Below are 56632 nucleotides of genomic sequence, written 5' to 3'. Positions count from 1 at the left end.
TTGAATTTGGCCCAGCCGCGCGCACCGAGAACGCGAGCCGCCGCTTCGATAATCGCATCGACCGTCGCCCGCGAACGCTGCTGTCGCGGGACTCTGCGGGCGGCGACCGGCCCTGAGGAAAGGCGAGTAGGCATGGCGGGGGTTCCACGCAAAAATTGCAATATACCTGCGTCGATTCCCGAGCGCATGTTGCCCCTGCTTTCGCTACGGATTTTGCTATGCCAGCCCTGCCCCGCATCACCCGGCACGTCACGCTCACTGCCCACCCCGAGGGCACGCTGACCTCGTCATCCTTCGCACTCACCGACGTGCCCCTGCCCTCGTTGGCACCGCACGAGGTGCTGGTGCGCAACCGATGGTTTCGCGTCTCGATCTCCACCCGGCTGATGGCCAGCCGCGAGGCCACCGCCATCAAGGGCATCCCGTTTCCCACACTCAAACCCGGCGACTCACTCGCCGACGGCGCCATCGGTGAAGTGATCGCCGCCACGCCCGAATCCGGCTTGGCGCCGGGCATGATCGTCTCGCATCGGCTCGGCTGGCGTGAGCACGCCGTGGTCGACGCGCGGCACTGCAAACGGCTGCCCAGCGGGCCACTCGATCCCGCCGCCTATCTCGGCCATGGCTGGACGGCCTACGCCGCGCTTACACGGGGCATCACGGTGAAACGTGGCGACACCGCGCTGGTTTCCAGCGGCGCCGGTGCCATCGGCTCGATGGCCGGTCAGATCGCCCGCCGTCTCGGCGCGGCACGCGTCATCGGCAGCACCGGCAGTGCCGACAAAGCCGGCTGGATGACACAGGCCCTAGGCTACGACGCCGTGATCGTGCGCAACGGCAAACCCTTCGCGACGCAACTGGCCGACGCCGCGCCCGACGGCATCGATGTCTTCGTCGATATGGTCGGGGGCGAACAATTGACCGCCGCCGTTGCGCAAGCCCGCGAAGGGGCCCGCTTCGCGATTCTGGGCGCACTCGGCGCGGAGTTGCACGCGAACCACTCCACCTCGGTGGCACCGACCGAAATCGACGCCTTCCAGTTGCCGATCAAAGGCATCACGCTGCGCGGCTACAGCGCGGACGACGACGAGGACGTCTTCGACGAATGGATAAAGCGTCAGAACGCATGGCGGCTCGACGGCAGTTTTCACCTGCCGTGCACGATGTTCCACGGTCTGGAGAACGCACCACTCGCCTTGCAGGAAGCCTGCGCGGGCAAGCTCAAAGGCGTGGTGCTGGTCGAGTTGTGAGCAAGCCCCTTTGAGCTACGACCTATACCCCATCCCCCTCTCATCCCCTGAACGAATGGAGTCAAGCATGTTGAGTACAAACGTCGCGATCGTGTTTCACAGTCGCTATGGCCACACGTCGCGACAAGCCGCCGCCGTCAAGGAAGGTGTCGAACGCGCCGACGGTGCGAGCGCCCTCCTGATTCCCTGCGAAACTGCGCCGTCGCGCTGGGACGATCTGGAACAGGCCGACGCCATCATCTTCGGCGCGCCCACCTTCATGGGCGGCACGTCGGCGGAATTCAGAGTGTTTGCCGAAGCCACGTCGAACATCGTCATGACGAAGGGCTACGTGTGGCAGGACAAGATCGCCGCGGGCTTTACCAACTCCGGCGCACACGCCGGTGACAAACTCGCCACCCTCATCCAGATGGCGCTCTTTGCCGCGCAGCACGGCATGCATTGGGTGAACCTAGGCCTGCCGCCCGCGAACAACTCCACGCAGGGCTCGGCGAACGATCTCAACCGCCTCGGCTTCTGGCTGGGTGCGGCGGCCCAATCGAACACCGATCAGGGCCCCGATCTGGCACCGCCCGAAGCGGACCTGGCCACAGCGCGTCATCTCGGCGAGCGCGTCGCCCAGACAGCACTTCAGTTCGCACGCGGACGTATCGCCCAACACGTGCAGGGGCTGTCTGCTGCGTCGGCGCTCGCCTGACGCTTCACATCTGCCAAGGGAAAGCGCGCCCAAGCCCTCGCCGCTGAGATGCGGCATTTGGGCGCACCCTTAAAGATGCATTTTATTTACATCTTATAATCACTCCGTGGTGCGCGACGTCCGAGAGCCCTCAGCGTCGCGCCCGAAACAGAACTCATAACACTTCGGAGTGTGCCCCATGCTTTCCGCTGCTTCCCGCCCGTATATCGACGCCAGCGTCCCGGTGCTGCGCGACCACGGACTCGCCATCACGCGACATTTCTACGCCAGCATGTTCGAGGCACATCCCGAACTGCGCGATCTCTTCAACATGGGGAATCAGGCGAGCGGCGCGCAACAGCAATCGCTCGCGTCTGCGGTGTTTGCCTACGCGGCCAACATCGACAACGCTGCCGCGCTGGCGCCCGTGATGGAGCGCATCGTTCACAAGCACGTCTCGGTCGGCATCACGCCCGCGCATTACCCCATCGTTGGCCGCTATCTGCTGGCCGCCATCAAGGACGTACTGGGCGACGCCGCGACGCCTGAGTTGATCGCCGCGTGGGACGAAGCGTACTGGCTGCTGGCGGGGGAATTGATCGCAGCGGAGGCGCGCCTATCGGAGCGCACGCAGGCACCGCTGGGCGCACTGCGCGAGCTGGTCGTGACCGACGTCGATCGCGAGACCGAGCACATCGTTTCGTACTATCTGCAAACACCGGAAGGGACGTCGCCGGGCGAGTTCGTGCCGGGACAATATGTGAGCGTGGCCGTCACGCTGCCGGACGGCCTGCATCAGCGCCGCCAGTACAGCCTGTCGGATACGCCCACCGCGCCGCACTGGCGCATTACCGTCAAGCGCGAAGATGCGTCGAACGGCAAACCGGCCGGACAAGTTTCGAACTGGCTGCACGCCAATCTGAAGGCAGGCGATCGCATTCAGGTGAGCCCGGCGTATGGCGAATTCACGACGACGCTGGACGCCGCCCATCCGCTGGTGCTGTTGAGTGCCGGCGTCGGTATCACGCCGATGATGTCGATGCTCGCCACGCTGGCGGCCAACGGCTCGCGCCGCGAGATCGTGTTTGCTCACGCGGCACGTAACACTGCCCACGTGGCACTGCGTCGTCAATGGCTGCACGCCGGTACGCAATTGCCGCATCTGCGCGTCGCCACGTTCTTCGAGACGCCGCTGGCGAGTGAGCGCGAAGGCACTGACTACACCTTCGCCGGGCGCATGGACGTAACCCGGCTGCCGCTGCCCGAGGGCGCCGACTACCTGCTGTGCGGCCCCACCCCGTTCATGCAGACGCAATGGCGTGCGCTGCGCGATCAGGGCGTGCCTGCCGAGCGCATCCATCGCGAAGTGTTCGGTCCGGAAGCGCTCGATCTGGGCTGATCTCAGTCGATCAGTTTGCCCGCCGCGTCGTAGAACGGGTGCGTGCCACCGGCATCGTCCACGAAGCCAAGGTGCGACACGAGCCCGCTTTGCGGCGTGTACCGGTGCAACTGGAACGCAGGCGGGTCGAGCACCCACGCAGACGGACCGCCCTCGCGCAGGTCGAGGGCGACCTGATGCGCGGGCGACGGGCACACGCTGGCGATGGTGCCGGCAAAGCGCGTGTGAATCGGACGATGCACGTGGCCGCAGATGAGTCGTTCCACGTTATCGAAGCGGCGCACGACAGCGGCCAGCTTGGCAGCATCGCCCGCGTCCAGCGCCTGCACGTCCATATGCTCGATGCCGCAAGCGAATGGCGGATGATGCATGGCGATGACCGTCGGCGTCGCCGTATCGGCGGCCAGCGTCGCTTCGAGCCAGTCGAGCCGCTCGTCGCACAGTCGGCCGCCACCATTAGGCGGGTCTTGCGTGTCGAGCGCCATCAGCCGCAGCGGCCCAAACATCGCGGTGTACTGCACGAACGCGCCCGGCTTGCCGAGATACGTGTGCTCCGGAAACACCTCACGCAACGCGTCGCGGCCGTCGTGATTGCCGATGACGAGGTAGTACGGCATTGCCAGCGGCGTTAGCAGACGGCGCAGGTGTTCGTATTCTTCGCGAGCGCCGAAGTCGACCAGATCGCCCGTGAGCACCACGAAGTCGGGGCGCGGCACGAGCGCATTCAGGCGCGCCACACAGCGCTCGAGATAGGCGGCGGTATCCACACGCCGATAGGCCAGTTTGCCGGGCCGTTTGATGTGAAGGTCGCTGATTTGCGCGAACAGCATGAGCGGGTTATCCGTGAAGCGTAAAGACATGAGCGGCAGGCAACGACAGGCCTACCGGGTCGCCGACGCGGCATTCGCGACGGCTCGAAACTTCTACCAGCACGGCGCCCGCCGGTGACACACCACCGACGGTGAGGCGCGTGCGGTCGCCGAGGAATTGCACGGCTTCGATTTTGCCGACGAGCGGCGCATCGACCGGCGGCACCACAATGGCGTCTTCCGGGCGGAAATACAGTTCCTGCGCATCGGCGCGCACGTCCGGACAAGCCAGCCGTCCGCCTTCCGTATGGAAGTGCCCCTCGCGCCACACCCCGGCAATGCGATTGAGCGTGCCGACGAAGTTCGCCACGTGGCGCGACGCCGGTTGGTAATAGATGTCGCGCGGCGCGCCGATCTGTTCGATACGCCCGGCACTCATCACCACGATGCGATCGCCCAGCGCCATCGCTTCGTCCTGATCGTGCGTGACATACACCGTCGTCACACCCAAACCACGCAGCAGCCGGTCCATATCGGCGCGCACGGTTTCGCGCAGCTTCGCGTCCAGTGCGGTGAGCGGTTCGTCGAGCAGCAACACGCGCGGTTCCGGCGCCAGCGCACGGGCCAGTGCCACACGTTGCTTCTGACCGCCCGAGAGTTGCGCAATGGCGCGGTCGGCGTAGGGCGTCAGATGCACGAGGTCAAGCAATTCGTCCACGCGCTTGTCGACTTGTGCCGACGGCAGCCCGCGCAGCTTCAGCCCATAGGCGACATTGCCGCGCACCGTGAAGTTGGGGAACAACGCATAGTTCTGGAAAACCATACCCACGCGGCGCTTTTCGATCGCCAGACGGGTCACGTCTTCATCGCCGAAGCGCACGCGACCGCCCGCGTCGGGGCGCTCAAGGCCCGCAATCATGCGCAGCGTGGTGGTCTTGCCGCAGCCCGACGGGCCGAGCAGCACCAGCGTCTCGCCGGCGCCGATCGTCAGATCGAGCGGCTGCAACACCGTGTTGCCGTTGAACGTCTTGGCACAGCGTTCGAGATGGATCGGAATTGAAGTCAGTTTCATCGCAATTTCCTTGGCATGCTTTGTGTGCAATGGCGCGTGCGTGTGTTTGTGCGTGTGCGCATCAAGTGCGGCCGCGCGCATTGCGAACCTTGGCGCGCTGCGCCGTCATCTGCATGACGACGAGCAGCGGCACGATCAGCACGAAAAACACCGCCGTGTAGGCGCTGCCGATCTCCAGACGCAGCGACGCATACGCGTCTGCCAGCCCCACGGGCAGCGTCTTGGTATCCGGCGTGTGCAGCATCCACGTCAGGTTGAATTCGCCGAGCGAGAGTGTCACCACGATGAGCGCCGCCGCCACGATCTCGCTGCGGATATTGGGCAGCACCACCGTCATGAAGCGGCGCAGGAAGGTCGCACCGAGACTCGCCGCGCCCTCTTCCATCAGCTTGATGCGCGAATCGGCGCACGCGGCCGCCACGGCACGCACCATGAACGGCAGCGTGAAGATCACGTGACCCACCACGATGAACGCGAGGCTCTGGCGGAAGTCGCGCATGCCGCCATACACGCTGATCAACGCCAGCGCACTGGCCAGCCCCGGCAGGGCAATCGGCAGCGTCAGCAGTTCTTCGATCCAGCGGGCCATGCGGCTATTCCAGCGCGCCAGCACGTAGCCCGCCGGCACGCCGAGCAGCGTCACGAGAATGAGCGTGGCGGCACCCACGTACAGCGAGTTGAGAATGGCGTCGTGATAGTCCTGCCAGACCTGAATCACCCACTTGAACGTGAGACCGGCCGACGGCCCCTTGAAGTAATTGACCGACAAGCCGGCGAGCACCGACATGCCGACCGGCACCAGCAAGAACGCGCACATCAGCAGCGTGAGCAGCAGTTGCAGCGTGAAAAGGGTTTTCTTGAGCATGGGGATCAGCCTCCGGCGGCAACCGTCTGCCCGGCGAAATTACGCGCGAGCATCAGCACGGCCCACGTGACGATGCCGAGAATCACCGAGAGCGCCGCCGCCGTCGCCACATTCGCGTTGAGCGTGAACTCGGTGTAGATGGTCATCGGCAACACGTCGATGTCGGTCGCGAGCGTGAACGCGGTACCGAACGCACCGACCGAGGTCGCGAAACACATCGCGCCCGAAGCGATCAGCGCAGGTGCCAGCGCCGGCAATGTGACGTCACGCAGAATCGCAAACGGCCCGGCGCCGAGCGACGATGCGGCTTCCGAGAGCGAATGATCGAGCGACTCCGCAGCGGCCATCACCGCGAGGATCACGCGCGGAATCGAGAAATAGAGATAGCCGAGGAACAGCCCGGCCAAAGAATACGCAAACACCAGCTTGTGACCGACGAGCTTGAGCGTCAGATCGCCGATCAGCCCCTGACGGCCCGCCAGCATGATGACCATGAAGCCAACCACCACGCCGGGGAACGCCAGCGGCAACGTGAGCATCGACACGAGGATCGATTTGCCCGCGAAGTCATGCCGGGTGAGAAAGAGGCCCGCGACGAGCGACAACGCGAGCGTGGCAAGCGTGACCAGTGCCGAGAGCACGACCGTCTGCCACAGGCTGTCGAGATAGCGCGCGTTGGTAAGAATGGCGCGATAGGTCTCGAACGCGTGACCGTCGCCGCTGACCTGCACGAGCGCGGCCATCGGCAACAGCCAGAAGGCCAGAAACACCGCCAGTGCAGGCAGCAGGAGTGCCACGCGCCAACCGCGCGGCAGGGTCAGGTCACGCATCGTCTCGTTCCTCTTCCTCAGTCCCGTAAGGCGTGCTTAGCGCACGTTCTTCAGATATTGCTGACCGAATGCATCCTGCTGATCGGCAAGCTTCTGAAGGTCAACCGGCTTCACACGGGCGTAGTCGGTCGCCGGCAGGAATTTGGCCGCCACGTCGGCCGGCATCGTGCTGGCACGCACCGGACGCAGGAACGCCTGCGACCAATGCGCCTGGCCCTTGTCCGAGAGCGTGTAGTCGATGACCTTCTTGCCGTTGTCCGCGTGCGGAGCGTTCTTCACGAGCGCGATCACGTACGGCAGCGACACGGTGCCTTCCATCGGGATCACGAACTGCACGTTGGCGCGGTCCTTGTAGATGGCGCGATAGGCGTTGAAGTCGAAGTCGATCAGGATGGGGATCTCACCCGAGAGCACGCGCGCGTAGGCCGTCTGCTTCGGCACGATCGGTGCGTTGGCCTTGAGCTTCTGGAAGAAGCTGATGGCCGGGGCGAAGTTGTCCATCGAGCCGCCCAGTGCCTGATTGGCGGCAATCGCTGCGGCGTAGCCGGCGAAAGCGCTGCTCGGGTCCAGATAGCCCACCATGCCGCGATATTCCGGCTTGAGCAGGTCGGCCCACGAACGCGGTACCGGCTTGCCTTCCAGCGCATCGCGGTTCACGAAGAAGCCGACCGTGCCCGAGTGGATGGTCGTCCACAGGCCGTTCGGATCCTTGAGGTTTGCCGGCACCTGATCCCAATGGGCCGGCTTGTACGGGGCAAGCAAGCCCTTCTTGCCAGCTTCGATCGCCGAGGTGATGCCGAGGTAGACGATGTCGGCCACCGGTGCCTTCTGTTCCGCGATCATCTGCGCAACGGCCTGGCCGGAGTTCTTGTTGTCGAGCGGCACACGAATGCCGGTGTCTTGCGCAATGGCCTTGACCTGACCGGCCCAGTCCGCCCATTCCGGCGGGCAGTTGTAGCAGATTGCCGTCTGCTGGGCGTGCGCGGCGCCAGCGCCGAGCAGGGTGAAAAGCGCCAGCGTGCGGGCGGCGCGGGTGATCCAAAGCTTCATTTCTGTGGGCTCCTGAGCGTCTGACCATTGGCGGCACTCGCGTGCTGCCGGGTAAGTGCGGTCGGTATTGCGTTGCTGTCGATGTTGACGATTCGGGCCTTGCGGCCTGATGCCTGATTGCCTCGGCCGTCGCTGCGCTCTCTGCCACAACGTGATGGAGCGAGTCGCCGGCCAATTTCCTTGTCAATACCTCGTGTTGCTGTACTGCTGTGCTGCCTGAAACCTATGGTTTGAAACCCGCCGTCACTTACGTGGCGGCGCCGCCACCGTGCCGCCACGGCGAATCGTGTGGGGCAGAATCAGCGCGTGGCTCATCTCGGCCGTCGCTGACGTGGGCGAAGTGCCCCCGGGCGACCGGCCCTCGATCTGGGCGAGCAGCCGTTGCGCGGCGTGCCGGCCAATCTCCACGCTGGGCTGCACTACGGTGGCGAGCGTTGGCGAAAGCAGTTCGCCCACGGCCAGCCCGTCGAAGCCGAGCACGGAGATGTCGTCGGGCACCCGCAGACCGGCTTCGCGCAACGCGCGCATCACGCCGAGCGCCAGCAGATCGTTCGAGCAGAACAACGCCGTGGGGCGGGCGCCGTCGCGCTCGCGCTGCGCCAGCCACTCGCGCACACGTTCGCCACGTGCACCACTGTTGAAATCGATTTCGAAGGCCGGCAGCGGCGTGAGCCCGGCGGCTTGCATCGCGTCGCCATAGCCGAGAAAGCGGCGCTTGGCGCGGTCCGAGGCATGCAGCGCCCCGGTCACCATGACGATGTCGCGATGGCCCGCCTCGATCAGCATGGCCACGCCCTGCGCGGCGGCGGCGCGATTGTCGACCGAGACACACGGCCGGTTCGGGGCGTCGTTGTAGACCAGTTGGCAGGCCACGCCTTCGGCGGCGAGGTCGTCGACGAGGGCGCTGTGTTCGGCGTCGGCCAAGGTGAGCAGCAGACCGTCCACGCGCTGTTGCAGCAGCGTCTCGATGGCGTTGCGCTCGCGCTCGGGGTCGTATTGGGTGGTGACGAGCAACAGACGGCGGCCGGTGCCGTCGATGGCGGCTTCGATGCCTTCCAGACAGTCGGCAAACACCGGGTTGCCCAGCGTCGGCAGCATCACCCCGATGAGGCCGGTGCGCTCGCCGCGCAACTGGCGGCCCAGCGCATTGGGGCGGAATTTCAACTCGGCGGCAGCCGCCTGCACACGGGCAAGCGTCTCCGGACGCACCAGTTGCGGCGAATTGAGCGCACGTGACACGGTGGCGATCGAACAGCCCGCGCGTTGCGCGACATCCCGGATATCTGCCAAACCAAGTCTCCTCTTGTGGTGCCGCGCGGCGGATCGGCCCGTTGGGGCAATATCGACCGTTAGCGGCTTTTGCGTAAATGTAAACGTTTACGAAAACGTTTTCACTCCGGGATTCTATGGAGACATTGTGATGAATTGATGACAGCCGGCCGCCCGTTGCCGCGGGCGTCGAGGCCCGGGGATGCGACCTATACTGAAATTCCCCCTGCATCGGGCGTGACGGCACCCCCACCCACTACGACCGGGATCGGCCATGAACGAATATCACTTCCTCACCTTGTGGCGGCTCACTGCGCCGCTCGAAGAAGTCTGGGACACCATTCGCGACGTCGACCACTGGGCCCGCTGGTGGCCCTGCGTGCGCGAAGTCCAAACGCTCGATTCCGGCGGGGCCGATGGCGTGGGCGCCGTGCGGCGTCTGACGTGGCACGGCGCACTGCCCTACTCGCTCACCTTCGACACACGGGTCACTCACCTCGAACCGATGCGTGAAATCCGGGTGGAAGCCAGCGGCGACGCGGAAGGCACCGGCCTGTGGCGGTTCGACACCGAGGGGTCGATTACCGCCGTGCGATACGGGTGGGACGTGCGCACGAACCGCGCGTGGATGAGCAAGCTGGCACCGCTCGCCCAGCCGCTGTTCCGCTGGAACCACAATTACGTGATGCGCCGTGGCGGCGAAGGGCTCGCCGCCGTGCTGAACGCGCATCTGGTGGAGTGCCTCGATACCGACCTGCCGCCCGCCGCCATTGGCGAAGACCGGACCCCGCGCGACCTGCGCGCAGCCCGCGCCCGGGCCAGTCATGATGGGCGGGGCTGACGAGCCGTCCGTTTGATCCAGTACTCACTGCGGTACGCGCGAAGCGAGGGGGTGAGCGCGGTTCTCATGGCATGGCGTTTGAGCGTGGGCCAGCTTCACGCGTCGGCAAGCGCGTCCTGCGCATTCTCAGCAGATAGGTGCGCGGTGCCGACGCCTCTCGCTGCATCACCGAGATATCCAGACCGATACATTCGTCACGCAGACTCTCAAGCGGCCTGCCCTGTGCATGCAAGACCATCACCTCGTGCAGAGCGATCATCGATGTCATCTCTTCAAACTGCCGCGAGTCGATATGCCGCGACTGGGCAAACGTAGACGCCGCAGTTGTCCGGGCCTCTCGCACGTCGTAATGCGCTGCCGTTGCATCCCACGCCACGAGATCGTCGAGACAGACCAGCCGCCCGTTCCAGGGTTCGCGAAGTCCTTCCTCGACACGCGTGCGACTCCCCATATCGTTGTTCAGGAACGTTGCGAGCGCCGTTTTGGGAACGCCCCACGCGTTGAGCTCACGCCAAAGATCACGCGCAGGGGCGAAGCGCCGGCGTGCAAACAAGTAGCGAGCGACGTCCCGGGTTCGCATCAGCGTTGGCGAAGACGCGTGAAACGCCGGGATACCCTCCGGACACGACGCCAGCGACGCGATGTCGGGTGCCCCGGATACGCCGAGATCGAATTCTGAAGCGACCGAAACCACCGAATCCGTAGAACCTGTGGTGCGCCCCCGGGTAGAGACCGGCACCGGCGGTGGCGTCTGCGGACGCACCAGGCGTTGCAGAAAGCCGGATAGGTCCAGCTCAAACGCCTCGACGTCCTCGTTGCGCAGTCGTGGCAGTTCCCCCACCTGCCAATGCCAGCGCGACGGGGCCTCGCCGGGTGACGTGGCGCCTTGCCCTGGGGAGCCCCGTACGCGTTGACACTGTCGAGCCGCTGCGCCTGCCCAGGCGAGCGCCCGGTCTTCGGGCACGGTGCCGCTGCGTTGTCTGACTTCGGATTGCGCGAAATCGAAATGACTGAGCGTGAGATGCAACCTGCGGGCCGGGGCAAGCGCAGGGCAAGGAAGCGCGGCCGCCTCGGGCGTAGCGAAGTGAATCACCCAGACGCCGACGTCGGCGCGGTTTCTGGCGGCAACGCTAACCGTCGGATAGCGCGGGCTGACGATATCGACGTGCGATTGCAGCACGCTGGCCAAGGCTTCGGCGAACAGTTGGTGGATTGTCGCTTCATCGGGCGGCGTGGCGGTATCAGGGCGCGCGAGGCCGCGAGTGTTGGTTGACGCCGGCGTGTGCCGCTCGGCTGGCAGGTCGTGCGTCTGCGACGACACACTGGCGACGTCGGGACGGCGGCGGCTCGAATAGGGAGAAAAGCGATCGGCGCCGGACGCCACAGAGCAGGTAGGTTTCATGCTGGCAAGTCGAGAGGAACGGTTACGACGCGGCACCTGAGCCTCGGAACGTGAAGCGCAAGCTGCCCCCGTCGTCGGCCGCCCAAGAGAAAAGAGCGCCAATTCTCTGCGCGCCCCCCGGCAAGCGCTGTCGGCATTCGCCGGACGGCTTTCGGACCGAGTCGCCTTGCGGAGGATGCCGATATTCCACTAAGGAATAGACACCACGATAGATTTCATTATTTTTTATATCGACAGATGCCTAGACTTGAGGACATCTGGCGGTGGCTATCGCCTGCCACCGCGTGACGCTCCCCGCGACACGCCGTCCAAGCGCCACCGCCCCGCAAAACACTAATGTATCTGGAGACCTCGTGAGCCTTGCGACCCCGCCGCTGCTGCGGCACTACGTGGATGGTGCGTTCATCGCCACCGATCGTCAGTTCGACAACGTGAGCCCGGTCGACGGCCGGCTCATCGCGAAGGTTTGCGAAGCCGATGCTGCCATCGTCGACCGCGCCGTCGCCGCCGCCCGCCGTGCCCTGCACGAAGGCCCGTGGGGCAAGACCACCCCGGCCGAGCGCGCCGCCGTGCTGCATCGCATCGCCGATGGCATTCAGGCACGCTTTGACGATTTCGTCGCCGCCGAAGTCGCCGACACCGGCCGTCCGGTCGAACAGGCCCGCACGCTCGATATCGCACGCGGCATCGCCAACTTCCGCATGTTTGCCGATCTGATCAAGACGGCGGGCACCGAGATGTACGAGATGCGCGCGGCCGACGGCGGCGACGTGATGAACTACGTCACCCGCAAGCCCCTCGGCGTCATCGGCATCATCTCGCCGTGGAACCTCCCGCTGCTGCTCTTCACGTGGAAAGTCGCACCGGCGCTCGCCATGGGCAATTGCGTGGTAACCAAGCCGTCGGAAGAAACCCCGTCGTCGGCCACGTTGCTCGCCGAAGTCATGGACGCTGCGGGCTTGCCGCCGGGCGTGTTCAATCTCGTGCACGGCTTCGGCCCCAACTCGGCGGGCGAATTCCTGACCAAGCACCCCGATGTCGCCGCCATCACCTTCACCGGCGAATCGCGCACGGGCAGCGCCATCATGAAAGCCGTGGCCGATGGTGTGAAGGAAATCTCGTTCGAACTCGGTGGCAAGAACGCCGCCGTCGTGTTCGCTGATGCCGACTTCGACGCCGCCGTCGACGGCGTGGTGCGCTCGTCGTTCACCAACGCCGGCCAAGTCTGTCTGTGCTCCGAGCGCGTGTACGTCGAGCGCCCGATCTACGAGCGCTTCGTTGCCGCACTGGCCGAGCGCGCCGCCGCCCTGCGTATCGACGCCCCGGACGCACAAGGCTTGCAGATGGGCCCGCTCGTCTCGCGCAAGCATCGTGAAAAAGTGCTGTCCTATTACAAGCTCGCCGTCGAAGAAGGCGCGACCGTCGTCACCGGCGGCGGTGTGCCCGTGTTCGGCGACGCCCGCGACGAAGGCGCCTTCGTGCAGCCGACCGTCTGGACCGGCCTGCCCGACACGGCACGCTGCGTGCGCGAAGAAATCTTCGGCCCGGTGTGCCACGTCTCGCCGTTCGACAGCGAAGACGAAGTCATCCGCCGCGTGAACGACAGCGACTACGGTCTGGCCGGCTGCGTGTGGACGACTAACCTGTCGCGCGCACACCGTGTGGCGCGTCAGTTCCAGACGGGTCTCGTGTGGGTGAACACGTGGTTCCTGCGCGACCTGCGCACGCCGTTCGGTGGCGTGAAGCTGTCGGGGCTCGGGCGCGAGGGCGGGCGCCACTCGCTCGACTTCTATTCCGAAATCACCAACATCTGCATCAAACTCTGACCTGACAATGTGAGGCGACGGCGCGGGGGCTATCGATGGGGGTCGATACCCCCGCGCCCGTGCGCCGCACGCTGACAAGACAACAGAAGCACACGGAAAAACACGGAGACGCGTCACCCATGAGCGCAACGCAATCGCAAGACACGCAAGCCCGCGTCGTCGCTGGCAAGGCCAAGCCGCGCGGCAAATTCCCGCACATCAAGCGCGCGGGCGACTTCCTGTTCGTCTCGGGCACCAGCTCGCGCCGGCCCGACAACAGCTACGCCGGTGCGCAGGTCGATGCACTCGGCGTGACCCAGCTCGACATTCGCGAACAGACCCGCGCCGTCATCGAGAACATTCGCGACATCCTCGCGAGCGAAGGCGCCACGCTGGCCGATGTGGTGGAAGTCGGCTCGTTTCTCGTGAACATGAACGACTTCGGCGGCTATAACGAGGTGTACGGCGAATACTTCGATGAGAACGGCCCGACGCGCACCACGGTGGCCGTGCACCAGTTGCCGCACCCGCTGCTGCTCATCGAGATCAAGTGCGTGGCCTACTCGCCGCGCGCACGCTGAGCAAGACGCAAAATAAACTCAACGCGACATGATTCGGGAGACAGCATGTTGACGTACGGCAAACCCTTCAATTTCCAGCGCTGGATCGACGAGCATGCCCATCTGCTCAAGCCGCCGGTCGGCAACCAGCAAGTCTGGCACGACAGCGATTTCATCGTGACCGTGGTCGGCGGCCCCAACCACCGCACCGACTATCACGACGATCCGCTCGAAGAATTCTTTTATCAGTTCAAGGGCAACGCGTGGCTGAAGCTCTGGATCGATGGCCGCGAAGAACGCGTCGATCTCAAGGAAGGCGACATCTTCCTGCTGCCGCCGCACGTGCGCCATTCGCCGCAACGCCCCGAGGCCGACAGCCTGTGTCTGGTTATCGAACGCCAGCGTCCGGCAGGCCTGCTCGACGGCTTCGAGTGGTATTGCCTGAAGTGCGGCACGCAGGTGCATCGCGTCGAGGTGCAGTTGAAGAGCATCGTGACCGACCTGCCGCCGCTGTTCGACGCGTTCTACGGCAGCGAAACGTTGCGCCGTTGCCCGAGCTGCGGCGAGATCCACCCGGGGCGCGCTGCATCGGCCCCGGCGGCTGCCTGACGCGGCGCAATTTGCCCTCGGCCCTCGCCCCCCAGCCCACTACCCGACAGAACAAGTCACTTCATGAAGAAAATCGACATGCACGCCCACTTCTTCCCGCGTATCACGCAGGAAGAAGCGGCACGACTGGACGCCGCCACCGCGCCGTGGCTGCGCATTGACGAGAACGGCGAGACCGGCAACATCATGCTCGCCGACAAGGCCTTCCGCCCGGTCTATCGCGCGCTGTGGGACCCCGCGCTGCGCATCGAAGAACTCGATCGCCACGGGATCGACCTGCAAGTGGTCTGCGCGACGCCGATCATGTTCGGCTATCGCTACGACGGCCATGCCGTGATGGACTGGGTCCAGCGCATGAACGATCTCGCGCTGGAGCACTGCGCTTATGCGCCCACGCGCCTGAAGGCCATGGCACAGGTGCCCTTGCAAGACCTCGACCTCGCCTGCGCCGAAGCGTCGCGCGCCAAGGCCACCGGCCACGTTGGTGTGCAGATCGGCAATCACCTCGGGCCGAAAGATCTCGACGACGAGCATCTGGTGGCGTTTTTGCGGCACTGCGGCAACGAGCACATCCCCGTGCTGGTGCACCCGTGGGACATGATGACCGACGGCCGCATGAAGAAATGGATGATGCCGTGGCTCGTGGCCATGCCGGCCGAGACGCAACTCTCCATCCTGTCGCTGATTCTCTCGGGGGCCTTCGAGCGCCTGCCGCGCTCGCTCAAGCTGTGCTTCGCCCACGGCGGCGGCGGCTTCCCTTACCTGCTGGGCCGCGCCGAGAACGCGTGGCATTGCCGCGACATCGTGCGCGCCGACAGCCCGCATCCGCCGTCTCATTATCTGGACCGTTTTTACGTGGACAGCGCCGTGTTCGACCCGCGCGCCCTGCGCCTGCTGGTCGATACGATGGGCGTGGAGCGCGTCATGCTCGGCTCCGACCACCCGTTCCCGCTCGGCGAACAGGAGATCGGCAAGCTGGTGGCCGATCAGCCGGGCTTGGACGCGCACGCCCGCGAACGCATTCTGGCCGGCAACGCCCGGGAGTTCTTCGGGCTGTAACTGGTGCTTTCCCGAGGTGTTTTTGAAATTGCTTGCCTACGTAATAGGCGTCGTTTAGGCTGGGCACTGAAATATTTGATGCTTAAACAATTTAACGTAAGACATCGAAATAACGCCTACGTATGACCGACGTGCCCGGCTGACGATGACCGCCATGAAGAAGCGCTCAGGCCGCCCGGCACGAACCCTCTGCTCACAGTGTTTGCCAGTTCCGGAACTTAGTTTGGAGACCATGATGACGGGAACGAAGACCACGCAACGCAAAACGATCGCAGTCCTGGGCGCTATTGCCGCCGCCGCAGCACTGCTCACCGCCGGCGGTGCGCATGCCGAGGTCAAGATCGGCTTCATCGGTACGCTCTCCGGCCCGGGCGGTGCGCTCGGTCAGGACCAGTACGACGCCTTCATGCTCGCCGTCGAGCAAAAGGGCGGCAAGCTGGGCGGTGTGCCGGTGCAAGTGATCAAGGAAGACGACCAGCTCAAGCCCGACGTGGGTGTGCAGGCCGCGCAGAAGCTCGTGGAGCGCGACAAGGTGTCGATCATCACCGGCGTGACGTTCTCGAACGTGATGATGGCCATTCACAAGAACGTGACCAATGCGGGTGTGGTCATGGTCGGCTCGAACGCCGGTCCGACCCCGATTGCCGGCGCCCAATGCTCGCCGAACTTCTTCTCCACCTCGTGGGACAACGACGAGTTGCATGAAGCCGGCGGTCAGCTCTCGAGCGACTTGGGCTACAAGAAGATGTACGTCATGGCCCCGAACTATCAGGCCGGACGCGACGCCGTGAACGGCTTCAAGCGCGACTACAAGGGTCAGATCGTCGACGAGGTGTACACGCAGGTCAACCAGCCTGACTACTCGGCAGAAATCGCCCAGTTGCAAGCGGCCAAACCCGATGCCGTCTATGTCTTTTACCCGGGCGGCATGGGCGTGAACTTCGTCAAGCAATACCGTCAGGCCGGGCTGCTCGGCAAGATTCCGCTGATCTCCGTGTCGACCATCGATGGTTCGACCCTGCCTGCGCTGAAAGAACTCGCCGTGGGCGCGATTACCAGCGCGCCCTACTCGCCGGACCTCGACAACGCGCAGAACAAGCAGTTCGTCACAGCCTTCCAGAAGAAATACAACCGCGTGCCGTCGATGTACGCCGCGCAGTCGTATGACGCAGCCAACCTGATCGACTCGGCGCTCACCAAGACCAAGGGCAGCGTGGCCGATCGCGAAGCCCTGCGCGCGGCGCTCAAGCAAGCCGACTTCTCGTCCGTGCGTGGCCCGTTCAAGTTTGCCAGCAACCAGTTCCCGATCGCGCAGTTCTATCGCGTGGATGTCGTCAAGGACAGCGCAGGTGCCGCCTTCGCGACCAAGGGCCAGATCAAGATCCAGACGCGTGCCGACCTGGCCGCGCAGTGCAAGATCAAGTCGTAAGTCTGCGTCGTATCTCGTGACACCGCCCGCGCCAAATACGGGCGGACGCAAGTGCCCCGGTGCCGTCGCACCGGCGGCACTGTTCCTGCACGGCCCGCATATCTGAACGACCCGTATCCGCTGGACCAGCTGAGCATTACCTGAGCACTACGAGGGTTTATGAAGCGCTACCGCAATTTCGACGAGGCCGAGCTGGACGTTGAGTACAACGCCCGCGCCACCACGCCCAACGTCCTCGACATCCTGAAGCAATACGCCGCCGAGAGCGCGAACGCCCGCGCCACGGTTCCCTGCGTCCTCGACGTCGCCTACGGCGATCATCCCGACGAGACGCTCGACATCTTTCCCGCCCCCACGCCCGGTGCGCCCGTGTTCTTCTTCGTCCATGGCGGCTACTGGCGCGCCCTGAACAAGAGCGACTCCAGCAACATGGCGCCCGCGTTCACGCAGGCCGGGGCGACCGTCGTCACCATCAACTACACGCTGGCCCCCGGCGCGTCGCTCGACACCATCGTCGACCAGACCCGCCGCGCGCTCGCGTGGGTGCATCGCCATATCGGGGCGCATCACGGCGACCCGAAACGCATTCACGTGTGCGGCAGCTCCGCCGGCGGACATCTCGCCGGCATGTTGCTCGCGCAGGGCTGGCATGCCAAGTACGGCGTGCCGGAAGATGTGGTTGCCGGTGCCGCACCGCTCTCGGGCCTGTTCGATCTCACGCCGATTCCGTTCACGCATATCAACGAATGGATGAAGCTCAGCGCAGACGATGCCACGCGCAACAGCCCGCAGTTTCATTTGCCCGCCCACGGCTGCCCGATCGTCGTGTCGTACGGCGAGACCGAGACGGCCGAGTTCAAACGCCAGAGCGTGGACTACCTCGCGGCATGGCGTGAGCGCGGCTTCACCGGCGAATACGTGCCGATGCCCGGCACCAATCACTTCGATATCGTGCTGACGCTGAACGACCCCGCCAGCCCGCTCACGCAGGCCATCTTCCGTCAGATGGGGTTGCTTGCCGGCACGGCCGCTGCCGCGAACCGCGAGGAGGCCAAATGAGCCTCACCCTCTTCATCATGCAGTGCCTGAACGGCCTGCAACTCGGGGTGCTGCTGTTCCTGATGGCGGCCGGGCTCACGCTCGTGTTCGGCATCATGAACTTCGTGAACCTCGCGCACGGCTCGCTGTACATGATGGGCGCGTTTATCGCGGCCACCGTCTACAACCATACGGGGTCGTTTGCGCTGGCTGCCATCGCGATCATTCCGGCCATGCTGATCATCGGCCTGATCGTCGAATTCGTGGCGCTCAAGACGCTGTATGACCGCGATCACCTCGATCAGGTGCTCGCCACGTTCGGTCTGATCCTGTTCTTCAACGAACTGGCGCGCATGATCTGGGGCCCGTCGCCCTATTACATGGAAGTGCCCGAGTGGCTGGGCGGCACCGTCGATCTGTTCGGCCTGCAATACCCGGCGTATCGCTTCCTCATCATTCTCGTGGGGCTGGCCGTCGCGCTCGGCTGCTATCTGCTGATTCACCGCACCCGCATCGGCATGCTGATTCGTGCCGGGGCGACGCACCGTCAGATGGTCGGTGCGCTCGGCGTGAATATCGTGCTGCTCAACTCGCTGCTGTTCGGGCTGGGGGCGATTCTCGCGGGCATTGCCGGATTGATGGCGGGCCCGATTCTCTCAGTGCAACCGGGGATGGGTGAGCCGATCCTGATTCTCACGATGGTGGTGATCGTGATCGGCGGCATCGGGTCGGTGCGCGGCGCGTTTCTCGCAGCGCTCATCGTCGGGGTGGTCGATACGGTCGGCCGCACGGCATTGCCCACGCTGCTTCGCAGTCTGATGGAGCGCAGCACGGCGGATACCGCCGGCCCCGCGCTCGCTTCGATGCTCATCTACCTTGTCATGGCCGCGGTACTCGCGGTTCGTCCGCAAGGCCTGTTCCCGGTCAAACACGGTTGACGATGGAAATGAAACTGAATCTTCGCACCGCCGTGCCGCTGCTGTTGCTGGCCTTTCTGGCGCTGGTGCCCATTTACGCGACGGCCGTGCAACAGCCGTTCTATCTCACCCTCTTCGGCCGCATCGTGGTGTTCGCCATCGCCGCCGTCTCGCTCGATCTGATTCTTGGCTACGGCGGCATGGTCAGCTTCGGCCATGCGCTCTATCTGGGGCTCGGCGCTTATGTGGTCGGCATCCTGAGCTTTCACGGCATCGACAACGGCTTCGTGCATCTGGGCGTGACGCTGCTGGTGTGCGCCCTCGTCGGCGCCCTCACCGGCCTGCTCTCGCTGCGCACGACCGGTATCGCGTTCATCATGATTACGCTCGCCTTCGCGCAGATGTTCTACTTTCTGGCCGTGGGCCTGAAGCAGTACGGCGGCGACGACGGCCTGCCGGTCGCCGCGGCCAGCCGCTTCGGTAATGTGTCGCTCGATAACCCGACGGTGCTGTATTACGTGGCCTTCGCCGTGCTTTGCCTGTGTGTGTGGGCAGGCCGCCGGCTGGTCGACGCACGCTTCGGCATGGTCATTCGCGGCAGCCGCCAGAACGACCGCCGCATGCGCGCGCTGGGTTATCCGACGCTGCGCTACAAGCTCGTGGCCTACATCATCAGCGCGATGGTGTGCGGCGTGGCCGGCATGCTTTACGCCAACCTCACTCACTTCGTCTCGCCCGCCTACATGGCGTGGACGGCGTCGGGCGAACTGATCGTGATGGTCGTGCTGGGCGGACTCGGCTCGTTCTTCGGCCCGGTGCTCGGCAGCACCGCGATGCTGCTCATCGAAGAAGGTCTGAAAGGACTGACCGAGCACTGGATGATCATTTTCGGCCCGCTGATCGTGATCTCGGTGCTGGTCTCGCGACGCGGCCTGTACGGCCTGCTCGGCGACCTGCAAGTGCGCCTCGCACGCCGCACGCGCGCGGTGGAGGGCAAAGCATGAGCCTGCTCAAAGTCGACCAGCTGGTCAAACGCTACGGCGGACTCACCGCCACCGATCATTTCTGTCTGGACGTTGCCCCCGGCGAGCTGCACGCCATCATCGGACCGAACGGCGCCGGCAAGAGCACGCTCATCGGCCAGTTGGCCGGAGAGTTGCGCTCCGACGAAGGGTCGATCCATTTCGACGGACGCGACATCACCGGCATGCCGATTGAGCAACGCGCACGCGCCGGTCTCGCCCGCTCGTATCAGATCACCTCGGTGTTTCGCGAATTCACTGCGCTCGAGAACGTGCTGGTCGCCGTGCAGGCGATGCAGGGGCACAGCTTCGGGTTCTGGCGGCCGGCCATTCGTCAGGCGTCGCTCGTCGAACCCGCACGCGAGATTCTGGCGCGCACCGGGCTGGCGGCACGCATGAATGTCCCGGCATCCGCTCTCGCCCACGGCGAGCATCGGCAACTCGAACTGGCCATGGCGTTGGCCGGGCAGCCGCGACTACTGCTGCTGGACGAACCGATGGCGGGGATGTCGCAAGCCGAATCGGAGCAGATGACGCATCTGCTCGCCGAACTCAAGGGCGACTACGGCATCGTGCTCGTCGAACACGATATGGATGCCGTCTTCGCGCTGGCCGACCGCATCACGGTGCTGGTCTACGGCCGCGCGATTGCCTGCGGCGACGCCGACACGATCCGCAACGATGCGGGCGTACGCGAAGCCTATCTCGGGGACGAAACCCGCAACGAAATGCTGGGAGCGACGGCATGAGCACTCTGTTGTCTTTGGCCGGCGTCGAGTCGTATTACGGAGCGAGTCAGGCACTGTTCGGCATGCAGCTCGATATCGAGCGCGGCGCGTTCGTCACGCTGCTCGGGCGCAACGGGATGGGCAAGTCGACCACGGTGAAGTCGATCACCGGTCTCATGCGCCCAGCCCGGGGCGAGATCGTTTTCGACGGCCTGCCGATTCACGCGAGCCCGTCGCATCGCATTGCCCGCGCCGGTATGGGACTCGTGCCCGAAGGCCGTCAGATCTTCCCGACGCTGACCGTGCGCGAAAATCTCGTGGCAACGGCGGGCAATCGTCACGGGGCCAGCTCGCCGTGGACGCTCGCGCGCATCTACGAACTGTTCCCTCGCCTGCGCGAGCGCGAGAAAAATCTCGGCAGCAATCTCTCGGGCGGTGAGCAGCAGATGCTCGCGATTGGGCGCGCGCTGATGACGAATCCGAAATTGCTCATTCTCGACGAAGCGACGGAAGGCCTCGCGCCGCTCATTCGCGGTGAAATCTGGCAATGCCTCAAGCAACTCAAAGGCAGCGGTCTGTCGATTCTCTGTATTGATAAGAATCTGGCACCGATGCTGGAGCTGGGCGATCGTCACTACATCGTCGACAAAGGCCGTGTGGCGTGGCAGGGCGACTCCGCCGGACTGCGTCGCGATATGACCCAGTTGCAGACCTATCTCGGCGTGTGAGCACGCGCTGAAGGGGCGGGTTGCGGCCATGTGCCGCGCCCGCGCACCCACTCTGCGGCACTCAGGCATCACCTGAGTGCGTAGTACTCGATAGGTGTCAGACGCGAAAACCACGAGAGTTTTGTGAAAGCACCCGAGCGGACGTTGTGTTGCAATCAGTCCCGCTTGATTGACTTCACAAGCCTGGCGCGACTCACATCATCCGCGCACGCTCTCCACTTAACTTTCACCCACTGACACCGGGCAGGACTATGGCTTACTCGAATACGCCTTCCAATCCGTTCCGCTGGCTGCTCACGCAGGACACCGGCGCGCCACCGCCCACCGAGCCGACGCACGTCAATAGCGGACTCCCTGCGGACTTGCCGCTCAACATCAAAGAATTACCGCGTACCCCATTACCCAAGCTGGAAGTGTTTCCCGAAGAACTGCTCGCCTTGCGCAAGCATCTGGGCATGTCGCGCAATGTCTTTGCGCATTACTTGCGGACCAATCCGCGCACGCTGGAAAACTGGGAACAAGGCCGTGCGCGGCCGAATGCTCAGGCAGTGTGCCTGATCCGGCTCGTGCAACAGAATCCGGGGCTCGTCTCGGCGCTCGCCGGACTCTGAGGGCGGGTATTTTCGCTGTAGTGGTTGTGTAGCGTCTGCGTCCATGCAGATGCCGGGGGCGGCGGTCGGCGGTCAGTGACTGTCGATGCGCCGCCCGCCGTCTCTTTCCCCGTCCCCCGCCTTCCTCACCTTTCCCTCGCTTGGCTCAGGGCTTCAGACCGCACGCCTCGCGCAGACACACCACAAAGCGCTCACACGCCGGGCTCGGCTGCTTGTCCGAGCGCAGCGAATAGCCTACGTCGCCAAAGCTGCCCGATACCGTATCGGCCAACACCCGCAGCAGGCCAGAGTCGACAAACGGTTTCGCCGCCGCACGCGGCATCAACGCCACCCGTGGCGATTCGAGCATCAAACCGATATTGGTCAGGATCGACAGCGACTCGACGACATCGTCGGGCAGCAACAGCCCGGCATCGTGAAAGAGGCGCTCGGCGGCCAGTCGCGACGGCGACTCGGGCACTGGCAGAATCCATGACCCTTCGCGTAGTTGCGCCAGCGGCACCCGCGCGGCCGAGTCGGCCCAGTGACGAATGCCACCGACCACGCAGAGCGATTCGTTGAAGAGAATTTCGTGTGTCAACGCAAAGGCATTGGCGACCGGCAGCGCCCGCTCGGGCAATCGGCCAACGACAATGTCGAGATCGCCGCTCGCCAACGCCGGGAACAGTTGCGCTGTGGTCGCCTCGCGCACCGTCACCAGCACGCCGGGCGCCCGTGACTTGAGCATGGCGATCGTGCGCGGCAGCAAGTCGGCCGACGCCGAAATCAGCGTGCCCACGATCACATGCCCGCTGGTACCCGCGCTGAACGCGTTGACTTCATCGGTGAGGTATCGCAACTCGGCCATCAGCGACTTGACGCGATGACCGAGCAACTCGCCCAGCTCCGTCGGCTGCATGCCCCGGTTGCTGCGCACGAACAGCGGCCCTTCGAAACAGGCCTCCAGCTCGTGCACGATCTTGCTCACCGCAGGTTGCGTAAGGCCCGTCTCGTTGGCGGCACGCACCAGCGAGCCCGTCTCGAGCACACGATCGAATACCTGAAGTTGATGGAACTTGAGCTTTCGCCCGAGGTTGAGGGCAGTCCAGGGCAATGAACGCATCGGGATCCTGTTCAGGCCGCGGCCGCCGAGGGCGGCGCACCCGGCCCGGCCCCCTGCGGCACCGGTGTCGGGTCGGCAGGCTCAGCCGACAGGAAGGCAGTGACGAACTCTTCGAGCATCGCCACATCCGGCAGGGATGACGGGTTGACGTGATGATTCACGAGGCAGCCGTCGAACGTCAGCACCAGCATGTCGACCAGACGCGCGCGCCGTACGCTGTCACGCGCGAGGCTCGGCGCACTGGCGGCCAGCATGGCCGAGAGCCGCTCGCGAAACCACTGCAACAGTGTCGGATCGTACGGATCGCCCGGGGTCACCGTGGCCAGCGCCTGCACCAGGTTGTGCGAGAAGCCGTTGTCGAGCCGGGGCGTCTCCACCAGCAGGCCGCTGAGCAGGCTGCGCATGCGCGCGTGGGCACCGTGGGCGGCAAGCACTTCAGCTTCGAGCATGGCAATGCGTGCCTTGAACCAGCGCTCGTAGACGCAGAAGAAGACTTGCAGCTTCGCAGTGAAGTAGCTGTAAATGTTCGCGTGCGAAATACCCGCGCGCTTGGCGATCTGCACCATGGTCGTTTCGACATACCCTTTCTCGAGAAAAAGGGCGTGCGACGCTTCGAGGATGGCCAGACGAATGTCTTCTTTCTTGACTTGTGGCATGAGTAAGCCTGCGCGGGTAGGCCACGCACCTCAATCGAAATTTCTCAACCTCACGCTGAGGTCAATACCGAACGTCAGCGGGGGTAGTATGCCAGCGCTCACGCAGCTTGCGGCGAAAACTAAGCGCAAACACTCCCCCGGACTTTCCCGGTATTCCAACGCATACAACGCGGTTTACGATGACAGACATCGCGTTATGCGCCGGATTACCGCGCATTACGCGCATACCCCATTCCCTCGAAAATCGACAGAAAATGGGCCGCTATACGAAGGCTGGTGCGACTCATTTCCGACCAAAAAAGCGCTGCGCCGCGTGTGGCATCAACGGCGGCACGCCTTTATCCGCAAGCCACGGCGGCGACGCTGTCGTGGGACTTATCTGATGTTTTGGCGCGCATGCGCGCAGCCCGCGGCATCGTCCTTAGCATGAGGACTTTCCGCTTGCCGCCGTGCCTCCGGGAAACCTTCGTGTGAGCCGTCACAAGTTCGGCATTCTCATTTTTCAATCGGCATTTTCCGAGCGTGAATTGATGGGCTGTCAGTGAGCTGACGGGAAACGGTCGCCGTCATATACGACGTGATACGCGATGCCATGCACCACGCCGGATCACGCCGGATCAAGACGGATCACGGCGCATCGCACTTTTGCCGTCTGACACGAAGCCAAGCCCCGGATGAGCCCGCGCCGCTCATCATGTTCCGATCCAACGCATCGCCTTCCCCAACACCGCACGCTGCCCCGTTGCGCCGCGCCGATATCTGGCTGATGGCCTTGGCCTGCGGGCTCGCAGTGGCCAATCTCAACTACTGTCATCCGATGCTCGGCCACATCGGCACACGCTTCGACACGTCGGGCTGGCAACTGTCGCTGGTGCCCGCGGCCGCGCAACTGGGCTATGCAGCGGGTCTGCTGCTGCTCACCCCATTGGGCGATCGTGTGGCCGACCGCCGGCGTCTGATCGTGTGGCAGATGCTCGGCCTGTGTGCGTCGCTGCTGCTCGCCGCCTCAGCACCGCACTTCTGGATACTCGTCGTCGCGAGCTTTGCGATCGGCGTGACAGGCACGGTCGCCCAGCACATCCTGCCTCTCGCGGCGCAACTGGCTCAGCCTGAGCGGCGCGGCGCCGTGGTCGGCACGGTCGTCAGCGGCCTGCTCATCGGTATTCTCGGCGCACGCACGCTCGCGGGCTGGGTGGCAACGTGGTGGCACTGGCGCGCGATGTTCGGCATGGCCGCCCTTGCCATGCTGTGTCTGGCGGCATTGCTCGGCCGACGTCTGCCGTACGCGCCGCCCACTACGTCAATGACGTACTCCGCGTTGCTTCGCTCGATGATCACGCTCTTTCGGCGGCACCGTGCGCTGCGCGCGTCGGCGCTCATCGGTGGTCTGCTGTTTGCGGCGTTCAGCGCGTTCTGGTCCACGCTAACGCTCTGGCTCGCGAGTCCGGTGCACGGGCAGCACGCTGGCGTGGCAGGCACTTTCGGTGTCATCGGTATCGCGGGGGCGCTCGCGGCCCCGCTGGCCGGACGCCTCACCGATCGCGGCGGACCGCATCGCGTGTTGTGGGTGGGTATCGGTGCGGTGGTGCTTTCGTTCGCCGCGCTTTGGGCCGGGCAGGCGAGTCTCGTCGGCCTCGCATTCGGCGTGATCGTGCTCGACCTCGGCGTGCAGACGGGGCAGATCGCCAATCAGACGCGCATTTTCGCGCTCGATACCGATGCCACCAGCCGTCTGAACACGCTCTACATGAGTGTCTATTTCCTGATGGGCGCGCTGGGCTCCGCCCTTGGCGTGATGGCATGGAGTGCGTGGGGCTGGGACGGCGTCTGTGCATTCGGTGTGGTGTCCAGCCTGCTCGCGTGTGCCGTGCATGCTTCGGGTAAGCGCGGTGCACGCTTCTTGTGATGTGTCGCACCGTGCACGTGATTCGTCCGCGATGCCGACACCGCCAAAACCACTTTAAAACAGTACTAAAACGGCGCTCGATCGCTATTCCGGCACTCTCGTCCGCGTGTCCTACATCGCCTTCCTTCATCGCGTGTCAGCACCCTCCTACATAGTTCGGAGTGCATCACATATGCGAAACACATGTACTAAAGTTAACTAACGCTACTTGCGTAGTTCGAGTCGATTGGGTTCGCGAAGCGGTACCGCTCGAAGCCATTACAAAGACTTACAAGATCGCGCGATCTTATTCACGCATCGAGCGTCGAACCCTTGTCTATCCATGATGACGACGGGTGGGATGAACACTACCCTCGCAAGGAGGTCATGATGCGAATCAACCGAACTGGCGCTAATTCCGGCGCAGCTAGCAATACTCAGAATACTCAGCAGGGCGTAACACGCTCATCGAGCACCCCGAAGCGGCGCGTGGCGTCTGCGCTCACCGCGACGGGTTTCGCCGCAGTGCTGCTCACGATTGCGGGCTGCGCGTACCAGGCGCCACCGCAACCGCGTCTGCCGTATCGCGGCAACGAGTCGACCAACCCGGCGTATCAGCCGGATTGCGGGCCGCCGCCGTATGCGGCCGGCTCACCGTGCAGCCCGTACGCCGCACCGCCGGCACCCGTGGCGCCGGCGACCGATGCTTACGGGCGTCCGTACCCGCCGACCGACGGTTATGGCCGACCGTATCCGTCCGATGCCCAAGGGCGTCCGTATCCGCCGCCGCCCCCGCCGCCTGCGTATCGGGAGAGCAACCCGGCCAATGGCATGGGCGCGCCGGAGAACGGGTCTGACACGGCCCACTGATGCATTCCACGAACAGCAGGCCCACACGATCAAATCGAGCGTGGCCTGCAACACCCGGGGCACCGTGCCCCTTTGAAGGAGCCATGCTTCATGAAAACGACTCAACAACGGATCTCGCGCACTGCCGGCACCCTGCTTCTCGGGGCTGCGCTGATCGGCTCGCTGGCAGGTTGCGGTGGTATGACGCCGCGTGAGTCACGTAACACCGCCGTAGGTGCTGGTGTCGGCGCGCTTGGCGGCGCACTGATCTCCGGTGGCGACCTCGGCACAACCGTCGGGGGCGCCGTCGTCGGCGGCGTGATCGGTAACGTCGTGACGGGCGACCGCCGCCGTTGATCGGCGATCGACCATCGACTATTGACGGTACGCCGCACGTTGCGCCCCGCCCTACCGCATGACATTCAGGAGAAAGTGCGACATGACCACTTCCGACACCAAACGCCAACGTTCGCTGAGAACGATTGAAACCCTGCGCACGCGCCGTATCGGCCGTGCAACGCTGGCCGCGATCACGCTCTGTGCCGGCGTTGCCGCCCTCTCGCTGGTCGCGCTGCCGAGCTACGCGCAGTCAGCCGCACCGATCAACGGTGTGGTGCCCACGAGCCCGACGGCCCCGCCGCCGCCTGCCGCAGGCCCCGACTTCGGTGACGCCGCCGACCAGAACGCCGCGCTCGGTCTGTATTTGCAGCGCTCGTTCGACGCCATCGATACCAATCACGACGGCAAGATCGACCGCAATGAATGGGCGGCCTATCAACGCAGTCAACTGGAAGCCCGGCGCGCCACCTTCGAGCGCTACTTCAAGGCGGCCGACAAGGATGGCGACGGCCATCTGAGCCGTGACGAGGTCGCCGCCGCCGAACCGTTCCTGTACCAGCATTTCGACGAAATCGACGTCAATCACGACGGCAAGCTCTCGCCCGCCGAGATTCGCGCCTACTTCCGCCGCTACTATCACGAGCGCTCTCAGGCTGACGCGGCCACAACGAAGCCCTGAACCGGGTCGACGCAGGCGGCGAGGTACCCACCGCCCAACCCTTCGGCCAATAAAAAACGCCACGGCAACCGATTGCCGTGGCGTTTTCTATTCAGACGTCAGCCCCCGGCGGTCGACCACCGGAGACTTCATATCGCGGGCGCTGGTTTCAAGCGCCCGCGACACACATTACGGATGCGTGAAGAACTGCGCAATCACGGCTGCACCCATGAACGTGCCGGCGTTCGCGAGGAACGACACGACCACGATGCGCCAGCCCAGCTTGCGGAAGGCGGGCACGTCCTTGGCCACCGACAGACCGGCGAAGGTCAGCATCGGCGTCACCAGCGACAGGAAGTTGATCTTGCCGGTGAACTGCTCGACGATCGGCGCATACGGGAAGGCCGGCGACGTCAGGAACATGGCAACCAGCGACACCCAGCACACAGCCGGCACCTTGCGGCGCGTGATGTAGTACAGCGCTTCGCCCACGAGCACGGCGCCGATGATGACCAACATGCCCGGCACACCGTCGATGAACGACGTCTTGAAGGCCATGCTGTTACCCAGCAGTGCCAGCGCGCCCGAGAACACCCAGGCGAACAGACGCGCGCCGAAGTTCATGTCGACGGTGTGCGCCTTGCTGGCTTGCTTGAGTTCCTGTGCAGCTTCGGCGTCGGCCACGGCAGCGGCTTCGGCGTTGGCACGGCCACGCTTGGTCATGCGGCCCAGCACCGGCTCCATCACGCGATAGCCCCAGACGGCGAGCGGCAGCGAGATGAACAGCGTGAAGTACGTACCGATGGTCGTCGTGATCAGGTTCGACGCCGCGGCAAACGTGGCGACTTCCTTGGCGACTTCCGGCGTCTGCTGTGCCGCGATGGCGCCGGCAGCAGCAGCCATCATCGAACCCGAACCCACACCGGCACCCATCGCGAGCGCGTGCGGGTTGAAGATGTTCAGGCTGGCGATAAAGCCGGCGAACAGCGAGATGAACACGGCGCCGAAGATCGTACCCGTCAGGTATTCGGCCAGCACGCCACGGCCTTCCGGCGAATCGAAACCGTACTTTTCACCGATGATCGCGAGGCTCGGCTCACGGCCGACCGAGAAGGTCGCACCGATGGCTTCACGCTTGATGCCGAGCATCAGGGCAACCGGCAGGCCGAGGATGATCGTGCCGACGAAGTGGCCGAACTCCTGGAACACCAGCGCCCAGCCGGCGGCCACGAGCTTGGGCAGCGAGCCGCCCACGAGCAGGCCAAGCTTGGCGACGAAGAGCAGCAGCGCCGGTTGCAGAATGGCGGCAGCCTTGTGTTGCATCGACAGATCGATCTGAGCGAAGCGCGGCAAACGTGCCGACGCCAAACCGAGCGCGGCGCCGAGCAACAACGCCCAGACCATCGGCAACAGCACGATCTTGCCGTGACCGGCCTTGATACTGATTGCGCCAATCAGTTCTGCGATCACGAGAATCACGATCGCCCATACGTACAGGCGCACGCCTTCGTTGAAGGCGCCCCCTTGCGGCTTGGCCGCGTTTTGTTCCATGACTGCCATCTGGGTCTCCACTGCACTTGCTGTTGAACCGGTCCGGTGCCATCCGGTCGACCGGACGGGGTACGAACAATTCGGTGATTAACGTTGTAAGTAACCGCTGGTCAATGCTGGATCAACCGGTGGTCGAGGTAATTCGACGCGCCGTCCGCCCGACTGCTGCGGACTTCCCCCATAGCGCCTCGCAGCGGCATGTTGGCACGCCTCGGTGACAGTAACAGCGCCCCGCGCAGAACCCCCGAAGGGCGGCATTATACGCGGGTAAAAAACCCCTTCAGGCCACGAATCTCGCAGGCTGAAACGGCGACGCGACAAACGAGGCCTCACGGCCGGCGTCTGACACGTTGACCTCACTTTCCAAACAACTACCGACAAGAAGACAGCACATTCTCATGGCTTGCGCGCGGCTCCCGTACAGCGGGAAACCGCGCGCCCTACGCGTCAAACCATCAAACCATCAGACGATCAGACGTAACCGAACGGCGTTGCCGGGTTGGCGGCCGTCTCGACCCACACGCTCTTGGTCTGCGTGTATTCGTACAACGCTTCCACGCCGCTGGAGCGACCGTAGCCGCTGTGGCCGTAGCCACCGAACGGCGAGGCCACGTTGATCGTCTTGTAGCCGTTGATCCAGAACGTACCGGCGTTGACCTGCGCGGCCACGCGATGCGCGCGTGCGACATCCTGCGTCCAGACGGCACCGGCCAGACCGAACTCGCTGTCGTTGGCGATCGCCAATGCCTCTTCTTCCGTATCGAACGGAATGGCGACCACCACCGGCCCGAAGATTTCGGTGCGCGCCACGCCCATCTGATTGTTCGCGTCGGCCAGCACGGTCGGACGCACGAAGAAGCCACCGTCGCTGCGTTGCTGCGAGCCGGCCGCGAGACGCGCCCCGCCCGCCACACCCGCGTCGATCATGTTCATCACGTGCTGATACTGGGTGCGGTTGCAGATCGGACCGACTTCGGTCGCGTCGTCCATCGGCTCGCCCACACGAATCTTTTCGGCACCGCGTGCCAGCATGTCGATCATCTCGTCATACACGCCGCGCTGCACCAGCAGACGCGAACCCGCCACGCAGCTCTGGCCGGCGCTCGAGAAGATGGCCGCTTGCGCACCAAGGCAAGCACGCTTGAGGTCGGCATCGTTGAACACGATATTGGCCGACTTGCCGCCCAGCTCCAGCACGCTCGGCAACAGGCGCTGCGCCGCTGCCGCGGCAATCTTGCTGCCGGTCGCGGGCGAGCCCACGAACACCACTTTCTTGATGACCGGATGCGAGATCGCGGCTTGCCCGGTCGTGTGGCCGAAGCCCGCGAGCACGTTGATCAGGCCGCGCGGCAGGCCGGCTTGTTCGGCCAGCGCTGCCACCACCAGCGAGCTGGCCGGGGTCAGTTCCGACGGCTTGAGCAGCACGCCGTTGCCCATCGCAATGGCCGGGGCAAGCTGCCAGCCGCAGGTAAACACCGGCGCGTTCCACGGCGTGATCTGCAACACCACACCCATCGCTTCGCGGCGCGTGTAGTTCAGGTGCGTGCTCGGCACGGGAATCACGTCGCCGAAGAACTTGTCGGTCCAGCCGGCGTAGTACTCGAACATCTCGGCGACCTTGCCGACTTCACCGCGGCAATCGCGGATCGGCTTGCCTGCGCCGATCGATTCGAGCTGTGCCAGCGCTTCGGCGTTCTCGCGAACCTTCGCGCCAATGGCCTGCATGACACGGCCGCGTGCGGCGTGCGTCAAGGCCCACCAGGTCTTTTGCGCGGCTTGGGCCGCATCGGCGGCCTGCGCCACCACGTCGGCGCCGGCATCGCGGTAAGTCAGTACTGCCTGCCCCGTGGCCGGGTTCACGATGTCGATCGTGCTCTCGCCGGTGCCCGTGACCAGTTCACCGTTGACATACGAGCCGAGGGTCGTGGCGTTGGGGAAGAACTTTGCGAATGCGCCAAGCAAGGCGGCGGCTTGGTTGTCTGCCATGAAAATAACTCCGTGCGATACGTGATACGCCCCGAGGCGTCCGTTACAGCCCCTCGGGGTGTCAATGAACTGAGGGAAATTACGCGCGACCGGCTTCGATGAACTGCACGATGCGGTTGAAGTCTTCGTCGTCGCCGACCGACGCGGCGCTGGCAGCCCACAGGCGGCCGACTTCGGCCGAGAGCGGCCCGCTATCGAGCGTGCCGGTCTGTTCGGCGAGCGCCATGGCCAGGCGCACGTCCTTGCGCATCAGCTTCATCGTGAAGCCCGAGTCGAACGCGTCGTTCAGAATCCACGTCGGGTAATTGGTCTGCGTAATGCCGCTGCGGCCCGAGCCGGCGTTCAGGCCTTCGAGCACCTGCGCAGGTTCGACACCCGCTGCCGTCGCCAAACGCATCGCTTCACCCGCGACGATCAGATGCGCGGCGCACATCAGGTTGTTGATGAGCTTGGTCACGTGACCCGCGCCCACATCGCCGATGTGCACGCGCTTGGCCGACATCGTGGCCAGCACCGGCTCGATGCGGGCGATGTCGTCGACCGAGCCACCCAGCACCATCGTGAGCGTGCCGTTCAGCGCGCCCTTCGGGCCACCCGAGACCGGCGCATCGACCAGCGCGATACCTTTCTCGCGCAGCGTCGCGGCCAGCGCTCGCGTGCTTTGCGGATCGGCCGTGGACGTGTCGATCACGATCAGCCCTTCGCGACCATTGGCAGCAATGCCGTCGGCGCCGTTCACCACGGCCTCGACAACCTGCGAGGTCGGCAGCGAGAGCACGAGCGCGTCGGCTTCGCGGGTCAGTTCCGCGACCGAATTGCGCAAGCCGATGCCCGCCTCCGCCAGCGCCGCCCCGGCGGCCGGCGACGGATCGAAACCGAGCACCGTGAAGCCGCCGCGCTGTAACGACAGCGCCATGCCACGCCCCATATTGCCCAGACCGACCACTCCGATGATTTTCATGTTGACTCCAGTTTCACTGCGAGAATGGCGCCGCCCCCACGGGCAACGCCGCGTTGTTCCGCCCCCCGGTTTGCACCGGCGGGTTGTCTATTCATAACACGCTATTATTTTGGAATACTACGGAATATTCAGAGAGACATCAGTGATGGTGATTCACGAACTCCAGCACCACGTTACCCGCGAACTCCGGTTCGACCACGAGGCCATGCTCGTTGTAGCCGTACGGTACGCCGTTCTCGCGCCATAACGCCTCGATGTGCGCGAGGTCTGGCGCGTGCAGCGTGAGCGCCACGGCGTGGGTGCGGGTGGCCTGTGCCATCGGCAACCCCACGGCGGCAAAGCGGGCCTCGGCCCGTTGCGGCGAAAGGGCCCGGAAATGCCCGCATCCGGTATCGGCCATCGCGCCGCCCTGATACAGGTCGACATGGCGTGCGCCGTAGATCCGTTGCCAGCGCGTGGCCAACTGGCGTAGCGCCTCCGGGTCGGGTGTCACGTACGTGACGCCCACGACGCCGGTCACCCCGTTGGGATGTTGCTGCCAATCCGGCACCCAGATCAGCTCGGGCCGATGCTGGTGGCAAATGAAATTCGACGCGTCGCCGAGTCTGTCGTCGACAAACAGGCCGAGGGAGACCACGGCTTCGTCGGGTGTGCCGTCGGGTTTGGTCATCGGCCGGCGAAAGTCGATGAACCCCTGCGTTTCGATGCCCGCCTGCGTCAGTCGGCTGTGGTCGGCGCGCGCATCCTTGCTATGCAGCGCGACCAGCGATACGCCTTCCTCGCGAGCCAGAAAGCGGCCAAGAAACCGGCCAAAACAAAAGTCGCCCTGCGCGTTCGTGCCGAACTTCCGGGCGTCGTCCACCCCGATCAGCTCGATGAAGTTATTGCCGAACATCATCAGCGAGGTCACCGTGCCCCACGGGTGATACGACACCGGGGACGGGGTGAAGCCCATACGCTGGTAATGCGAAAGACGCCGCGGATGGTCATGCACTGTGACCAGCGGATGATCGATACCGAATCGGGTATTGCCCGGAGGAATCATCTACGGCACCTCACGTGAAATCTGGCGCGGAATCGGGCCGCCGTCGTCGGGCTTCGCCTGGGTTCGTTGCCCGTCGATGGGGCCGATCCGCATGCTTCGCAGTGTGGAGTGAAAAAAAACCACGCTCAATGACAACGCTTGAAGATTTTTGTTCTAATTATTAGTCTTTATGGCATGACACCCGCCATCAATGAAAACCGCCTGCCCTATCTGTTCGAAGCCGTGCAGTGCGGCACCATCCGCGCCGCTGCCGACCGGCTCGACATCGCGCCGTCCGCCGTCAGCCGTCAGATCGCCCTGCTGGAGGCAGAACTCGCATTGCCGCTGATCGAGCGTCACAAGCGCGGCGTGCACCTGACGCAGGCCGGCCGCCTGCTCATGGAGTACTACCGCGAGCAGCGGGCGCACCAGGAAGACCTGCTGGCAAAACTACAAGAAGTGAGAGGGCTGCGGCGCGGCCATATCCGGCTCGCCGTCGGAGAAGGTTTCGTGAGCGACCTGATGGGCGCGCCGCTGCGGTTTTTCTGCAAGCGCTACCCGGACATCACGCTCACGCTCGATCTGGCGGGCACGAACGAGGTCATGCGGGCCGTGGCCGAGGACGACGCCGATATCGGGCTCGTGTATAACCCGCCCGCCGAGCCCAAGATCGTCTCGCGCGCCCAGATGCGTCAGCCCGTGCACGCCATCGTGGCACCCGATTCGCCGTTGCGCGCCCGGCTCGCGCAGCAACCGCCGGGTACCGCGCTCAAGCTCGACGACCTGTACGACACCCCGCTCGCGCTCATGCACGGCGCGTACGGCACCCGTCAATTGATGGAACTGGCCGAGCAGGCCGAGAAGCACCGCCTGAGCGCGACTGTGACGACCAACTCGATCTCGGTGCTCAAGCACTTCGTGCGCGCCGGGCTCGGCGCGACCTTCCTGCCGACGTTTGCCGTCTCGCAGGAAGTCGAGGCCGGCGTGCTGTGTGCACTGCCCGTCGACCATCCGATTCTCGCGAGCGCCGAAGCGCATCTCATCACCCGCGCGGGGCGGCGCCTTTCCGGCGCGGCCAATCGGCTGCTCACCCATCTGGCCAGCAAGATGGAGGCGTTCGGCGCGCCCGACTGATCCTTCCCATGGCAATACCGCAGTTTGGAATACCGCCACCAGGTTGTAGCCACGCAACAATCGGGGTACTAAGCCTTTACCCGATGTTGCGGGGCATCGAATTCGGATATAAATGAGCCATTCGAGCGAAGGTGCGCTTTGCGTGACAGCAAAAGTCTCCTCTGCGTGACGGCCCCGCCAACGGTTGCCGCTCACCGCCTTCGCCACCGATTCCGGTTGCACGGCTCGCGTCAGGATCGCGTCCGCTGCATCCCCAACGCCAGTGGACTGCCATGACTACGAACTCTGACGACCAGAGCGTGACGGCATCACTCGCAAGCGCCCGCGCTCCCTCACGCGGCTCGCGTTGCCCCGGCGTTCCTGCATGCCGATGTCTCACCACTCGTGACGATTTTTCAGGCTTTACCGAAACCGTAATGCGTTGTCTCCGCATGGACGACGCGCGACGACGACGGTCATAACCACGCAAGTCGAAGGTGCGGGGCAAACGCAACCTGGGGAGCAGACCATGAAAAAGAAGCTCATCGCAGCTAGCCTGCTTTGCAGCATCGGAACGATCGCGCACGCGCAATCCAGCGTGCAACTGTATGGCCGTCTCGACGGCGGCTTCCAGTACATGAGCAACTTGCAGGACGGCAACGGCGGCACCACCTCGCGCTGGAGTGCGCAGGGCGGTGACTACGGCACGAGCCTGTTCGGCCTGCGTGGCTATGAAGATCTCGGGCAGGGATTGCATGCGGTATTCAATCTGGAAGGCGGCTTCCAGTTGATGAACGGCTACAACAACAACGGCTCGGGTTCGATCTTCGACCGGCGCGCGTTGGTGGGCTTCGTCTCGCAGGGTTGGGGGCAGTTCACGATCGGGCGCAACCTGTTCATCAGTAACGGGGTGTGGGACTTCGATCCGTTCCAGCAGCAGGCCTTCTCGTCCGCGTCGCTGGTACGCGGACGCAACTGGCCGCAAGCGAGTAACACAGTCAATTATCAGAGCCCGAACTGGTATGGCTTCGATATCGCCAGCCAGTACGCCTTCTCGAACGTCGTCGGGCAGTTCACGAGCGGCCGAGGCCTGGGCGCCCAGTTGACGTACACCCACGACCGCTTTCAGTTGCGCGCGTTGTATGACGAAATTCGCGATTCCAACGGGCGGTTCACCGACGTGTTCGCGTCATCGCGCGAGTACTTCGCCGGTGCCAACATTTTCCTGAACCGCTTCACGGTGTCGCTGGGCTATACGCACATGTCGGCACCGGATGCGCCGACACCGAACTTCGCCACGCGTGCCGATCACTACTGGGCCGGCGTGAAGTATCAGGCGACGCAAGTGTGGGCCGCGAATGCCGCCGTGTATCACGTCAACGTGCCGAGCTTCGGTCACGCGACGATGTTCGAATTGGGCACGACGTACAACCTCTCGAAGCGCACCTTCCTGTATGGCACGGTCGCCTACGTGTTGAACAGCGCCAACCAGAGCTTCTCGGTCGCGGCGATTCCGAGCGATTCGCTCGACAACCCGCCGCCAGGAAAAGGCCAGACCGGCGCCTATATCGGGATCTCACACTCATTCTGACGTCGCGGCCGCCGCGTTACAGCGCGAGGCTGGCCAGTCCGTCATCTCACGAAAAACCCGCCGGGCCCTCTGGGCTGCGGCGGGTTTTGCTTTGTGCACGCGCTGATCGTGACTTTCTGCCGTCAAGTATCGGGGTGACGCCTCGACTTAGAAGCGATACCGCGCCGAGACACCGCCCCCCACAGTGGTTTCACCGCGGCGGGCGCTCATGCTGCCCCCGACATGCACGTCGAACTGCTTCTGGAATTGAACGTCAACGCCAAGATCGGCCGTAACGATGTGGGCGCCGAGCTTCGCGCTCTGAACCGTGAACGAACGCGTGGCGCCGTAGAAGGCGTTGGTCAGGCTGCTGCGCTTGTCGCCAAACTCGTACTCGTAGGCCACGCGTAGCGAGGGAATCGCCTTGCCGCCCCCCACGTTGACCAGTTCGCGCCACAGGCGCACGCCGACGATGCCACGCGTTGACGTGCGTGACTGCGAGCCGATCTTCAGGGCATTCTCAGCGGAGATGTCGCCGCCGGTCTCGTCGAAGGCGTTCACGCGCGTGGACAGGAAGCGCATACCCAGCGTCGAATCCACGTTGATGCCGGCAAGGGCATTGCGCCGCCCCACTTCGCCGAACGCGCCGAAGGTGTTGCCTCGCGTGTTGCTTTTGATGCGCGGCGAAACGTCGCTCGTGTCGATGCTGCGATCGCTCTTCAGGCTGTGATTGGTGTACGACACGCCGCCGTTGACGAGCCACTGCTGGTCACTCAGATGCGACGCGTACACACCCAGACTGACGCTGTTGACCCGGGCTTCGCCCAGTTGATCCTCGATCTGCGAGTTGTGATTGCCCACGCCCAATGACGCGCCAACGATCGTGTTCGCACTGATTCGCGAGTCCACACCGATCGCACCGTTCACGCCACGCACGTCGAACAACCCCGTTTCGCCGTTTTGATGTGAGCGCTCGCCGGTGAACGACGCCCAGCCGACGATGTTTCTGCCGTCGGGCGCAAGGCCCTTGCCGGGGGCGTCATCGAACATCGCCCCGCCGCTCATCATCCGTGTTTGCATGGCCCGTTGAAATGCGCTGGCCGCCCCTTGCGCCATGGCGGCGTTGTTCAACTGCGCCGCACCTGAGAGCACGATGAGCGTGCGGCGCATTTCAGCCACTTCTTCAGCATTCGCCGGCGACACCCCCATCGAGAAAAGCGCAACCGCCGCTGAGAATATTCCGCCGATACGAAGCGTGAACGACTGATAACCCACTGCTTTCATTTGATAACCCCTCATTTAATTCGCGAGAAATGATGAATCGCTTCATCACGCTCCAGACGACGGCATATCGCCATCCGGCAAGGCTCGCGAATTCTATGAGGCAGCTTATGGAAAGCCGGTCACCCATACGTTCTTTTAATACATCACTCAATCTTCATTTGGACGTTTTCCCAACATTGCAGATTATCGACATTAAATTCACGGAATGAATAGCCAATAAAAAACCCGCCGCACCCTTTCGGGAACGACGGGTTTTCCGTCCTGCATGCGCAGCGTTTGCGGCGCTCGTGTTCAGGCCACCGGCTTGCGCTTGGGCTTGACGTCGGTGCTGTCGATCTCTTCGAGCACATCGCGGAACTCCGCGATGTCTTCGAAGCTGCGATACACCGACGCGAACCGGATGTACGCGATCTTGTCCAGACGCTTGAGCTCGCGCATCACCAGTTCGCCAATGCGCTGGCTCACCACTTCGCGCTCCGCGCCGGCCAGCAGCTTGTACTCGATGCGCGCAATCGCGGCATCCATCGCTTCGGCACTCACGGGGCGCTTGCGAATCGCCAACTGCATGCTGGCGCGCACCTTCGCACGGTCGTACTCCGCACGGCTGCCGTCTTTCTTGACGACGGCCGGCATCGTCAGCTCGACGCGCTCATAAGTGGTGAATCGCTTGTCGCACGACGGACAGCGCCGGCGCCGCCGAATGGCAGCGCCGTCTTCCGCTTCACGCGAGTCGATGACTTGCGTGTCGTCATGCCGGCAGAACGGGCAACGCATGCGTGCGGGGCCGTCCGCTTAGCCGTAGACCGGGAAACGCTTGGTCAACTCGGCCACTTGTGCACGCACCTTGGCCAGGTTTTCCTCGTTTTCCGGGTTTTCGAGCACGTCGGCGATCAGGTTGCCGACCAGCTTGGCTTCGTCTTCCTTGAAGCCGCGCGTGGTCATTGCCGGCGAACCCAGACGCACACCGCTCGTGACGAACGGCTTTTCCGGATCGTTCGGGATCGCGTTCTTGTTCACGGTGATGTGCGCAGCACCCAGGGCGGCTTCCGCTGCCTTGCCGGTGATGTTCTTGGCGCGCAGATCGACCAGCATCACGTGCGATTCGGTCTTGCCCGACACGATACGCAGACCGCGCGCTACCAGCGTCTCGGCCAGCACGCGTGCGTTCTTCACGACTTGCTCTTGATAAGCCTTGAATTCCGGCGTGGCGGCTTCCTTGAACGCGACGGCCTTACCGGCGATCACGTGCATGAGCGGGCCACCCTGAATGCCCGGGAAGATGGCCGAATTGATCGGCTTCTCGAACTCGGCCTTCATCAGGATCACGCCGCCGCGCGGGCCGCGCAGGCTCTTGTGCGTCGTGGTGGTCACGAAGTCGGCGTGCGGCACCGGGTTCGGGTACACACCGGCGGCGATCAGACCGGCGTAGTGCGCCATGTCGACCATGAAGTACGCGCCGACCGACTTGGCGATCTGCGACATACGCTCGAAGTCGATCTTCAGCGCGAAGGCCGAGGCACCGGCCACGATCAGCTTCGGCTTGTGTTGCTGCGCGAGCTTCTCGGCAGCGTCGTAATCGATGTCTTCGTTCTCGTTCAGGCCGTAGCTCACCACGTTGAACCACTTGCCCGACATGTTCACCGGCGAACCGTGCGTCAGGTGACCGCCGTGGGCGAGGCTCATGCCCATGATCGTGTCGCCCGGCTTGAGCATGGCGAAATACACGCCCTGATTGGCTTGCGAGCCCGAGTTCGGCTGCACGTTCGCGGCTTCTGCCCCGAACAGCGCCTTCACACGGTCGATCGCCAGTTGCTCGACGACGTCGACATATTCGCAACCGCCGTAGTAGCGCTTGCCCGGATAGCCTTCGGCGTACTTGTTGGTCAGCTGCGAGCCCTGCGCTTCCATCACGGCCGGGCTGGTGTAGTTTTCCGACGCGATCAGCTCAATGTGGTCTTCCTGACGCTGATCTTCCTTCTGAATCGCGGCCCAGACTTCGGGATCGACGGCGGCAACAGTGGATTTCGATTTATCGAACATGGCGTTTGCGTTGAATTGAACAGGTTTTCCGGGAGGGGATGGCGCAGCGCATCTTCCTTTGTGCTTTGGAAGACGATAGACAGGGCAGCACCAACCATCACGGCTGCCCAGGCGAACGGCAAATAAGACCCCTGCGCTTCCCGGTGGGTTGCTCCACCTCGGGCACACAAGGCTGTGCACCCTAATCGCCAGTCACGCGGGGTTTGTGGCGTCGATAGTGTATGCGAGCTTTGGGCGTTAGGCAACCGCCCATGCCGCCCGCCGCGCGCGCCCCTCTTACGCCCCTCTACGCCCGTTACACGCGCACAACAACCTTGCCGAACGCCCCCCGGCGCAGGTGCGCCAAGGCCTGGCCGAAGTCTGCGAAATCGTAGACGGCGTCGACCACCGGCACGATTTCATGGCGGTCCACGGCGGCGGCCAGCGCTTCCAGTGCCCGGCGATGGCCGACGCCGATGCCCTGAATCTGTGCCCGCTTGCCCAGCACGCCGTAAACCGGCGCGCGCAGGGTCTCGCCGTCGAGCATGCCGATCACGGACACCTTGCCGTTAGGCGCCAGCGCCCGCATCGTCCCGGCCATATCGCCCCCGGCCAGTTCCAGCACCTGTTCAACACCGCGTCCGCCGGTCAACGCGAGCACCTCGTCGGCCCAGCCCTCCGTGCGCTGCACGCCATGCGTCACACCGAGCGCCGCCGCGCGCGCCAGCTTGTCCGGGCTGCCGCTGGTCACGATGGCCTTCGCCCCATGCGCGAGCGCCAATTGCGCGCCGAACAAGGCGACCCCGCCGGTGCCGGTCGACAGCACCGTCTGGCCCGGCTGCAACTTGCGGCCCGCTTCGAACAGCGCAAACCACGCCGTCAACCCGGCGCACGTCAGCGTAGACGCCGCCACGTCGTCGAGCGTGGCGGGCGCTGCCAGCAGTGTGTCTTCGGCAAAGACGGCATATTCACGCAGCACGCCCTGCAAGGTGCCGCCGAAGACCTTGAGCCCGTCCGGCGCGGCTTCGCCGTCGATCCAGCGGTCCCAGAACGTATTGATCACCCGGTCGCCCGCCGCCACGCGCGTCACGCCCTCGCCGACAGCGACCACCTCGCCCGCCATGTCCGAGCCCGGCACGAACGGGAATGTCACCGGCAAGCCCATACCGGTGTCGATCATCAGTGCATCGCGGAAGTTGAGCGACACCGCCTTCACCTTCACCAGCACTTCGCCCGGGCCGGGCTGGGGAATGTCGACCGTGGCCAGTTCCAGTGCGTTTTCGCCCAGCGTCGCCATTTGCCACTGTTTCATCGTCTTCATCGCTTGATCCTTATCTTGGGGAACCCCGCCGCACGGAAAGCGCGTCGGGTAGACAAGAATCAGCTTATTGGAGAATACTTCGAAGCAGTGACGGCAATTTATCCACTTATTGGCGATATCTTGGAATCAATTGATGGTAATCACTGACGGCTATACGCCCGACCGGCTCTCAGGCATCTCCGCTTTTGTGGCGGCGGTAGACGCGGGCAGCTTTGCCGGTGCCGCCGAGCGGCTGCACCTCACGCGCTCGGCCGTGGCCAAACGCATCGCCCGGCTCGAAGCGCGGCTGGGGGTACGGCTCTTTCACCGCACGACAAGAAGCCAGCATCTGACCGACGAAGGCGAGACGTTCTATCAGCGCTGTATCAAGGTGTTGTCCGAGTTATCGGAGGCGGAAGACGAACTGAGCGCCGGCACGCAATCGCCGATGGGTAAGCTCCGGGTCACGATGCCGGTACAGATCGGGCGGCAGTGCATTGCCCCGGTGCTGCTGGCCATGGCGAAGGCGCATCCGCAATTGCGTCTGGAAATGGCGTTCAGCGACCGGCGCGTGGATCTGATCGAAGAAGGTTACGACTTGGCCGTGCGCAGCGGGCGGCTCGACGATACGCCCGGTCTCAAAGCGCGCTCGCTCGGCGAGCAGACGATGATCCTGTGCGCGTCGCCCGGCTATCTGGCCGAATTTGGCACCCCGCGCACCTTCGCCGATCTGGCCGATCATGAACGCCTGATGTACGGCCGGGGTGGCAATCTCTACGAATGGCCGGCGTTTGTGCCCTGCGCGACGCCGGGCGCCTCACGCCCTGATGGCCTAATCGATACCGATGCGGGTGCGGATGCGGGTGCGGGTGCGGATGTTGATACGGGTGCCATTACCCGGTCGCCCGCCAACCGCACGTCCGCCGGTTTTCGCCGGGGGCGCACGGCGCGTTTCGTACTCGACGACCTCGTGGCGCTGGTGACAGCAGCGGAGCAAGGGCTCGGCGTCGTCTGCATTCCGCACTGGGTGGCCGCCCTGCCGCTGAGCCACGGGACTCTGGTTCGACTGATGCCCGACACCCGCTCGGCCGGCACCCCGCTTCATCTCGTCTGGCCCGATACCCGGCACCCGTCGCCGAAACTGCGCGCCGCCATCGACGCGCTGGTGTCGGCGCTCATCCCCGAGTTCAAAGGTGCATGAATGGCGATTGCTGGGCGATGATGGCAGCGGCCCGTGTCGGATGCGTGCGCGCCCATGCCTGCCCCGCCCACTCGCCGCCGAGCAGCCGCATGAGACTGTCGCGCCGGGACAGCAGGCGATGCACTTGCGCCGGCGCATCGCATCGACCGTGGAGCGGGCCGCCCATCTCCGCGCAGGCGAGTTGGCTGGCAGTATTCGCCCACGGCAAAAGCGTGTCCTGATGAATCCTGCCGAGCCGATACGCCATTTCGGCAGCAACGGCACGCGCACTGGTCGGGTCCTTCAGCGCATCGATGACAACGTCCTCCTTGGCGTCGGGCGTGAACCCCTTCAATCGGCGCACGAACGGCGCGTACTGCTCTCCATAGGGAAATTGCGTGAGATCGGTGAGCGCATCGGGCGGCAATTCGGCCGAGAAACATGCGGCATCACGCCGGAACGCCGACGTCAGCGGCGGCAGCGCAGGCAAGCCAGTCCGTTGCGTCACGGCCACTTCGTAACCGGTATCTTTGCAGGTGCCCTGAAACCCCATTTCCAGACACGCACCGAAGTCCACCGTCATCATGCGCGGCAAGTCTTCCTTGTCACGCCACACGCCCACGTTTTCCATGAACACGTTGCACAAGTCCCAGTTGCCTAGCCAGAGCGCGGCGATGTAGTGCCGCTCCAGTTCGCATTGGTAGACGTCGGGCAACATCTCGCAGAGCAGGCCGAGCATGGCGTTGCGGCTTGTGACCTCCCCCGCGTAGATCCTCGCGCATTGCGGCGAGAGCGCCCAGAACGCCGCGCCCTCCTGCTTGCACAACTTCTCCATGACTCTGCCCGCCATGTGGGCGCCGATGCGCGCGCCGTCGCAGATCGTCGTGCACTCGCTGTCGTGCGCCTGACTCACGACCGCCCGGCGCGCTTCTTCGCCGATCAGCCAAAGGCCGAAGTCTTCGTACGACGGCAGATAGACGCTCGCGAGATGCAGCCTGCCAGACTCGCGCGTGCCGTCGAAAGCCTCGTCGCACCCACGCACGAGAAACGTTGTCGGGGTCGGCAACCCCATTGCGCCGAAAAGACGCGACGCGAGCCATGCCTGCGTGGTGTGCCACGCATCGGCGCAACGCTTGACCACGTATTGCGTAGCATTTGCGTGAGACGCCAGCGTCATGCGCACTGCGGCGCCTGTCGCGCCCATCGGCAGTGCATCGCGTACGCGTTCCGCCGACGAGAAATCGTATGGCCCGATCGCCGGCAAGGCTGCCGCACTCCCGTCGTGGCCAACGACGGCGCCGTGCATGCCGTGCGGCCCCATCTCCGGCAGCGCAGGGCAATCGGCAAACGGGTGCTGTAACGCTTCCGGCACAGGCGAAAGGCGCGCGCCATCGGGGACACCATAGGGTCGGGCAAGGTCAACGCGGTGCATGGCGATCCTCCATCATCGTGCGATCGTTTGATCGTTTGAAGGGACCACCGCCGCGAGGCCGTTCTGCGCGCCAACAGCCGTGGTCAGAATCGGCGGATTCTGCTGCGCCGCGCGACGAAAGGCTTTCGAAAACGCGCCGCATTCGGACAAACCTGACTCACCTGATTGGGCTGACCGATCTGACACATTCACACGCACGCGCCCCCGTGATAGGCTCCGGCGCATGTCTACGCAGCCCACTTCTCCCCTCGCAACATCCGGCGCGCGCACGCCTCGCATTCTTGTCAGCAGTTGCCTGCTCGGTCAGCCGGTTCGCTATCACGGGCGCGCGGCGCCTTGCGAGGCCGAGGCCGCCGCCATCCTCGAACGTTGGCGCAAGGCGGGCATCATCGCCGCCGTCTGTCCGGAGGTTGCTGGCGGTTTGCCTACGCCGCGCCCGCCCGCCGAAATCAGCGCGGCGGCGGGTGGTGAGCGCGTCTGGCAACAGGTGGCGCGCGTGATCGACGACACCGGCGCCGATGTCACGGCCGAATTCATTGACGGCGCCCAACGCGCACTGGCTATCGCCCAGCGTCACGGCATCCGGATTGCGGTGTTGAAGGAAGGCAGCCCGTCGTGCGGCAGCACGTTCGTGTACGACGGGACATTTACCGGTGCAAGGATCGCGGGGCGCGGCGTGGCCGCTGCGTTGTTGCGCGAGCACGGAATCGAAGTCTTCAGCGAGCACATGCTCGCTGCCGCAGACGCCCGTTTGGATGCGTTGAACGGCCAAGGCAACTGAAGTGTCCCGACGTCTGCCATTCCCCTGACGGCAATGAAAAACGGGGGCCGTCACTGGCCCCCGCTGCTTACGGCATCACCGCATTCTCAAAGCTCGATCTTCGTCCCCAGTACGGCGAGGAACTGCGCAATCCATGCGGGATGCGCGGGCCATGCCGGGGCCGTGACAAGTTTGCCGTCGGTGTGCGCCGCGTCGATCTCGATCTCCATGTACTTGCCGCCTGCGAGCCGCACTTCCGGCGCACACGCCGGATACGCCGAACACTCGCGCCCTTCGATCACACCGGCAGCCGCCAGCAATTGCGCGCCATGACAGATCGCTGCGATCGGCTTGTCGTTCTCGGCAAAATGCCGCACGGCGGCGAGCACCTGCTCATTGAGGCGCAGATACTCCGGTGCGCGGCCGCCGGGAATCACCAGCGCATCGAAATCGGCCGGTGACAGGCCATCGAACGTTGCGTTGAGCGTGAAGTCGTGACCGCGCTTCTCGCTGTACGTCTGATCGCCTTCAAAATCGTGAATCGCCGTGCGCACCTTGTCGCCCGCCTTCTTGCCCGGACACACCACTTCCACGCGATGCCCCACGGCCATCAGTGCCTGCACGGGCACCATCAGTTCGTAGTCTTCGACGTAGTCGCCAGCCAGTACCAGAATCCGCTTCTTGCCCATGAGACTCTCCGTTCAGAGAAAAAATGGAAGGAAACAGCACGCCCATGTTACCCAATTCCGGTGACGCCCTCGGGACAGCGTTGGCGGACTTCCCTTAAACTGACGCCGCTGCCTCCGCAGTTGCCCGCGCAGTTCCCCAATTACTGACTCTCGTGAATTGACCCGATGCCTGTGAGACCCCTCAAAGCGAAGCTGCCGGAGACCGCACCCACGCGCCCCCGCACCAAACCGGCGGAGGTTCGTCTTGAAGAACTGATGGGGGCGGCCGAAGCCTTGTTTCTGGCGCAGGGCGTGGAAGCCACGACGATCAATGAAATCGTCGAGAAGGCGCAGGTGGCCAAGGGCACCTTCTATCACTACTTCGCTTCCAAGAACGAGATGCTCGACGCGCTCGGCAAGCGCTATACCGAGCAGTTCATGGCAACGTTGCAGGCCGCCGTCGATGACTGCGCAGCAGACGACTGGGTGCAACGGCTTCGCGTGTGGATTCAGACGAATGTCGAAACCTATGTGAAGTCCTACCGCACGCACGACATCGTTTATACCCATCACCACCACCACGACCGCACCAACCGGGACAAGAACGCCATTCTCGACCAGTTGACGGAAATCATCGTGCGCGGCAAAGCGGCGGGCGCGTGGGCGCCAGAGGAACCCCGCGTTGTGGCGCTGTTGATTTACTCGGGCGTTCACGGCGCGACAGACGACCTCATCGCGGCCAAGCCCAAGCGCGCGCAAGACGGCGCCAAGTTTGCGCAAAGCCTCTCCGAGGCGTGCCTGCGGATGCTGTCCCCCATCGCAAAGCCGATCAAATAACGCCATCGCGGCACATCCACGTCAACGATCGACGGGACAAAAAAAACCGCGTGCCGAAGCACGCGGTGTCAAGCCGGCGCAATGCGCCGTCGGTCAATGGTGAGTGCCTGTGCGGCCACGTTGGCACCGCCGCACAGACGCCTGACGATTCAATACGTTTCGAGATGCAGGCGCCCTTCCGTCTTCATCCGTTGCCACAACGCCTGCCAGTCGAGCCCCGCTTCACCGGCGATCGCTTGCAGCGCCTGCAACACGCCATCTTCCATGCCCTTCAGGCCGCACACATAGATGTAGGTGTGCTCATGGCGCAGCAATGCCGCCACGTCGGCCGCGCGCTCGCGCATGGCGTCCTGCACATAGCGTTTGGCTTGCCCCGGCGTGCGCGAGAAGGCCAGATTGGTGTCGATGAAATCCTTCGGCAGATTCAGCAGCGGGCCGAAGTACGGCAGTTCGCCCTGCGTGCGTGCGCCGAAGAACAGCATGAGCTTGCCCGTCGCCCCTTTCAATCGGCGGCGACGCCGGTACTCGGTCATCGCGCGCATCGGCGCAGCCCCCGTGCCCGTGCAGATCATCAGCAAATGCGAGTCGGCGTGATTGGGCATCAGGAACGTGCTGCCGAACGGGCCCATCACGTTCACCACATCGCCCTTCTTCAGATCGCACAGATAGTTAGAGCAAACGCCACCCACTGCCTGCTCGTGATGATCTTTCGTCACGCGCTTCACGGTCAGCGCCAGATTGTTGTACCCGGCACGCTCGCCGTCGCGCGGCGAGGCGATCGAATACTGCCGTGCGTGATGCGCGCGTCCGTCTGCTGTGGTACCCGGCGGGATGATGCCGATCGACTGGCCTTCTAGCACCGGAAACGGCTGCTTGCCGAAGTCGAGCACGATGTGGTGAATATCGCTTTCCGTGCTCGTGTCGGTGAGCCGGTAGTTGCCCACGACGGTGGCCTGCACCGGCGCCTTGTGGTTGTACAGATTGACATACGGCTTGGCGGCGGACCACGGCGGCACGACCGAACCGCGCACGAGATCGGAGCCGCCAATCACCGGTTCGGCAGACTCGGCATCTCCCGCAGTTGTCCCGGCGGCAGCGCCTTCCGCTGCCTCACCGATCGCGCCCTGACCGGCCAGCGCGTCGTCCTGCACCGGCAGTTCGTCCCACGTGAGCTGCGCGTCGACCGAGTACGACTCGGCCTTGAGCACGTCGCGCCAGTTGTCGATGGCCCCCGTCGGGCACGGCGAAATGCACGCCATGCAACCGTTGCACGTGTCCGCGCGCACGACGTAGTTGTTCTCGTCATGCGTGATCGCGTCGATCGGACACGTCTCCTCGCAGGTATTGCAGCGAATGCAGATCTCCGGATCGATCAGATGCTGCTTCAGGACTTCTCGCGGCGCGGGGCCGTTCATGATGCTGTCTCCTTGTGGGGTTGCGCTGCGGGCTCGACTGACCCGCTTTAGCTTTAGCTTCAGTTGAACCGCACGTATTCGAAGTCGATCGGCTGGCGGTTGATGCCCAGCGGGGGCGGCGCAATCCAGTTCGCGAACTTGCCCGGCTCGATCACACGGCCCATGAGCGATGCGACATAGGCGCGGTCTTCCGCCGTGGCCAGCCATTCGCGTTCGTGTGCGGCCCATTCAGTCTCGCTCACGACGCGGCCATCCGGCGATACACGCACGCCCGCAAAGGTGCCGATCTGGCGATTGAACGCTTTGTGCGGCACGGTGAGCCGGAAGTCGATACCCGCCTTCTCCAGCACCTTGTTCCAGCGGTTCACACCGGCCACCGAGTCCTTGATGTAGTCGTCGCGCAGCACTTCGTTCATCGCGTTGAGCATCGGCACTTCGCGCTCCACGAGCTTGCCGTTGTCGACACCCAGCAGACGATACATCTGACCATTGAGTTGATGGTCGTCGTCGCGCTTGCCTTCTTCATAGCGGCCTTTCAGGCCCGAGCTGTAGAAGATGGCCGCGTTCGACGACTGGTCGGCACCGAACAGATCGATCGTCACCGAATAGTGGAAGTTGATGTAGCGCTGAATCGTCGGCAGATCGATCACGCCTGCCGCACGCAGCTTCGAGACGTCGTCGGTGCCCAGCTCGTTCATCACCTGCGCCGTGCGCGAGATCACGCGCGACACGCCCGACTCGCCCACGAACATGTGGTGCGCCTCTTCGGTCAGCATGAACTTGGTGGTGCGGGCGAGCGGATCGAAACCCGATTCCGCCAGTGCCGAGAGCTGGAACTTGCCGTCGCGATCGGTGAAATACGTGAACATGTAGAACGCCAGCCAGTCCGGCGTCTTCTCGTTGAACGCGCCGAGAATGCGGGGGTTGTCTTCGTCACCCGAGCGGCGGCCGAGCAGCGCTTCGGCTTCTTCGCGGCCATCGCGGCCGAAGTAGCGATGCAGCAGATAGACCATCGCCCACAGGTGGCGCCCCTCTTCCACGTTCACCTGAAACAGGTTGCGCAGGTCGTACATCGACGGTGCGGTCAGGCCCAGATGGCGCTGTTGTTCCACCGACGCCGGTTCCGTATCGCCTTGCGTGACGATGATGCGGCGCAGGTTGGCACGATGCTCGCCCGGCACGTCCTGCCACACGGCTTCGCCCTTGTGTTCGCCGAAATGAATCTTGCGGTCGGTGTCGCCCGGCGTGAGGAAAATGCCCCAGCGATAGTCCGGCATCTTCACGTGATCGAAGTGCGCCCAGCCGCTCGGGTCCACGCTCACGGCCGTGCGCAGATAGACGTCGAAACCGTGCGAGCCTTCCGGGCCCATGTCGCCCCACCAGGACAGGAAGTTCGGCTGCCACTGTTCGAGCGCACGTTGCAGCGTGCGGTCGTCGGACAGGTTGACGTTGTTGGGGATCTTCTCGCTGTAGTTGATCGAAGCCATCGTGGGGTTCCTCGTGTCTCGTGCGTATCTGTGGAAACGTCTCGTCGTGCCGCGCTATGTCGTGTCGCGCGTCTTGTCGCTGGGTGGCGTCAGACGCGGGTCAGGTCGAACTGCGCCTTGTTGCCCTTGCCGTAGACCTTCAGCGCGCCCTTCTCGCCCACGGCGTTCGGACGGGTGAAGATCCAGTTCTGCCAGGCCGACAGACGCCCGAAGATGCGCGTGTTCATCGTCTCTTTGCCGTTGAAGCGCAAGTTGGCTTCCAGCCCCGTGAGCGCATCGGGCGACATCGCCGCGCGCTCTTCGATGGCGATGCGAATCTCGTCCGGCCAATCCAGATCGTCCACCGCTGCGGTGACCAGTCCCAGACGCTCGGCCTCGTCCGGACGCACGCGGCGTCCGATGGTTTCGCGCACGGCGTCGAGTTCCGCCTTGTCTTCGTAGAAGCGGCGGGCCAGACGCGACTGGTCGGTCACCATCGGCAGCAAGCCGAAGTTCACTTCCGAGAGCGTGATCGCCGGTTCGTCTTCTTCGCTGGCAGGCAGCGCGGCCATATAGGTGCGGTCGGCGGCGAACGCGAATTCGGCGAGCGTGCCCGTGAAGCACGAGTCCGGCTCGATGAGCGCGAACAGCGAACGCGACGACACGTCGATGCGGGCCAGCGTGCGGCGCAGCATGCCGATGGTTTCGCGCACGAGCCAGTGGCTTTGATGTGCCATGAGCGACGCGTCGGCCGCCAGCACGTGTTGGGCATCGCCTTCGGTACGCAGCAGCCACGTGCCGATGTCGAGTTCGTTGGTGCGCAGATTGAGAATGGCGTCGTCGAGTTCACGCGCCATCTGCAACGGCCACCAGCGCACACCGGCGGCCTCGATGCCGGCGATGTCCTGCGGCGGTGCCGACTTCGGTGCCTTCACGGTCAGGCTCGCCGTGCGGTTGGTGCGGTCGATTTCCACGTCGACGAATTCGTAGCGGATGGCATCGGCTTCGTCGGTGCGTTCGATACGCGTGAGCGTCACGCCCTTGCCGCCCGGGCGGTCACTTTGTTGCGCCAGTTCCAGCGCGCGTGCCGAGATGGTTTGCGCGAACTGCGCGGGCTTGACCACGTCATCGACCAGACGCCATTGCTTGGCGCGCTCGCCGCGAATGCCTTCCACGATGGTGCAGAAAATGTCGGCGCGGTCGTTGCGCACGTGGCGCTTGTCGGTCAGGCGGGTGAGGCCGCCCGTACCCGGCAGCACGCCGAGCAGCGGTACTTCGGGCAGCGACACCGACGACGAGCGGTCGTCGACCAGATAGATTTCGTCGCAGGCCAGTGCCAGCTCGTAGCCGCCGCCTGCGCAGGCGCCGTTCACGGCGGCGAGGAATTTCAGGCCCGAGTAGCGGCTGGAGTCTTCCAGACCGTTGCGCGTTTCGTTGGTGAATTTGCAGAAGTTGACCTTCCACGCATGCGAGGACACACCCAGCATGAAGATGTTGGCGCCCGAGCAGAACACGCGGTCCTTCGCGCTCGTGACCACCACGGTCTTGACTTCAGGGTGTTCGAAGCGGATGCGCTGAACGGCATCGTGCAGCTCGATATCCACACCCAGATCGTACGAATTGAGCTTGAGCTTGTAGCCCTCGCGAATGCCGCCGTCTTCTGCGATGTCGATCGTCAGCGTGGCGACCTGGCCTTCGAAACTCAGCTTCCAGTGCTTGTACTGCGTAGGGTCCGTACGGTAGTCGACGTGGGGTTTGCCGAACATGATTGCCTCCAACTCGAATAATGATCTTGTTGAATTGCAATATAGTGCAGCACAAACCCATCGTCAACGGTTAACTTGAATAAAAATGAATTATTTTGCAGATAGCCAACATTCAGTCGGACGATAACTGCACTGCCAAGCGTCCTCGCAGTTGCAGATACGCGTCTGCCAGTGCCTTCCCGCCGGTATCAAAGCTCATGTCCGCTTTGGCGTAGAAGTCCTGCCGGCCGGCGAGAATGCGCTTCAGATCGTCCATCGCTTCGGCGTTGCCCGACATCGGCCGCAAGTCACCCTGCGCCACCACCCGTTTCATGTGCTCTTCCGGCGACGCTTGCAGCCAGACCGCGTAGCAATGAGTGAGTAAGAAATTGAAGGTGGCCGCGTCGCTCACGATACCGCCCGGCGACGCGATCACGGCACGCGGATGCTCGGCCACGACGGCTTCCAGCGCCCGCAGCTCATAGCGGCGATAGGCCGTAGCGCCATACAGCGAATAGATTTCCGACGGCGGACAGCCGGCCAGTTGTTCGATCACGCGGTTGAGTTCGACAAACGGCACATGCATGTCGTCGGCCAGCATCCGGCCCAGCGTGGACTTGCCCGCGCCACGCAGCCCGATGAGGGCAATGCGCCCACGCCGGTCCGGGTCGCGCTCGCTGCCTGCGAACAGCTCGCTGAGCGCCTGACGGGCCCGCGTGAGCGCTTCGCCATCGCGACCGTGCAGGATTTCGCGAATCAGCAGCCACTCGGCGGACGACGTGGTCTCATCGCCGACGATTTCCGCCAATGTGCAATTTAGTGCCTGTGCGAGCTGACGCAGAAACAGCACGGACGCGTTGCCCACGCCCGATTCCAGATTGGCGACATGGCGCTCGGACACATCAGCGTCGAGCGCCAGCGCCTTGCGTGTCAGGCCGCGACGGGCGCGCAGCGTGCGCACGCGCTCGCCCAGCGCAACCAGAAACGGGTCTTTCTCTACGGCGGCACGCGCCGTCAACACCCCATCGGCAGGCGCACTCTTATTCATTGGGCGAGATCCTCAGAACAGGTAACATGTAATATATTGCTTGACAGCGAAAATTGCATGCTCTAATTTTCACCATGCGTCGATAAAAAAGCAAACACGGGCCGCAGCCCGGCCTGATCGGCGTCAACCCCGGTGTACGGAAGATCGTAAGAACAAGACAGTGCGAGCCGCCGCCATGCCATCGCCCGATGGCGATCGCCGATGCGAAAAAGCGGTCAGCTTGCCATTGCGTCATCCCCAGGAGACATGGATGGATGTGCCCCAATTTCAGGCGCTGATCGCCGACCTTACGCGACAGCTCGACGGCCGTGCGCTCGACGCCGGCCTCGCCGACTGGCTCAACACCCATTACGGTGCCGATTCGGAAGGCTTCGCGGCCCTCACCGCTGCCTGCCTGACCGGCGTTGCCGAGGGCTGGCTGTGCAATCGCGAAGGCGGCGGCATTCGTTACGGCCGTGTGCTCAAGCCCACCTCCGATACCCATGGTTTTTCCGTCGATGTGGTCGACATGGCCGATCTGGCCGGTCCGCACCATACGCATCCGAATGGCGAAATCGATCTGATCATGCCGCTCACGCCCGGCGCGACCTTCGACGGGCATCCCGCAGGCTGGTGCGTCTACGGACCCGGCACGGCGCATCGCCCGACCGTGGCGCACGGTCGCGCGCTAGTGCTTTATCTCCTGCCCCAAGGGGCCATCGAATTTACCCGCAGCGCCTGACGCCCGATTCTGCGGTGGCCGCGTCGCAACGCGGCCACCCGGTGAATGCGCGCTTGCCCACCGAGTCTTTGCCATGAGTACGCCTGTCTTGCTGGAAAACTACGTCGCTGGCCAATGGGTGGCCGGTCGTGGTGAGGGGACCGCCCTCACCGACCCCGTCACCGGCGAGACCCTCGCCCGCGTGTCGAGCGACGGACTGGATCTCGACGCCGCGTTCACCTTCGCACGCGATACCGCCGGGCCTGCGCTGCGGGCACTGTCGTTCGCCGAGCGGGCGCAACGGCTGTCGCAGATCGCCACCGCCTTGCAGGCGAACCGCGACGACTACTACGCCATTGCTACCGCAAACTCGGGCACCGTCGCCACCGACTCCGCCGTCGATATCGACGGGGCCATCTACACGCTGTCGGCCTACGCCAAGCTCGGCGCTGCACTCGGCGGCGCGCATACGCTGCTCGATGGCGCCGCAACGCCGCTCGCGAAAGATGGCTCGTTTGCCGTGCGCCACGTCTTGCGTCCGACACCGGGCGTGGCGCTCTTCATCAACGCCTTCAACTTCCCGGCGTGGGGGTTGTGGGAGAAAGCCGCCGCAGCGCTGCTCGCCGGCGTGCCGGTGATCGTCAAGCCTGCGACCTCCACCGCGTGGCTTACGCAGCGCATGGTGGCCGATGTCGTTGCCGCCAACGTGCTGCCGGCAGGCAGTCTCTCGGTAATTTGCGGCAGCGCCGCCGGGCTGCTCGATCGCATCGGGCCGTTCGACGTGGTGTCGTTCACCGGGTCGGCGGCCACCGCCGCCACGTTGCGCGCGCACCCGGCGTTCACCGAGCGCTCGGCACGCATCAACGTCGAAGCCGACAGTCTGAACAGCGCCTTGCTGCTGCCCGATGCCGCACCCGGCACCGCTGCCTTCGATCAGTTCGTGCGCGAAGTGGCCCGCGAGATGACCGTCAAGTCGGGACAGAAATGCACCGCCATTCGTCGCGCATTGGTGCCGGTGGAACACTTCGATGCGGCAGCGGCAGCGATTGCCGAGCGGCTGGCGAAGACCGTCGTGGGCAACCCGCGTAACGACACCGTGCGGATGGGCTCGCTCGTGAGCCTGTCGCAAAAGCGCGCCGTGTTGGCAGGCATTGCCGATCTGCAAGCCGAAGCGGAAACGCTCTATGACGGCAATCGCGACGCCACGTTTGTCGATGCCGCCGCGGATAGCGCTTGCGTCGCGCCGGTACTGCTCGGGCTGCGCGATGGCGCGTCGGGTCAGCGCGTGCACGACACGGAAGTCTTCGGGCCGGTGGCCACGCTCGTCGGCTATCGCGATATCGACGAGGCCATTGCGCTGGCCAAACGCGGTCAGGGCTCGCTCGTCGTGTCGCTGTTCAGCAACGACGCACTCGCCATGCACGCGCCCGCCGTTGCGCTGGCCGATGCTCATGGCCGTGTGCACGCGGTCGATCCGTCGGTCGCCAAGACGCAGACCGGTCACGGCAACGTCATGCCGCAGTCGCTGCATGGCGGCCCGGGCCGCGCCGGTGGCGGCGAAGAACTGGGCGGGCTGCGCGCGCTGCGTTTCTATCACGTGCGCTCGGCCGTGCAAGGCCCCGCAGCGTTGGTTGAATCCCTGACGGCGGATGCCGTTGAATTACCGAAGTAGCCGTTGATAGCAATGCCAAGCAGTCCTAAGCCATAACCAGCAGCCGAAAGCAGTCGCAAGCAGTCGCAAGCCGTCGTAGTCAAGGTGTTTCATACAGGTGCCGTCAGAGCGCCGAAGAGAACCAACGCCACGTGCGCGTTGCCCTCGCACGTGTGCAGGGCACGCGCGGCGATCCACCGGAGGCAACATGGAAGCCGTACTCACCCCACCGCCGGCGAACTTCAACTTCGCCGCGCACCTTGAAGCGCTCAATCGCGCTCGCGCCGCCAAGACGGCGTATCTCGACGACACACAATCGCTCACCTATGGCGAGCTTGCCGAGCGCAGCCGGCGCTTTGCGACGGGACTCGCGCGCGCAGGCGTGCATCGGGAAGAGCGCATCCTGCTCGTGATGCTCGACACCATCGACCTGCCCGTCGCCTTTCTCGGCGCGCTGTATGCGGGTGTGGTGCCCGTTGTCGTCAACACGCTGCTCACCGCCGACGATTACGCGTACATGATCGCGCACAGCAAGGCGCAACTCGTGATCGCCTCGGGCGCGTTGACGCCGACCGTGCAGGCCGCACTCGACAAGACCAGCGCACCGCCGCCGTGTGTGGTGTCGCAGCCAATCGCCGTCGCGGAGGCTGCCGACGCCGCACCACACACCCCGACTGTCACGTTCGACTCGCTCATCGACGGGCCGCCCAGTGCCGTGCCCGCCGACACCGCCGGCGACGACATTGCGTTCTGGCTGTATTCCTCAGGTTCCACCGGCAAGCCCAAGGGCACCGTGCACACGCACGCGAACCTGTACTGGACGGTAGAAACCTACGGCCGCAACGTGCTCGGCATTCGCGAAGAGGACGTGGTCTTTTCGGCCGCGAAATTGTTCTTCGCCTACGGGCTGGGCAACGCCCTCACGTTCCCGCTGTCCGTCGGCGCAACGGTGTTGCTGATGGCCGAGCGCCCGACCGCCGAAGCGGTGGCGCAGCGCCTGAAACAGCATCGCCCGACGATCTTCTACGGCGTGCCCACGCTCTACGCGAACCTGCTCGCGTCGCCGCACCTGCCTGCCCGCGAAGACGTCGCGCTGCGCTTGTGCACGTCAGCAGGCGAAGCGTTGCCGCGCGAGATCGGCGAGCGCTTCACTGCGCATTTCGGTGCCGAGATTCTCGATGGCATCGGCTCGACCGAGATGCTGCACATCTTCCTGTCGAATCGTGCGGGGCAAGTGGCTTACGGGACGACCGGCGAAGCGGTGCCCGGCTATTCGGTGGAACTGCGCGACGAGAACGGCCAGCCCGTGCCCGACGGCGAGATCGGCGACCTGTACATCAAGGGGCCGAGTGCCGCGTTGATGTACTGGTGCAATCGCGAGAAATCGCGCGCCACGTTCCTCGGCGACTGGCTCAAGAGCGGCGACAAGTACCAGCGTCTGCCCAATGGGTATTACGTCTATGCCGGGCGCAGTGACGATATGCTCAAGGTCAGCGGCCAGTACGTCTCGCCTATCGAAGTCGAGATGGTGCTGATGCAGCACGACGCGGTACTCGAAGCGGGCGTGGTCGGCCGCGACGACAACGGTCTGACCAAGACGCAGGCCTTTGTCGTACTCAAGCCCGGTGTCGTGGCCGATGACGAGATGGCGACGGCGCTCAAGGCGTTCGTCAAGGCGCGTCTGGCGCCGCATAAATACCCTCGCGAGCTGGTGTTCGTCGACGATCTGCCGAAGACGGCGACGGGCAAGGTACAGCGCTTCAAGCTGCGCGAGTTGCTCTAGGAGAAGACGAGACAATGTCGGACACACAATTCGCCCGGATCGAGACGGCCTCGCACGGGCCGCTCTCGCTGGAATACCGGTGGCTCAATCGTGAGCGCACCGACGCGCCGTTGCTGGTCTTTCTGCACGAAGGGCTGGGATCGGTCGCGATGTGGAAAGACTGGCCGCAGCAGTTGTGCGACGCGGGGGGCTATCGTGGCCTCGTGTTTTCGCGCAACGGCTATGGCCGCTCGACGCCGCGCCCGCATGACGAGAAGTGGCCGGTCGACTTCATGCACAAGCAGGCGCGCGAAGTGTTGCCAGCGTTTCTCGATGCGGTGGGTATCGGCCCTGAGGCCGCCGGGCGCGTGTGGCTCGTGGGCCATAGCGACGGTGGTTCGATTGCGCTGCTGTTCTCGGCCGCGTTCCCCGACCGGCTGGCAGGGGCGGTCGTACTGGCACCGCATCTGTTCGTGGAAGACGTGTCGGTCGAGAGTATTGCCAAGACGAAAACGGTGTTCGAGACGACCGATCTGCGCACGAAGCTCGCGCGCTATCACGACGATGTGGAGAGCGCCTTCTGGGGCTGGAACGACATCTGGTTGAACCCGGCGTTTCGCGAATGGAATCTGGTCGGTGCCGTGGCGAGTATCGAGAAGCCGCTGCTCGCGATTCAGGGCGAGGACGACGAATACGGCACGATGGCGCAGATGGACAGCATTGCCGCCAACGTGTCGCATGCGAAAGTGGTGAAGCTGCCCGACTGCGGACACTCCCCGCATCGCGATGCGCCTGAAGCGCTGGCGCAGGCCATCGTGTCGTTCATCGACGGCGGCGGTGCGGTCGAAGCGTCGGGCGATCAGCGCGCGGCCTGATTCACTGACTCGCTGATTCACTGACTCACCGATTTACGGATTTACGATTCGCAGATTCACCGATTCACCGCGCCGGGGCGGGCTCAACGCTCCGGCGCAATCGCCATATCTTCGATGGCGCGATACACCAGCGCCTTGGCGTCCTCGATGGACGGCGTGCGGCGCACCAGCCCCGCAAAGCGCTGATCGACCAGCAGCGCCGCCAAACCATGCACATACGCCCAGCCCGCCGCCATCGTGACGGCCCGCTCGGCATCCAGTTCTCCCCACCACTCGTTATTGCCCTGCGCATCCACTACCGGTGCGGGATCGAGCACGCCTGAGAGCAAGCGCATGGAGTTGCGGCGAGCGTCTTGCAACGACGTCCGTTCCAGATCGAGCAACTCGTTGCGCGACATCAGGCGGAACATATCCGGATTCGCCACCGCGAAATCGATGTACGCATGCGCGACCGCCTTGCGACGCGCCGGGCCAGGCTTGGCTTCGCTGGCGCGTGCCGACATCGCCGCCGCCAGCCGCCGATGCCCGTCGGCCACGAGTTCACTCAACACCCCCGCCGTATCGCCGAAGTGATGCTGCGGCGCGGTGTGCGACACCCCCGCCTCGCGCGCAATCGAGCGCAACGTCAGCCCGCGCAGGCCATCGCGCTTGAGCACCGTCTCGGCGGCCTGCAAGAGCGCTTCGGGCAATCCGCCGTGATGGTATGGGCGCACTTTCGCGCCACGGCCGGCACGCGGTGCCCGAGCGGTTTCATCGGCGGCCTTGTCGGCAGGCTTGCCGGGGGATTTGTCTGTCATACCTGAGGTCAATGTTTCCAACGGAAAAAT

52 protein-coding genes, 1 pseudogene and 1 riboswitch (1 of these 54 cut by a window edge) are annotated in these 56632 nt (G+C 64.2%); of the genes and pseudogenes, 28 read left to right on the top strand and 25 right to left on the bottom strand.

The window, feature by feature from the left end:
* Window positions 1-134, bottom strand: the 5' portion of a protein-coding gene (locus CDV44_RS03455; protein ID WP_087686679.1) for a TetR/AcrR family transcriptional regulator. 505 nt of this gene lie to the left of the window's left edge; 134 of the gene's 639 nt are visible here — the first part of the coding sequence; the start codon lies at window positions 132-134; the stop codon falls past the left edge of the window.
* Window positions 135-218: 84 nt separating this feature from the next.
* Here CDV44_RS03455 and CDV44_RS03450 point away from each other — a divergent pair, with 84 nt between their 5' ends.
* The 3 genes from CDV44_RS03450 (at window position 219) to CDV44_RS03440 (ending at window position 3325) form a co-directional block, all read left to right on the top strand.
* Complete coding sequence (locus tag CDV44_RS03450) at window positions 219-1250, top strand: NADP-dependent oxidoreductase (protein ID WP_087686678.1); 1032 nt, start codon at window positions 219-221, stop codon at window positions 1248-1250.
* A gap of 67 nt (window positions 1251-1317) precedes the next feature.
* A complete protein-coding gene (locus CDV44_RS03445; protein ID WP_170935839.1) occupies window positions 1318-1947 on the top strand; it encodes a flavodoxin family protein in 630 nt (209 codons plus the stop codon).
* A 178-nt stretch (window positions 1948-2125) separates the two neighbouring features.
* Window positions 2126-3325 (top strand): globin domain-containing protein, encoded by a 1200-nt coding sequence (locus tag CDV44_RS03440; protein ID WP_087686677.1) that lies wholly within the window; start codon window positions 2126-2128, stop codon window positions 3323-3325.
* A 2-nt stretch (window positions 3326-3327) separates the two neighbouring features.
* Here the strand turns inward: CDV44_RS03440 and CDV44_RS03435 are convergent, their stop codons facing one another.
* The 6 genes from CDV44_RS03435 to CDV44_RS03410 all read right to left on the bottom strand — a co-directional run bounded on the left by CDV44_RS03435 (window position 3328) and on the right by CDV44_RS03410 (window position 9241).
* Complete coding sequence (locus CDV44_RS03435) at window positions 3328-4155, bottom strand: phosphodiesterase (RefSeq protein WP_087686676.1); 828 nt, start codon at window positions 4153-4155, stop codon at window positions 3328-3330.
* A 7-nt stretch (window positions 4156-4162) separates the two neighbouring features.
* Entirely contained in the window at window positions 4163-5206 is a 1044-nt protein-coding gene (locus tag CDV44_RS03430) for an ABC transporter ATP-binding protein (protein WP_087687196.1), read from the bottom strand.
* A gap of 61 nt (window positions 5207-5267) precedes the next feature.
* The gene (locus CDV44_RS03425; protein WP_087686675.1) at window positions 5268-6071 is read right to left on the bottom strand and encodes an ABC transporter permease; all 804 of its coding nucleotides are present in this window, start codon (window positions 6069-6071) and stop codon (window positions 5268-5270) included.
* A 5-nt stretch (window positions 6072-6076) separates the two neighbouring features.
* Entirely contained in the window at window positions 6077-6901 is an 825-nt protein-coding gene (locus tag CDV44_RS03420) for an ABC transporter permease (RefSeq protein ID WP_087686674.1), read from the bottom strand.
* A gap of 36 nt (window positions 6902-6937) precedes the next feature.
* Window positions 6938-7951 carry an extracellular solute-binding protein gene (locus CDV44_RS03415; RefSeq protein ID WP_058377808.1) on the bottom strand — a complete coding sequence of 338 codons (1014 nt, stop codon included), beginning with the start codon at window positions 7949-7951 and terminating at the stop codon, window positions 6938-6940.
* Between the two features lie 243 nt (window positions 7952-8194).
* Complete coding sequence (locus CDV44_RS03410; protein WP_087686673.1) at window positions 8195-9241, bottom strand: LacI family DNA-binding transcriptional regulator; 1047 nt, start codon at window positions 9239-9241, stop codon at window positions 8195-8197.
* A 253-nt stretch (window positions 9242-9494) separates the two neighbouring features.
* On the opposite strand from CDV44_RS03410, the gene CDV44_RS03405 reads away from it, so the two are divergent.
* Window positions 9495-10061, top strand: a complete 567-nt coding sequence (locus CDV44_RS03405; protein ID WP_087686672.1) for an SRPBCC family protein — start codon at window positions 9495-9497, stop codon at window positions 10059-10061.
* A gap of 64 nt (window positions 10062-10125) precedes the next feature.
* Here the strand turns inward: CDV44_RS03405 and CDV44_RS03400 are convergent, their stop codons facing one another.
* Window positions 10126-11463 (bottom strand): hypothetical protein, encoded by a 1338-nt coding sequence (locus tag CDV44_RS03400; protein ID WP_141118661.1) that lies wholly within the window; start codon window positions 11461-11463, stop codon window positions 10126-10128.
* Window positions 11464-11816: 353 nt separating this feature from the next.
* Between CDV44_RS03400 and CDV44_RS03395 the strand changes: the two genes are divergently transcribed.
* The 11 genes from CDV44_RS03395 to CDV44_RS28380 all read left to right on the top strand — a co-directional run bounded on the left by CDV44_RS03395 (window position 11817) and on the right by CDV44_RS28380 (window position 21969).
* Complete coding sequence (locus tag CDV44_RS03395) at window positions 11817-13289, top strand: 2-hydroxymuconic semialdehyde dehydrogenase (protein ID WP_087686670.1); 1473 nt, start codon at window positions 11817-11819, stop codon at window positions 13287-13289.
* A gap of 119 nt (window positions 13290-13408) precedes the next feature.
* Complete coding sequence (locus CDV44_RS03390) at window positions 13409-13849, top strand: RidA family protein (RefSeq protein WP_058377803.1); 441 nt, start codon at window positions 13409-13411, stop codon at window positions 13847-13849.
* Window positions 13850-13894: 45 nt separating this feature from the next.
* Window positions 13895-14437, top strand: a complete 543-nt coding sequence (locus CDV44_RS03385; RefSeq protein WP_087686669.1) for a 3-hydroxyanthranilate 3,4-dioxygenase — start codon at window positions 13895-13897, stop codon at window positions 14435-14437.
* A gap of 63 nt (window positions 14438-14500) precedes the next feature.
* Window positions 14501-15496 carry an amidohydrolase family protein gene (locus CDV44_RS03380; RefSeq protein ID WP_058377801.1) on the top strand — a complete coding sequence of 332 codons (996 nt, stop codon included), beginning with the start codon at window positions 14501-14503 and terminating at the stop codon, window positions 15494-15496.
* Window positions 15497-15731: 235 nt separating this feature from the next.
* A complete protein-coding gene (locus CDV44_RS03375) occupies window positions 15732-16925 on the top strand; it encodes an ABC transporter substrate-binding protein (protein WP_087686668.1) in 1194 nt (397 codons plus the stop codon).
* A gap of 159 nt (window positions 16926-17084) precedes the next feature.
* On the top strand, window positions 17085-17984 hold the full coding sequence (locus CDV44_RS03370; RefSeq protein WP_087686667.1) for an alpha/beta hydrolase: 900 nt from the start codon (window positions 17085-17087) through the stop codon (window positions 17982-17984).
* A complete protein-coding gene (locus CDV44_RS03365) occupies window positions 17981-18901 on the top strand; it encodes a branched-chain amino acid ABC transporter permease (RefSeq protein ID WP_058377798.1) in 921 nt (306 codons plus the stop codon). The genes CDV44_RS03370 and CDV44_RS03365 overlap by 4 nt, the downstream gene beginning before the upstream one ends.
* An 8-nt stretch (window positions 18902-18909) precedes the next feature.
* Window positions 18910-19884: a branched-chain amino acid ABC transporter permease gene (locus tag CDV44_RS03360; protein ID WP_087687194.1), complete on the top strand. Its 975-nt coding sequence runs from the start codon at window positions 18910-18912 to the stop codon at window positions 19882-19884.
* Window positions 19881-20651 carry an ABC transporter ATP-binding protein gene (locus tag CDV44_RS03355; RefSeq protein ID WP_087686666.1) on the top strand — a complete coding sequence of 257 codons (771 nt, stop codon included), beginning with the start codon at window positions 19881-19883 and terminating at the stop codon, window positions 20649-20651. Before CDV44_RS03360 ends, CDV44_RS03355 begins: the two co-directional genes overlap by 4 nt.
* The gene (locus CDV44_RS03350; RefSeq protein WP_087686665.1) at window positions 20648-21358 is read left to right on the top strand and encodes an ABC transporter ATP-binding protein; all 711 of its coding nucleotides are present in this window, start codon (window positions 20648-20650) and stop codon (window positions 21356-21358) included. The genes CDV44_RS03355 and CDV44_RS03350 overlap by 4 nt, the downstream gene beginning before the upstream one ends.
* Window positions 21359-21609: 251 nt before the next feature.
* Entirely contained in the window at window positions 21610-21969 is a 360-nt protein-coding gene (locus CDV44_RS28380) for a DNA-binding transcriptional regulator (protein ID WP_249277390.1), read from the top strand.
* Window positions 21970-22114: 145 nt separating this feature from the next.
* Here the strand turns inward: CDV44_RS28380 and CDV44_RS03340 are convergent, their stop codons facing one another.
* Both CDV44_RS03340 and CDV44_RS03335 read right to left on the bottom strand, forming a co-directional pair.
* Entirely contained in the window at window positions 22115-23071 is a 957-nt protein-coding gene (locus CDV44_RS03340) for a LysR substrate-binding domain-containing protein (protein WP_087686664.1), read from the bottom strand.
* Between the two features lie 11 nt (window positions 23072-23082).
* Entirely contained in the window at window positions 23083-23727 is a 645-nt protein-coding gene (locus tag CDV44_RS03335; protein ID WP_087686663.1) for a TetR/AcrR family transcriptional regulator, read from the bottom strand.
* 694 nt (window positions 23728-24421) lie between these two features.
* Here CDV44_RS03335 and CDV44_RS03330 point away from each other — a divergent pair.
* From CDV44_RS03330 to CDV44_RS03315, 4 genes are all read left to right on the top strand, one after another.
* A complete protein-coding gene (locus CDV44_RS03330) occupies window positions 24422-25633 on the top strand; it encodes an MFS transporter (protein WP_087687192.1) in 1212 nt (403 codons plus the stop codon).
* A 468-nt stretch (window positions 25634-26101) separates the two neighbouring features.
* Window positions 26102-26482 (top strand): hypothetical protein, encoded by a 381-nt coding sequence (locus tag CDV44_RS03325; RefSeq protein ID WP_087686662.1) that lies wholly within the window; start codon window positions 26102-26104, stop codon window positions 26480-26482.
* A gap of 90 nt (window positions 26483-26572) precedes the next feature.
* Window positions 26573-26818 carry a hypothetical protein gene (locus CDV44_RS03320; protein WP_058377790.1) on the top strand — a complete coding sequence of 82 codons (246 nt, stop codon included), beginning with the start codon at window positions 26573-26575 and terminating at the stop codon, window positions 26816-26818.
* 82 nt (window positions 26819-26900) lie between these two features.
* Entirely contained in the window at window positions 26901-27479 is a 579-nt protein-coding gene (locus tag CDV44_RS03315; protein WP_087686661.1) for an EF-hand domain-containing protein, read from the top strand.
* A 168-nt stretch (window positions 27480-27647) separates the two neighbouring features.
* On the opposite strand, the gene CDV44_RS03310 is transcribed toward CDV44_RS03315, so the two are convergent.
* The 4 genes and pseudogenes from CDV44_RS03310 to CDV44_RS03295 form a co-directional block, all read right to left on the bottom strand.
* A complete protein-coding gene (locus CDV44_RS03310) occupies window positions 27648-29018 on the bottom strand; it encodes a DUF3100 domain-containing protein (protein ID WP_087686660.1) in 1371 nt (456 codons plus the stop codon).
* A gap of 462 nt (window positions 29019-29480) precedes the next feature.
* Window positions 29481-30995 carry an aldehyde dehydrogenase family protein gene (locus tag CDV44_RS03305; RefSeq protein WP_087686659.1) on the bottom strand — a complete coding sequence of 505 codons (1515 nt, stop codon included), beginning with the start codon at window positions 30993-30995 and terminating at the stop codon, window positions 29481-29483.
* A gap of 79 nt (window positions 30996-31074) precedes the next feature.
* A pseudogene (locus tag CDV44_RS03300) lies at window positions 31075-32025 on the bottom strand (NAD(P)-dependent oxidoreductase); the annotation flags it as partial.
* A 70-nt stretch (window positions 32026-32095) separates the two neighbouring features.
* Entirely contained in the window at window positions 32096-33001 is a 906-nt protein-coding gene (locus tag CDV44_RS03295) for a VOC family protein (RefSeq protein WP_087686657.1), read from the bottom strand.
* Window positions 33002-33175: 174 nt separating this feature from the next.
* On the opposite strand from CDV44_RS03295, the gene CDV44_RS03290 reads away from it, so the two are divergent.
* The gene (locus CDV44_RS03290) at window positions 33176-34114 is read left to right on the top strand and encodes a LysR family transcriptional regulator (RefSeq protein WP_087686656.1); all 939 of its coding nucleotides are present in this window, start codon (window positions 33176-33178) and stop codon (window positions 34112-34114) included.
* Between the two features lie 508 nt (window positions 34115-34622).
* On the top strand, window positions 34623-35684 hold the full coding sequence (locus tag CDV44_RS03285; RefSeq protein ID WP_087686655.1) for a porin: 1062 nt from the start codon (window positions 34623-34625) through the stop codon (window positions 35682-35684).
* A 147-nt stretch (window positions 35685-35831) separates the two neighbouring features.
* Here CDV44_RS03285 and CDV44_RS03280 read toward each other — a convergent pair whose 3' ends face one another.
* The 4 genes from CDV44_RS03280 to CDV44_RS03265 form a co-directional block, all read right to left on the bottom strand.
* Window positions 35832-36947 carry an autotransporter outer membrane beta-barrel domain-containing protein gene (locus CDV44_RS03280; protein WP_170935838.1) on the bottom strand — a complete coding sequence of 372 codons (1116 nt, stop codon included), beginning with the start codon at window positions 36945-36947 and terminating at the stop codon, window positions 35832-35834.
* Between the two features lie 291 nt (window positions 36948-37238).
* On the bottom strand, window positions 37239-37721 hold the full coding sequence (gene nrdR / locus CDV44_RS03275; protein WP_058377782.1) for a transcriptional regulator NrdR: 483 nt from the start codon (window positions 37719-37721) through the stop codon (window positions 37239-37241).
* A gap of 18 nt (window positions 37722-37739) precedes the next feature.
* The gene (glyA, locus tag CDV44_RS03270; protein WP_087686653.1) at window positions 37740-38987 is read right to left on the bottom strand and encodes a serine hydroxymethyltransferase; all 1248 of its coding nucleotides are present in this window, start codon (window positions 38985-38987) and stop codon (window positions 37740-37742) included.
* Between the two features lie 98 nt (window positions 38988-39085).
* Window positions 39086-39193, bottom strand: a riboswitch (ZMP/ZTP riboswitch).
* Between the two features lie 89 nt (window positions 39194-39282).
* A complete protein-coding gene (locus CDV44_RS03265; RefSeq protein WP_087687190.1) occupies window positions 39283-40278 on the bottom strand; it encodes an NAD(P)-dependent alcohol dehydrogenase in 996 nt (331 codons plus the stop codon).
* A gap of 142 nt (window positions 40279-40420) precedes the next feature.
* Between CDV44_RS03265 and CDV44_RS03260 the strand changes: the two genes are divergently transcribed.
* The gene (locus tag CDV44_RS03260) at window positions 40421-41467 is read left to right on the top strand and encodes a LysR family transcriptional regulator (protein ID WP_087686652.1); all 1047 of its coding nucleotides are present in this window, start codon (window positions 40421-40423) and stop codon (window positions 41465-41467) included.
* Here the strand turns inward: CDV44_RS03260 and CDV44_RS03255 are convergent.
* Window positions 41454-42878 (bottom strand): hypothetical protein, encoded by a 1425-nt coding sequence (locus tag CDV44_RS03255; protein ID WP_087686651.1) that lies wholly within the window; start codon window positions 42876-42878, stop codon window positions 41454-41456. The two genes, CDV44_RS03260 and CDV44_RS03255, sit on opposite strands and share 14 nt — an antisense overlap.
* A 223-nt stretch (window positions 42879-43101) precedes the next feature.
* On the opposite strand from CDV44_RS03255, the gene CDV44_RS03250 reads away from it, so the two are divergent.
* The gene (locus CDV44_RS03250) at window positions 43102-43659 is read left to right on the top strand and encodes a DUF523 domain-containing protein (protein WP_087686650.1); all 558 of its coding nucleotides are present in this window, start codon (window positions 43102-43104) and stop codon (window positions 43657-43659) included.
* A gap of 86 nt (window positions 43660-43745) precedes the next feature.
* Here CDV44_RS03250 and CDV44_RS03245 read toward each other — a convergent pair whose 3' ends face one another.
* The gene (locus CDV44_RS03245) at window positions 43746-44327 is read right to left on the bottom strand and encodes a DJ-1/PfpI family protein (protein ID WP_058377777.1); all 582 of its coding nucleotides are present in this window, start codon (window positions 44325-44327) and stop codon (window positions 43746-43748) included.
* A gap of 165 nt (window positions 44328-44492) precedes the next feature.
* Between CDV44_RS03245 and CDV44_RS03240 the strand changes: the two genes are divergently transcribed.
* Window positions 44493-45143 carry a TetR/AcrR family transcriptional regulator gene (locus CDV44_RS03240; protein WP_087686649.1) on the top strand — a complete coding sequence of 217 codons (651 nt, stop codon included), beginning with the start codon at window positions 44493-44495 and terminating at the stop codon, window positions 45141-45143.
* A 149-nt stretch (window positions 45144-45292) separates the two neighbouring features.
* On the opposite strand, the gene boxA is transcribed toward CDV44_RS03240, so the two are convergent.
* The 4 genes from boxA to CDV44_RS03220 form a co-directional block, all read right to left on the bottom strand.
* Window positions 45293-46558 (bottom strand): benzoyl-CoA 2,3-epoxidase subunit BoxA, encoded by a 1266-nt coding sequence (gene boxA, locus CDV44_RS03235; protein WP_087686648.1) that lies wholly within the window; start codon window positions 46556-46558, stop codon window positions 45293-45295.
* Between the two features lie 59 nt (window positions 46559-46617).
* Window positions 46618-48045: a benzoyl-CoA 2,3-epoxidase subunit BoxB gene (gene boxB, locus CDV44_RS03230; RefSeq protein WP_058377774.1), complete on the bottom strand. Its 1428-nt coding sequence runs from the start codon at window positions 48043-48045 to the stop codon at window positions 46618-46620.
* A gap of 89 nt (window positions 48046-48134) precedes the next feature.
* The gene (gene boxC / locus CDV44_RS03225) at window positions 48135-49790 is read right to left on the bottom strand and encodes a 2,3-epoxybenzoyl-CoA dihydrolase (protein WP_087686647.1); all 1656 of its coding nucleotides are present in this window, start codon (window positions 49788-49790) and stop codon (window positions 48135-48137) included.
* A 112-nt stretch (window positions 49791-49902) separates the two neighbouring features.
* Window positions 49903-50817: a helix-turn-helix transcriptional regulator gene (locus CDV44_RS03220; RefSeq protein WP_087686646.1), complete on the bottom strand. Its 915-nt coding sequence runs from the start codon at window positions 50815-50817 to the stop codon at window positions 49903-49905.
* A gap of 250 nt (window positions 50818-51067) precedes the next feature.
* On the opposite strand from CDV44_RS03220, the gene CDV44_RS03215 reads away from it, so the two are divergent.
* The 4 genes from CDV44_RS03215 to CDV44_RS03200 all read left to right on the top strand — a co-directional run bounded on the left by CDV44_RS03215 (window position 51068) and on the right by CDV44_RS03200 (window position 55805).
* Window positions 51068-51538, top strand: a complete 471-nt coding sequence (locus tag CDV44_RS03215; RefSeq protein WP_087686645.1) for a DUF4863 family protein — start codon at window positions 51068-51070, stop codon at window positions 51536-51538.
* A 73-nt stretch (window positions 51539-51611) separates the two neighbouring features.
* Window positions 51612-53189: a 3,4-dehydroadipyl-CoA semialdehyde dehydrogenase gene (locus CDV44_RS03210; RefSeq protein WP_087686644.1), complete on the top strand. Its 1578-nt coding sequence runs from the start codon at window positions 51612-51614 to the stop codon at window positions 53187-53189.
* A 187-nt stretch (window positions 53190-53376) separates the two neighbouring features.
* Window positions 53377-54951, top strand: a complete 1575-nt coding sequence (locus CDV44_RS03205; protein WP_087686643.1) for a benzoate-CoA ligase family protein — start codon at window positions 53377-53379, stop codon at window positions 54949-54951.
* A 14-nt stretch (window positions 54952-54965) separates the two neighbouring features.
* Window positions 54966-55805 carry an alpha/beta fold hydrolase gene (locus CDV44_RS03200; RefSeq protein WP_087686642.1) on the top strand — a complete coding sequence of 280 codons (840 nt, stop codon included), beginning with the start codon at window positions 54966-54968 and terminating at the stop codon, window positions 55803-55805.
* Between the two features lie 83 nt (window positions 55806-55888).
* Here the strand turns inward: CDV44_RS03200 and CDV44_RS03195 are convergent, their stop codons facing one another.
* The gene (locus CDV44_RS03195; RefSeq protein WP_087686641.1) at window positions 55889-56602 is read right to left on the bottom strand and encodes a TetR/AcrR family transcriptional regulator; all 714 of its coding nucleotides are present in this window, start codon (window positions 56600-56602) and stop codon (window positions 55889-55891) included.
* Between the last annotated feature and the right edge of the window lie 30 nt (window positions 56603-56632).

This window comes from Pandoraea sp. PE-S2R-1 (genome assembly GCF_002179865.1).
Taxonomy (GTDB): Bacteria; Pseudomonadota; Gammaproteobacteria; order Burkholderiales; family Burkholderiaceae; genus Pandoraea.
The sequence above is the reverse complement of the archived record's forward strand: the minus strand, read 5'-3'. Positions and strand labels throughout refer to the sequence as shown.

Excerpts from the sequence above, each read along its gene's own strand:
- CDV44_RS03405 (WP_087686672.1), top strand. The coding sequence starts at position 9,495 with ATGAACGAATATCACTTCCTCACCTTGTGGCGGCTCACTGCGCCGCTC.
- CDV44_RS03220 (WP_087686646.1), bottom strand. The coding sequence starts at position 50,817 with ATGAATAAGAGTGCGCCTGCCGATGGGGTGTTGACGGCGCGTGCCGCC.
- CDV44_RS03200 (WP_087686642.1), top strand. The coding sequence starts at position 54,966 with ATGTCGGACACACAATTCGCCCGGATCGAGACGGCCTCGCACGGGCCG.
- nrdR (WP_058377782.1), bottom strand. The coding sequence starts at position 37,721 with ATGCGTTGCCCGTTCTGCCGGCATGACGACACGCAAGTCATCGACTCG.
- CDV44_RS03450 (WP_087686678.1), top strand. The coding sequence starts at position 219 with ATGCCAGCCCTGCCCCGCATCACCCGGCACGTCACGCTCACTGCCCAC.
- CDV44_RS03295 (WP_087686657.1), bottom strand. The coding sequence starts at position 33,001 with ATGATTCCTCCGGGCAATACCCGATTCGGTATCGATCATCCGCTGGTC.
- CDV44_RS03415 (WP_058377808.1), bottom strand. The coding sequence starts at position 7,951 with ATGAAGCTTTGGATCACCCGCGCCGCCCGCACGCTGGCGCTTTTCACC.
- glyA (WP_087686653.1), bottom strand. The coding sequence starts at position 38,987 with ATGTTCGATAAATCGAAATCCACTGTTGCCGCCGTCGATCCCGAAGTC.
- CDV44_RS03425 (WP_087686675.1), bottom strand. The coding sequence starts at position 6,071 with ATGCTCAAGAAAACCCTTTTCACGCTGCAACTGCTGCTCACGCTGCTG.
- CDV44_RS03240 (WP_087686649.1), top strand. The coding sequence starts at position 44,493 with ATGCCTGTGAGACCCCTCAAAGCGAAGCTGCCGGAGACCGCACCCACG.
- CDV44_RS03400 (WP_141118661.1), bottom strand. The coding sequence starts at position 11,463 with ATGAAACCTACCTGCTCTGTGGCGTCCGGCGCCGATCGCTTTTCTCCC.
- CDV44_RS03355 (WP_087686666.1), top strand. The coding sequence starts at position 19,881 with ATGAGCCTGCTCAAAGTCGACCAGCTGGTCAAACGCTACGGCGGACTC.
- CDV44_RS03430 (WP_087687196.1), bottom strand. The coding sequence starts at position 5,206 with ATGAAACTGACTTCAATTCCGATCCATCTCGAACGCTGTGCCAAGACG.
- CDV44_RS03330 (WP_087687192.1), top strand. The coding sequence starts at position 24,422 with ATGTTCCGATCCAACGCATCGCCTTCCCCAACACCGCACGCTGCCCCG.
- boxC (WP_087686647.1), bottom strand. The coding sequence starts at position 49,790 with ATGTTCGGCAAACCCCACGTCGACTACCGTACGGACCCTACGCAGTAC.
- CDV44_RS03305 (WP_087686659.1), bottom strand. The coding sequence starts at position 30,995 with ATGGCAGACAACCAAGCCGCCGCCTTGCTTGGCGCATTCGCAAAGTTC.
- CDV44_RS03440 (WP_087686677.1), top strand. The coding sequence starts at position 2,126 with ATGCTTTCCGCTGCTTCCCGCCCGTATATCGACGCCAGCGTCCCGGTG.
- CDV44_RS03315 (WP_087686661.1), top strand. The coding sequence starts at position 26,901 with ATGACCACTTCCGACACCAAACGCCAACGTTCGCTGAGAACGATTGAA.
- CDV44_RS03350 (WP_087686665.1), top strand. The coding sequence starts at position 20,648 with ATGAGCACTCTGTTGTCTTTGGCCGGCGTCGAGTCGTATTACGGAGCG.
- CDV44_RS03385 (WP_087686669.1), top strand. The coding sequence starts at position 13,895 with ATGTTGACGTACGGCAAACCCTTCAATTTCCAGCGCTGGATCGACGAG.
- CDV44_RS03435 (WP_087686676.1), bottom strand. The coding sequence starts at position 4,155 with ATGCTGTTCGCGCAAATCAGCGACCTTCACATCAAACGGCCCGGCAAA.
- CDV44_RS03215 (WP_087686645.1), top strand. The coding sequence starts at position 51,068 with ATGGATGTGCCCCAATTTCAGGCGCTGATCGCCGACCTTACGCGACAG.
- CDV44_RS03360 (WP_087687194.1), top strand. The coding sequence starts at position 18,910 with ATGAAACTGAATCTTCGCACCGCCGTGCCGCTGCTGTTGCTGGCCTTT.
- CDV44_RS03245 (WP_058377777.1), bottom strand. The coding sequence starts at position 44,327 with ATGGGCAAGAAGCGGATTCTGGTACTGGCTGGCGACTACGTCGAAGAC.
- boxA (WP_087686648.1), bottom strand. The coding sequence starts at position 46,558 with ATGAACGGCCCCGCGCCGCGAGAAGTCCTGAAGCAGCATCTGATCGAT.
- CDV44_RS03205 (WP_087686643.1), top strand. The coding sequence starts at position 53,377 with ATGGAAGCCGTACTCACCCCACCGCCGGCGAACTTCAACTTCGCCGCG.
- CDV44_RS03445 (WP_170935839.1), top strand. The coding sequence starts at position 1,318 with ATGTTGAGTACAAACGTCGCGATCGTGTTTCACAGTCGCTATGGCCAC.
- CDV44_RS03285 (WP_087686655.1), top strand. The coding sequence starts at position 34,623 with ATGAAAAAGAAGCTCATCGCAGCTAGCCTGCTTTGCAGCATCGGAACG.
- CDV44_RS03320 (WP_058377790.1), top strand. The coding sequence starts at position 26,573 with ATGAAAACGACTCAACAACGGATCTCGCGCACTGCCGGCACCCTGCTT.
- CDV44_RS28380 (WP_249277390.1), top strand. The coding sequence starts at position 21,610 with ATGGCTTACTCGAATACGCCTTCCAATCCGTTCCGCTGGCTGCTCACG.
- CDV44_RS03380 (WP_058377801.1), top strand. The coding sequence starts at position 14,501 with ATGAAGAAAATCGACATGCACGCCCACTTCTTCCCGCGTATCACGCAG.
- CDV44_RS03375 (WP_087686668.1), top strand. The coding sequence starts at position 15,732 with ATGACGGGAACGAAGACCACGCAACGCAAAACGATCGCAGTCCTGGGC.
- CDV44_RS03335 (WP_087686663.1), bottom strand. The coding sequence starts at position 23,727 with ATGCCACAAGTCAAGAAAGAAGACATTCGTCTGGCCATCCTCGAAGCG.
- CDV44_RS03195 (WP_087686641.1), bottom strand. The coding sequence starts at position 56,602 with ATGACAGACAAATCCCCCGGCAAGCCTGCCGACAAGGCCGCCGATGAA.
- CDV44_RS03250 (WP_087686650.1), top strand. The coding sequence starts at position 43,102 with ATGTCTACGCAGCCCACTTCTCCCCTCGCAACATCCGGCGCGCGCACG.
- CDV44_RS03265 (WP_087687190.1), bottom strand. The coding sequence starts at position 40,278 with ATGAAACAGTGGCAAATGGCGACGCTGGGCGAAAACGCACTGGAACTG.
- CDV44_RS03390 (WP_058377803.1), top strand. The coding sequence starts at position 13,409 with ATGAGCGCAACGCAATCGCAAGACACGCAAGCCCGCGTCGTCGCTGGC.
- CDV44_RS03340 (WP_087686664.1), bottom strand. The coding sequence starts at position 23,071 with ATGCGTTCATTGCCCTGGACTGCCCTCAACCTCGGGCGAAAGCTCAAG.
- boxB (WP_058377774.1), bottom strand. The coding sequence starts at position 48,045 with ATGGCTTCGATCAACTACAGCGAGAAGATCCCCAACAACGTCAACCTG.
- CDV44_RS03280 (WP_170935838.1), bottom strand. The coding sequence starts at position 36,947 with ATGAAAGCAGTGGGTTATCAGTCGTTCACGCTTCGTATCGGCGGAATA.
- CDV44_RS03370 (WP_087686667.1), top strand. The coding sequence starts at position 17,085 with ATGAAGCGCTACCGCAATTTCGACGAGGCCGAGCTGGACGTTGAGTAC.
- CDV44_RS03210 (WP_087686644.1), top strand. The coding sequence starts at position 51,612 with ATGAGTACGCCTGTCTTGCTGGAAAACTACGTCGCTGGCCAATGGGTG.
- CDV44_RS03420 (WP_087686674.1), bottom strand. The coding sequence starts at position 6,901 with ATGCGTGACCTGACCCTGCCGCGCGGTTGGCGCGTGGCACTCCTGCTG.
- CDV44_RS03255 (WP_087686651.1), bottom strand. The coding sequence starts at position 42,878 with ATGCACCGCGTTGACCTTGCCCGACCCTATGGTGTCCCCGATGGCGCG.
- CDV44_RS03365 (WP_058377798.1), top strand. The coding sequence starts at position 17,981 with ATGAGCCTCACCCTCTTCATCATGCAGTGCCTGAACGGCCTGCAACTC.
- CDV44_RS03310 (WP_087686660.1), bottom strand. The coding sequence starts at position 29,018 with ATGGCAGTCATGGAACAAAACGCGGCCAAGCCGCAAGGGGGCGCCTTC.
- CDV44_RS03260 (WP_087686652.1), top strand. The coding sequence starts at position 40,421 with ATGGTAATCACTGACGGCTATACGCCCGACCGGCTCTCAGGCATCTCC.
- CDV44_RS03290 (WP_087686656.1), top strand. The coding sequence starts at position 33,176 with ATGACACCCGCCATCAATGAAAACCGCCTGCCCTATCTGTTCGAAGCC.